This is a genomic window from Bradyrhizobium sp. C-145, assembly GCF_023375135.1.
GTDB lineage: Bacteria > Pseudomonadota > Alphaproteobacteria > Rhizobiales > Xanthobacteraceae > Bradyrhizobium > Bradyrhizobium zhanjiangense.
This window is the reverse complement of record NZ_CP088150.1, coordinates 3,167,814-3,225,484: the sequence shown is the minus strand read 5'-3', so window position 1 is coordinate 3,225,484 and position 57,671 is coordinate 3,167,814. Positions and strand designations below refer to the sequence as shown.

The following is a 57,671-nucleotide window of genomic DNA, read 5'->3' as shown; positions in this document are numbered from 1 at the left end:
TGGACACCGCGCTGTCGGTGCTGCGGTCTCTTTCGGCAAAAATTCGTACCCAGAGCAAGAAGCAAAGTCGCAAGAAATAATGGCGAGAGAATCCAAGAGCAGGTGGAAATCCGGCCCGCCGCGATCAAGGGACCAGCTGCAAGCCTACATCCCCTATCTGTTCAATCGGCTGGCAAATCGCTGGAACCTCGACCAGAACCGCGATCTCAGCGAGCACGGCATCAACAACGTCGTGTTTCGAACACTGTCGATCCTGTTCATCTACAAGACTCTCACCGTCAACGAGGTCGCGGTTCTCGCCGTGACCGAGCAATCGACCGCCAGCAGGATGGTCGAGTCGATGGTGTCCTCGGGTCTCGTCAAGCGCGAGATCGCCGAGGACGACCAGCGCCGCCGGGTGGTGGCGTTGACGCCGGACGGCGAGGCGCTGCTGCGCAAGATCTGGCCCATCATGGAAAAGAACTATGAGCGGCTGACCGCCGGCATCGATCCGGACGAGATCGAGATCTGCGCGCGGGTGCTCGCCAGGATGGTCGAAAACATCAAGCAGAACCAGATCTGATCCATCAGGGGCCGAGACCGACCAGGCTGGTGCCGCCGCAGACATACAGCACCTGTCCGGTCACGAAATCCGAGCGCTCGTCGAGGAAGAATTCGACCGCGTGCGCCACGTCCTCGCGCGCACCGAGCCGGCCGACCGGGACGTTGCGCGCCATTCTCTCCTGCCGCTCGGAATCCTTGGGGATGATGCCCCAGAAATTGTCGGTCAGGATCGGGCCCGGCGCGACGACGTTCACCGTGATGCCGCTGGACGCCAGCTCCAGCGCCCATGTCCGCGCCATGCCGTGCACGCCGGCCTTGGTGGCGGAATAGGCCGAGCGGGTCACGGCGCCCATCGCCGCGCGCGAGCTGACGAACACGATGCGGCCGAAACGGCGCGAGATCATGCCTTCCAAGGCGGCCTGGGTCAGGAGCATCGGTGCGCTGAGATGCAGCTGCGCAAGCTCCAGGATGTCCTCGGGCTTTGCATCCGGCAACAGGTTCGGCAGGATGATGCCGGCATTGTGCACGAGGCAATCAATCGCGTGGTTGGCGCCGATCTCCTGCGCGATGGCCCGCGTCTCCTCAAGGCTGGTCAGGTCCGCGCAATAGGCCGCGAGCAGATCGTGCGTCCAGCCCGGCTTCTCCAGCCCCACCGAGACCACGCGCTGTCCCTTGTCGACCAGCCTCTTCGCCAGCGCTTCGCCGATCCCGGAATTTCCCCCGGTGATGAGTGTGGTGCGGGTCTGGCTCATGATCGGTGTCCTGCGGGCTTTCCGGGTCAGACCTGCCGCCGCTTCATCTCGCGGAGATCGAAGAACGCGCCGTCCTGCATCAGCCTGGCAACGAGATCCTTCAAGCCGCCGCGCTGGATCTTCTCGGTTGCGGTGAGCGGCAGCCGCTCGACGAAGCAGATCCAGCCGGGCGCCTTGTAATAGGCCATCTGCTCCAGGCTCCAGCGCACGATGGCCTCGGCCAGCGCGCGGTCGGCGCCGGCCTGCTCGGCGATGATGACGGCCGCGACCTCGTCGCCACGCAGCTGATCCGGGGTCGGCGCAATCGCGGCCTGCCGGATCGCGGGATGACGATTGAGGACGGATTCGACCTCGACCGCGGCGATGTTCTCGCCGGAGCGGCGGATGACGTTCTTCTTGCGGTCGACGAAATGCAGATCGCCATCCGCATCGCGCGAGACGATATCGCCGGTGTGCAGCCAGCCTCCGGCCCAGGCCTCCGCCGTGGCCTCGGGGTTCTTGAGGTATTCCCGGAAGAAGCCATAGCGCGGGTCCGCGCCTCCCCGCCGCAACAGCAGCTCGCCCGGCGTTTGCCCGGGCGTATCGACACCTCGATCATCGACGATGCGAACCTCGACCTCAGGGGCCGGGCGGCCGAAGCAGCTGGTGCCGACCTTGCGCGGCTCAAGGTTGGCGGCGATCACGCCGCCACTGCCGGTCTCGGTCATCGCCCAGGCCTCGATCAGCGGGAAGCCGAAGCGCGCCTCGAAGGGCGCATGAAGCAGCTTGTCGACGCCGGCGCCGAACCCGAAGCGCACATTGTGCTGCCGGTCCTGTTCCGACGGCACGGCGCTCATCAGCATCGAGGGCATGACACCGAGATAGTGCAGGCACGTGGCGCGGCTCTCCCTGACCGAGCTCCACCAGCTGCGCGGGTGAAATCGATCGAGCATGGTCAGGCTGCCGCCGACCGAGACCATCGCCATCAGCGAGACCGCCATCGCGTTCATGTGGAACAGCGGCAGCGGCGTAATCATGCGCTCGCCATCTGGCTTCAGGCCGATCAGCCCGCCGGCGTCGCGATACCAGTTTCCGCTGTGCAGGAAATAATCGTTGGTGAGGACGCAGCCTTTCGGTTGCCCGGTCGTGCCGGACGTGTAGAGCAGCGCGCATTCGGTTGCGCTGCCCGCCGGCCGCAACGGCCGCGCACCGTCGTATGGCGCGGGAACGTCGCCGTCGTCGGTGACGACTGGGATCGGCCGGCCGGCCTGGCGCGCCGCCGTCGCCACCTCGGCGCAGCGCTCGGCGAGAACGAAGGCGGTATTCATCTCGGAATGGGAGATGATGTATTCGAGCTCGCTCACGCGCAGATCGGGGTTAATCGGCACCACGGAAACGCCAAGCGCGTTCAGCGCAAACCACAGCTCGATGAACACCGGCCGGTTCTGGAGCAGAAGCCCGACCCTGTGTCCTTCGCCATAGCCGCGGTCCGCGAACGCCTGCCGCCGGGCCTCGATCCGCGCGAGCATCGCGCGGTAGGAGATCTCGCCGGCTGCGATGCCGTAGATGCCGGCGGTCTCCGGCAACACGTTGAGGAAGCCGGCCTCGCCGCGGCGTAGCGCGGTGTCGCGAAAGCGGGCGTAGACTGTGGTCGCAGCGGTCAAGATACACTCACATGAAAAGCTGAATATTGCCGAATGGCGCGTCGAAATTGACGAGATCGACGCGCTTGAGCTTGATCTTCAGGCCGTCGCCGACCTGCACGAGATCGTGCGATGCCCATCCCGAATAGCGCTCCAGCAAGTCGCCGCGCGTCTCGGTGTAGATGTAGGACGTGCGCGCCCTGAACACGCCGGCCGCAGCATCGCAGGCGATGATACGTGGCGCCTGAAGCAGATGGTGGCACCGGCTCTTCGGCTTCTGGCTGAAGGTGCGTTCCCCGGCGAGGCGTTCGACCCGCACCTTGAGCAGCAGCAGATCCTCGTACATCAGGGAGGGCTGGAGCACCGGGTCCTGCTGCTGCCATTCGAGCGGCATCCAATAGCGCCCTTCGGGATGAAACAGATCGAGCCAGCTCTGCCACTGCATGGTGTCGAGCAGCTCGGCCTCCCGATAGATGAAATCCGTGACGGCTTTCTCGTCGATCATTCCCCGACCTCGGCATGCTTGTCCATGCCCATGGTCAGGAATTTGGCCCAGGCGTGAAACTGGTTGCGCATCTGCCGCTCGGAGGTGCCGTTGATGACGGCGGTGACATCAGGCTGTTCGTCGGGCTCGTAGAGGCGGCGCAGATTGATCCACTGATTGCCGTTGGACTTCAGGCCTTCCTGCGCGCGCTCGTACATCTCGAGGTCGTCGTGCCCGACGATCGAGGTCGGCGCGTTGATGAAGCGGTTGTACATCAGGGCACGCTCGTAGAGCTTGTCGGGCGCGCCGACCAGGCGATAGACCCAGCTCTCGACCAGCGTCCTGTCGACCGCGATCGGGATGAAATTGCGCAGGATCTGGACGGCGCCCTTGACCATGACGTTCGGGAAATAGACGGTGTTGTGCCTGATATCGCCCAGGATCTCGTGAGCCCGCGTCTCGCCATAGGCCGCGACCATCTGCTCGAGATAGCCGTCGACGTCGGAATAGTTCGAATGGATCGAATTGGCGACGCCGGTGTGGCCATGGCCGTTGGGCCAGATCCTGATGCCGCTCTGCTCGTAGAATTCGTACGGGCTCATGAACGGGCCGTAGAGCTGCACCGCCATCGGCGTCTCCGTGGAATCGCCCTGCTCGCGTTTCCAGACCTTGACCGCGGTACCCGCCGAGCTCTCGTGCGCGACCATGGGATGGCAGGTGTCGGTCTGGTTCTCGACCAGCATCTTCCAATTGCAGGTGTGCATATAGCGGATCGGCGCGGCCAGAACCTCGAGCTTGCCCTGTGGCGAGCGGTCGACCATGTTGTCGATGGTCGAAAGGCTCGGACCGAAATAGTCCTCGAAGGACACGCCGGTCCCGCTCAGCCGCGCGAAGATGAAGTCGCGATAGATCGCGACGTTCTTGATTCTCGACAGGCCTTCATTCGCCTGGGTGTCACCGAAACCGGTGCTCTCATAGCCCTTCTTCAAGGGGATCGCGAGCAGCGAGCCGTCGGTCCTAAACGACCATGCGTGATAGGGACAACGAAAGAACTTTCCGGCATTGCCGCAAGGCTCGGAGGCGATCTTGACGCCCTTGTGCGGACAACGGTTGTAGAAGACATGAATGGAGCCGTCGGTATGGCGGCTGGCCATCACCGGCTGACGGCCGATATTGGCGGTGATGAAATCGCCGGGCTTCGCCAACTGGCTCGCATGGCCGACATAGACCCAGCTGTTGGGAAACAGATGCGCCATCTCGAGCTCGAAGATCTCAGGATCGACGTAGACGTCGCGATGCACCTCCGCCTCGCGCACCAGCGCTGCGATCGACCGCGCATTTCCAGCGTATCCAGCCATGACGTTCCTGTCCTCGTCCTAGAGATCCAGCACCAGCCGTTCCGATTTTGCGCGCGACACACAGATCTGCATGACCTTGTTGGACGCCTTCTCGGCGTCGCTCAGGATGACATCGCGATGATCGGGAACGCCTGCGATCACGCCGCACTGGCAGATGCCGCAATCGCCGCGCCGACAGTCGGAGAGAACCTCGTGCCCCGCCGCTTCCAGCGCCTCGATGATGCTACGATCGGCTGCGACGGTGATGACCTCGCCCGTCGATCTGAGCTCCACCTCGAACGGACGGTTCGGCGCGCCCGGCAGCTCGGCCTTGAAGCGCTCGTCGTGGATGCGATCGGCGGCGATGCCCCTGGCGAGAGCTGCAGTCTTCACCGCTTCGATCATGCCTGCGGGACCGCAGACATAGACATGGGCGTTCGCAGGCGAGCCGTGCAGCGCGGCGGCGATGTCCAGGCACGAGGCGTCGTTGTCGTAGTGGATGGACAGAGTGCTCGCACACACCGTCTCCAGCTGCGGCAGGAATGCCAGCAGACCTGGCGCCCGTCCGGCGTAGTGAAGATGGTGGGCAACGCCCCTCGCCTTGAGCTCGGCCGCCATGGACAGGATCGGCGTGATGCCGATGCCGCCGGCGAACAGCAGCGCAGGCGCATCGTCCTCATGCAGCGGGAAATTGTTGACGGGCGCCGAAGCCGTCACGACATCGCCGATCTCGAGCGCATGCATGAAGGCCGAGCCGCCGGTCGACGTCCGCTCGCGCAGAACGCCGAGCGCAAGGACTCCCTCAGGCAGGCCCGGCAGGGCCATCAGCGAGTAAGGCCGGTCTCCCCCGCTTGGCAGCGACACGCGGATATGCGCTCCCGCCTGCCATCGCGGAACCGCACCGCCTTCCACGCCGAACAGAAGGCTTCGGATCGTCGGCGTCTCCGCCGCGACCGATTGCACCTTGAGCCTCAGCGGATGCGTGTCCATTGGCCGGGGTCTTGCAATATATGAATTTGCATATTTTTAGACATATAATAATTTGGATGTCAATCGCTCGCTCGGGTCGACACGCGCTGGACCCAACCCGACGCCTGGCGCCGGCCGCCCCTATTCGATCGGAGCCGGCCGCACCAGCTGGAAGAGCTCGCGAGGCCTCGCATACCAGCCCGAGCCGTGCATGCGGGCAATGAGGTCGAGGTTGACCGTATCGATATGGCCTCGGCGCGCGTCGATCACGAACTGCTCGGCCACATGCGCGCAGACGACCTCGCCGATCACGGCGATTTGCCGGGGCCCGGTCTCATGGACCGAGAGGGAGCGACATTCGAACGCAACCGGGCATCCCTTGATGAGCGGAGGCGAAATCATCTGCGCGGGGAGCGTCTCCAGCCCCGCAATCTCAATCTCGTCGATCTCGGAGGGAGCATCGACCGCCGTCGCGTTCATCGCTTCTGCCATCTGGTGCGGCACGAGGTGGACGGCGAACTCACCCATCTCCACGATATTCTGCGCTGTGTCCTTCAAGCCTCGCTGCGGATGACGCAGCAAGCCGAGCACCACCGTCGGCGGCTCATGCCCGAGAACGTTGAAGAAGCTGAAGGGCGCCGCATTGGCGATCCCGTCCCGGGACCTCGTCGTCACCCACGCGATGGGTCGCGGCGTAACGGTGGCGGTAAGGATCTTGTAGCGGATATCCGTCGGAAGCTGACCCATATCGAAGAGCATCGGTCCCTCAATTGCGCGCGCGAACGGAGCTGACGGCTGAGAAGTTACGCCCCGCAGCCAAATGCGAGACGGTTTATTTGGTCATATACATATGACGAGGTCAAATAAGCGCGCGACGGCATCAGCCGCTGTCGTGATGCCCTGCTGCCGAACTTCACCGCCCTATCCGCACCGATCTTCGACCAGGCCGGATTCAAGATCGCGGCCATCAGGATACGAGTCTCTTATCTAAATGGTGCGATGACGCTCGATAGCTGAAAGATCAGGCGACACTCCGAGTCCCGGGTCTTGGTCAAATTCAATCATGCCTTCCGTCACGTTGAGGACCGGGCCGCAAAACAGATCGCGCAATGGATTGTCGTTGGCATCGACTTCCAGCCAGCCATCACCTCCGATACCGGCAAGGAGATGCGCCGAAGCAAGCAAGCCGAGGCCTCCACCGAGATAGTGCGGGCAAAACGTCTTGCCCACCTTCAGAATGTCGCGCGCCAGTGGGGCGCAGACACTGAGGCCGCCCCATTTCGCAATATCAGGCTGAACCACGCCGAGCACGTCTTCGGCCAAAACCTCCTTGAAGCCTTCGACGCTCGAAATGTTTTCGCCGGCGGCAATCGGCATCTTCGCTGCGGCGCGCAGCCTGCGCCATTCCTCACGCGGCCGATCGGCGCGAATCGGCTCTTCCAGCCAGCGCAGATCGAATTCGGCAAGCCGCGGCAGCATCTCCATCGCCTGCGTGACCGACCAGCCCTGATTGGCATCGGTGGCAAGCATGCCGGCGCCGATGATCTGACGCAGCGTGGCCAAATTGGCGAGGTCGGTCTCGGCGCCGAAGCCAACCTTCAGCTTCAGCGCGCGATGGCCGCGCTTGAGCGCGGCCTCCGCCGTCTGCGCGGCACCGCCGGGATTGATGCCGCTGGCATAGACCTTGATCTTGCGCGACTGACCGCCGAGAAGCCGCCACAACGGCAAGCGCTGGCGGCGCGCCGAGAGGTCCCACAGCGCGAGATCGATGCCCGAAATCGCCTGCGCGAACGGACCGGGTTCACCGCATTGAAGCGCCAGAACTTCGGTGCCCTTGGTCAGCGCCTCGAAGGCCTGGCCAGGACCGTCGAACTTGCGTCTGACGAGGCCGGGGGCGAGCACCTCGTTGACGAGCCGGGCGCGATGCTCCGCGCCCGGAGCTGGAAAATTGGACCAGGCCTCACCCCATCCCTCAACGCCGTCCTCGTCGACAGCGCGAACGAAAACGGCGGGACGGTTGAGCATCTTGCCGAACGACGTCACCACCGGCGTCGCCAACGGATAGCGATAGCAGAACGCCTCGATCGAGCGGATGGTGAAGCTGTCAGTCATGTTGCGGATCCTGCGATCGGGATGAACCACGCAGAGCCACTATCTCAATAGGCGCGCGCGAAGTCACCTTCCTGCTTGATGTCAGTGAACACCGGAAAGCGCGCCTTCCACGGCGTGCCCTTGGCCGTGGTCAGCTTGTTGAGCCGCTCCAGCACGCCGAGGCCGTCCTTGCGCAGGCTCGCCGACACCGCCGCGCGGTCCGGAAAATTCTTCAGGACGGCATCGAGCCAGATGGTGCGGCCGGCGAGGAAGCCGCCCGCTCCCGCCGCATAGGCGAAGTCGAGGACGCGCTCGAACTTTTCCGGCGCAGCGCCGCCCGACAGCAGCACCCAGGGGATGCTGCGCTCGCGGCAGATATCGCCGATCGCATCGAACTCCTTCTGTGCGGCCTTCGCTTCCGCGCTGCCGTCGCGGGCCGGCAGGCTGCCCGCCGCAAGCGGGCTCTCCAGCTTGAGGAGATCGACGCCGTATTCGGGCTTGGCGAACTCGCGCACGCTGTCGATGACAAGGCCCGGCAGCTTGCCCGGCGATTCCACATAGTCGGCGGTGTGATTGGCGCTGCCGAGGAACGGGTAGACCAGCAGCTCGAGGATATAGGGAATGTCGTGACGGGCGCAGTCCTCGCCGATCTCGCGCACGAAACGCTTCTGGTGCTCGTTCACCGCAGCGTCGGCATCCGGCCGGTACCAGGCCAGCACCTTGACGGCGTCGCCGCCCATGGCGCGGATCTTCTCCACGCTCCAATTGGTAATCGCGCGCGACTTGCGGCCGCCCGCCGTTTCCTCGACGCGGTGCTCCTCGAGCGTCATGATCAGGCCGCAGCGCGGCGGCAAGAGATCGATCGCGGCGGGCACGGCAAAGTTCGGGTCGAATAGCATCGAGCTGCAATGCGGCGCGAGGTTCTCGACGAGAAGACGCTTGGCCGCCGTGACATCGGAATATTCGACCTGATCCCGCGTGATGCCCTTTGCTTTGGCGATGGCGTCGAACAGTGGCGGCCGCTGGTCCAGCGCGACCATGCGAAAGTGGCCATCCGCGTCAGCCAGCCGTGCCAAGCCGCGGTTCTTTCCAATCGTTCTCATGGCTTCGTCCTCATGAATGCAAGACACTCGTTGATATCGGGGATTCCGTTGCGGCCACCGGCATGGCGGCATTTCATGGCGGCTGTCGCCGCCGAAAACGCCATGGCGGCGCGCACATCGAGGCCGCCGCCGATCGCAAGCGCATAGGCGCCGTGAAAGACGTCGCCGGCGCCCGTGGTGTCGACGACCTCGACGGCATAGGCCGCCTGCCGATGCGACTGGCCGTTCTCGTACCAGCTCACGCCTCCCTCGCCGCGCGTGACGGCGATGACCCGGCAGCCGAAGCGCGCGAGCGCCGCGAGAGAGTCATCCTTGGCCGAGCCGGCAAAAGATGTGAGCGCGGGCTCCGAGAAGATCGCGTGGTCGGTCAGCGGCAGCAGCCGCTCGAACACCTCGGCGTCGGCCATGTCGCCGTCGAGCACAGTCGGAATGCCGCGCGCGCGGGCCTCGCTAAACAGCGTCGCTGCGCCCTCGACCCAGCGCGGATCGGCCAGCACGGAGGATGCGCGCGCGACGGCTTCGAGCGGAAGCCAATCCGCGGCTTCCGGAAAGAGCCCGCGGAAATTGACGATCTGCCGCTCACCGGAACTGTCGACGATGATCCCGGAGACGGACGAGCGGCCGTCGGGAAACAGCCGAAAATTCTCGACATCGACGCCTTCGGCCATGAAGGCCGATTTCATCTCATGACCGGCGGCGTCATTCCCTGCCCGCCCCCAGAACGCGACGGACGCGCCGAGCCTTGCTATCGCGACCGACGCGTTGGCAGCCATGCCGCCGCCAAGCGTGCCGTAACCAGCAGCCTTGATCTTCTCGCTTTGACCCGCGAACAGGCGATCGACGCGCCAGACCTGGTCGAGCGCCGACAGACCCAGGCAGATCACGTGCACGGACCTCGCCTTTGACGCCACGTCCGCCAGCGCCTTGAGATCACCGATGTGCGCGGATGCACTCACCGCAGGACCTGTCCGTTGGCCGCATCGAACAAATGCGTCTTGCCCGGTTGCGGACGAAGGCTGAGACGATCGCCGACCTTCGGCCGCAGCGACGGATCGACCCGCGCGATCGCGGAGGCGCCGGCGAGATCGAAATGGATCAGCGTATCCGAGCCGAGCGGTTCGACCAGCTTGACGTTGATGGCAAGACCGTCGGCGGCATCCGCGGCCACGGTGAAATGTTCAGGGCGGATGCCGAGAACGGCATTGCCGGCCTGACGCAGGCGGCCTGCGGCCGCGCCGTCGAGCGGCACTGCCGTTCCGCCTTGCGAAAGGAGCGCACGCTCCTGGCGCCACTCGACCGGGAAGAAATTCATGGCGGGCGAACCGATGAAGCCGGCGACGAACTGGTTGGCGGGCCGCTCGTAGACCGTCTCCGGCGTGTCGTATTGCTGGATCGTGCCGCTCTGGAGCACCACGATCCGGTCGGCCGTGGTCATGGCTTCGATCTGGTCGTGCGTGACGAAGACCATGGTGGTCTTCAACTCCTGCGACAGCGCCTTGATCTCGGCCCGCACCTGCCCGCGCAGCTTCGCGTCGAGATTGGACAGCGGCTCGTCGAACAGGAACGCCTTGGGATTGCGCACGATGGCGCGGCCCATGGCGACGCGCTGACGCTGGCCGCCCGACAGCTCCTTCGGCTTGCGGTCGAGATAAGGCTCGATGTGCAACAGCGCCGCGGCGCGCTTGACGCGGGCGTCGATCTCCGCCTTCGGCACGCCACGCAACTCCAGCGCAAATGACATGTTGTCGTACACCTTCATGTGCGGATAGAGCGCGTAGTCCTGGAACACCATCGCGATGTCGCGCTGCGCGGCCTGCACGCCGTTGACGCGCTTGTCGCCGATATAGAGATCTCCCGACGAAATCGGCTCGAGCCCTGCGATGATGCGCAGCAAGGTCGATTTGCCGCAGCCGGACGGGCCGACGAAGACGACGAATTCGTGGTCCGCGATCTCCAGATTGAGATCGGGGATCACGGTGAAATTGCCGTAGCGCTTGACGAGATTGCGGATCGAGATCGAGGCCATGATCGCTTAGTCCAGCGCCAGAACCGGCTTGATCAGCTCGCCCTTGGCGAAGCGGGCGAAATTCTCGGGCAGAGCCGACAGGCCGAACTCGCCATCGACGAGGACGCGGTATTCGTCCTTGTACCTGCGCAGCAGCTCGATATTCGGCTCGAAATCCGACACCGGGAAGTAGAAGGTGCGGACCATGTAGAAATCCTTGCGCCGGAACACCTTGCCTTCCTCGATGGTCCAGGGCGCGGCGTTCTCGCCGACCAGCACCAGCGCGCCGCGCGGCAGCACCAGCTCGATGCCGAGGTTGCGCGCCGCATGCGCGCCGGAGCATTCCATGATGAGGGCAAAGCGCCTGGAGGTATCGCCGACGGCGTGCGCCTTCGCGCCGAAGGATTGCGCGATCTTGAGGCGCGCGGCATTGGGATCAGCGACATAGACGTCGTCGTAGCCGAGTGCGCGGAGCGCCAGCACGACGCCGAGGCCGACCGGCCCTGCCCCCATCACGAGAACCGGGCCGGCTTCGGCCGGCGGCACGACGCGGCCGACGAAGCGCACGGCGTGGCCGGACGTGCCGATGGTGTCGAGCAGCAGCGGCGCAAGGCTGTCCTCGATATCGTCGGGCACCGGCAGCAGGCAGTTCTCCGGCACCGGCACATATTCGGCATAGCCGCCCGGCCTGTTCCAGCCGATCAGGCTGGAGACTTCAAGGCACATCTGGGTGTCGCCGCGCTTGCAGGCCGCGCAATGATCGCAGTGCAAGGGGATATAGACTGCGCAGCGGCGGCCGTGCAGGCGATGACTGGGCTGCTCGACGACGCCAAAGATCTCGTGGCCCGCGGTGAACTCGGCGCCCTTGTGCCAGAGCTTGAAGTCCGAACCGCACAGCGCGGTACGCGAGACGCGCACGAGCACCTCGTCGGTACCGACATCGGGCATCGCCACACGCTCGATGGTGATGCGGTCGTTGCCGTGAAAGACCGCGGCCTGCATGATCGAATTGGGACGAGGTGACAAGTTCATTTCAGATACCTAACCTTTCACCGCACCGAGCGTCAGCCCGGAGACCAGCCAGCGCTGCACGAGAGCTGCCAGCACCAGCGGCGGCAACGCGATCAACGTCGCCGCGGCCATCAGCGCGCCCCATTGCGTCGAGCCTTCGCCGATGAAGTTGAAGGCCGCCGCGATCAGCGTCTTGGTGTCGCCGTTGGAGAGCACCAGCGCAAACAGGAAGTAGTTCCACGAGAACACGAAGGCGAGGATCGCCGCGACGGCGACGCCGGATGCCACCAGCGGCAGCGCGATGCGCCAGAGGATGCGCGTGACGCTGCACCCATCGACCTGCGCGGCCTCGAACACGCTGCGCGGGATGCCGTCGAAGGACGGCAGCAGGACCCAGATCACGATCGGCAACGTGATGACCGCGTGGCTGAGGATCAGCGCGGTGTAGGAGCCGATCATGCCGACCTGCCGGAACATGACGTACCATGGCAGCAGGAACAGCGTGCCGGGCGCCATGCGGGCGGCCAGCGTCAGGATCGCCGGCCACGAAATTCGGGTCCAGGAGACCGCGAAGGCGGCGGGGATTCCGAACAGCAGTCCAAGCGCGGTCGAGCCGACGGTGACGATGAGGCTATTGAGCGCATAGCTCGGGAACGGCGTGGTCTTGGTCAGCTCGACATAATTATCCAAGGTCGGCGTGAAGATCAGCGTCGGCGGATAGGCCGTCACCTCGAAGGACGGCTTGAATGAAGACAGCACCATCCAGACCGTCGGCGCCATGATGATGATCCCGGCGAGCACGAGCTGCACCAGGTTGAGCCAGCGGATCCAGCGGTCGGTATTGGCAGCGTCCGTCATCGCGTCACCAGGCGACTGCGCCGCGCAGGCGGTTGAAGGCGAGCACCGCGCCGAACACGATCGCCGTCAGCGTCAGCATCAAGGCGCTGGCATAGCCGATGTTGAAGAACTCGAAGCCGACCCGGAAGCCGTAGATATTGAGCGTATTCGACGCGTTCCCCGGACCGCCCTGGGTGGTGATGTAGATGATGTCGAAGAAGCGCAGGAGATCGACGCTGCGCAGGATCGCCGCGGTGACGATGGTGGGCAGCAGCAGCGGCAGCGTGATGCGCTGGAAGGTCCTGAACGGGGATGCGCCGTCGATCTGCGCGGCCTCATAGACGCTCGGCGGCAGAGATTGCAGGCCCCCCAGCACGATCAAGGCGACGTAAGGCGTCCACTGCCAGCTGTCGATCAGAGCAACCGTCGGAATGACGAGTGACGGCGAGGCCAGCCACTCCGATGGCGGCAGGCCGAACGATTGCAGGATGTAGTTGGCCGCCCCCAGTGAGGGATCGAGGATCACCAGCCACATCATGCCCGCCACCACCGGCGGCATCATGAACGGCGAGATGAACAACGAGCGCACGATCCCCGGCAGGCGCTTGGCGTGAAACAACACCAGTGCGAGCCAGACGCCGAAGACGAGCTGCAGCACCAGTGACAGCACATAGAGCGCGATCGTGACCCACAGCCCGTGCCAGAACTCGTAGTCGGAGACCAGCTTGGAATAATTGGCAAGGCCGGCGAAGGACTGCTTGCCGGTCGAGGAGAAATTCTGGAAGCCGAGCCAGACCGTGTAGACGACGGGAAACGCGATCATCGCGACCGTGAAGATCACGGCCGGTGCCGAAAGCACCGACATTTCCAGCTTCTGCCGGTCCTGCGTGAGTGTCGCAGCCGCATCAGACATGCGTGCGTTTCCTTGAAAATGACGAGGTGCCGGCAGGCAAGCCTGCCGGCAGCAAGCGATTACTTCTGGGCGATCAGCGCATCCAACGCCTTGTCGGCATCTGCGCAGGCCTGATCGATCGGCTTCTGCTTCAGGATCAGATCCTGCACCGCCTGGCCGATGAACTCCCGCGATTCCGGGTTCGCCACGATGGGATAGCCGACCTCGGACGAGCCCTTGGTGGCGAGCACGTCGAGCGCGGCCTGCCATTCCTTGCGGACCGGCTCCTCGTCGATCCACTTGCGATAGTCGGGATCCTTGGCGACCGACGGACGCGGCGGGGCAATGCCCTGGAGCGCCATCTTCTTCTGCACCTCGGGGCTGGTCGCCCATTGCACGAAGTACCAGGCCGCCTCCGGCTGCTTGCTATGCGAGGACACCGCCATGCCCCAGCCGATCGTGGTCGGCACCTGGCCGGCCTCGCCCGCCGGGAACGGCAACAGGCCGGTGTCCTTCAGGCGCGCACCGCCGTCCATCACCGTGCGCAATTCATTCGAGGATTCGAACGCCATCGCGGCGCGCCCGCCGCGATAGAGCGCGGAAATCTGCTGGAAGCTGTAGTTGACGACGCCGGGCGGTCCGAACTCGCGCAGCAGCCGGCTATAGGTGTCGAGCGCCTCCTTGCCCTTGGCCGAGCAGAGGTTCGACTTGCCGCCGGCAATGTAGCTGCCGCCGATATTGTGCAGCATGTTGCTGAAGGTATAGGCGACCGCGGGCTTGAGACCGCGCGAGACGAACGGCGTCACCGCACTGTCGCAGGTCTTGATCTTCGCGGCGGCTGCTTCGACCTCCTTGATGGTCTTCGGCGGCTCGATGCCGCACTTCTTGAAGATGTCGGTGCGGTAATAGAAGATCGGACCCTCGATGTTCATCGGCATGCTGGTCAACTTGCCGCCGAAGGTTGCGGCCTTCAGCAGCGCTTGGCTCAGCCCTGCCGGATCGTATTCCTTGGCCACCTCGTTCTTGGCCATCGCGGTGAGATCACCGTACCAGCCGGCGGCGGCGAACTGCTCGCCCTCGCGCGAGGGCAGCGTCATGAACACATCGACCTCGTCGCTGTTCGCGTTCATGACGGTGACCAGGCGCTGGCGCATCTGCTGCTCCTGATAGCCGTCGACCTTCAGGGTCATGCCGGTCAGCTTCTCGAAATCGGCCTTGTAGGTCAGCAGCGCCTGCGCGACCGGATTGTTGTTGGCGAGAAAGGTGACGGTCTTGCCCTTGAACTTCATCCAGTCGAAATCGGCCGCGTGCGCCTGCGCACTGGCCGCCGCAATCGCGAGAACGGGCAACGCGACATGGGTCGCGAGCATCCTAGCCTTCATCGAACTCTCCTCCCGGCTGGCCGCCTTAAGCTGGCGGACCTTTTTGAACACGTTTGAGCACCACTTGAAAACGGTTACAATCTAGACCTCACATCCACGGTGTCAAGCGATGGACAGGCGTCACAATCTGCGGCAGATTTGCATCATCTTCGTGACTTCACGGCTCACCACGCAGGATGTAACGTTACATTCATGAGACTGACCAACGCCAAGTCCGTGAAACAGGGCATCCGCGCCGTGGCGGCCCGCGCCGGCGTGTCGACGGCGTCGGTCTCGCGCGCTCTCAACAATCCCGATGCGGTGAGCCCATCCCTGCGTGCGCGCATTGAACAGGCCATCGACGCGCTGGGCTACATCCCGCATGCACCGGCGCGCATCCTGTCGTCGCGACGCTCACGCACCCTCGGCGCGATCGTGCCGACGATCGACAACACGATGTTCGCGCGCGGCATCGCCTCGCTCCAGCAATATCTCTCCTCGGTCGGGTACATGCTGTTTCTCACCACGAGCGGATATGATCTCGATGTCGAATTGCAGCAGGCGCGCAACCTGATCAGCCGCGGTGTCGACGGCCTCGTGCTGCGCGGCGATTGCCATCACGACGGATTGCGCAAACTGCTGGCCGACAACACGGTGCCGTTCATCAATGTCGGCATCTACCAGCCCGACCGGCCCTACCCTTGCGTCGGCACCGATAACGAGGCAGCCGCCCATCGCGCCGCCGCGCACGTCATCGAGCTCGGCCATCGCCGCATCGGGATCGTCTCGGCACTCCAGCGCAACAACGACCGCGCCAGCGCCCGCGTCGCAGGCTTTCGCCGTGCGCTGGCCGAGAACGGGCTCGAGCTTCCGCCGCAATGGCATGTCGAGGTGCCCTATACGCTGGACGACGCACGCGAGGCGGCGCGCTATCTCCTCAACCTCAAAGACCGTCCGACGGCCGTGGTGTGCGGCAACGACGTCATCGCCTATGGCGTGCTGCTCGAGGCGGAGCGCGACGGGTTCTCCGTGCCGCGCGATCTGTCGGTGGTCGGCTTCGACGACCTCGACTGGAGCCGCCATTTGCGGCCGAGCCTGACCACGATCCACGTCCCGACCGCAGAGACCTGGCAGCGCGCCGGAGAATATCTGGTGCGCAGCCTCGCCGGTGAGCAGACCATCATGCATCGCGAAATCGACTTCTCGCTAGTGGTCCGCGAATCGACGGCTCCGCCTCCGAAATCGCTGAAGTGAGACAGTCCCGATGAATTCGAATTTCTCCCTCGCAACCGGCTTTCATGCCGTCGTGATCGGCGGCGCCGGCGACATTGGCGCGGCGATCAGCAACCAGTTTTGCGACCTCGGCGCGACGGTGACCGCAACCGGCGCGAACGAGGCCGATCTTGCCCGCACCCTGCTCAAGCCACGCACCGGCCTCACACTCGCAACGCTCGATGTCACCGATGATGCTGCCGTCACATCCTTCGCGCGGCAGCACACGCGCGTCGACGCGCTGGTCAACTGCGCCGGCATTCTCGCGCGCGACAAGGAATTCGAGATCGAGACCTTCATGAAGGTGCTCGACGTCAATCTCACCGGCACGTTCCGGACCTGCATGGCGTTCCACCCGCGGCTCGTGGAGACGAAGGGCTCGATCGTCAACATCGCCTCGATGAATGCGACGTTGGCGCTGCCACGGATTCCCGCCTATTGCGCCAGCAAGGGCGGCGTCGTGATGCTGACCAAGGCGCTGGCTTTGAAGTGGGCCGACGAAGGCATCCGCGTCAATGCGGTGGCACCCGGCTATATCGAAACGGCGATCAACGCCGCCGGCCGCACCGACCGTGCCCATTATCAGCGCATTGCCGACCGGACCGCGTTCAAGCGCTGGGGACAGCCGGAGGACATCGCCGGGGCCGTCGCCTTTCTGTGCATGCCGGCTTCGCAATATGCGACCGGCACCGTGGTCGCGGTCGACGGGGGATTCCTCGCGGGATGACCCCGCATCCCAGACCTGTTGCACCGCGAAACCATTTGCGCCGCAACATCCAAAATGAGACTGCCCGTCAAGCCGAACGAGGCGTCCACGCATGCACCGCATGCGACTTCGGCTAGCCTCCCCGTCAAATCCGCGAGCCCTTCGAGCTGCGGGCGCAGCGCCGGTCCGGCGCGGCGACAAATCGACGACACAGGGAGGAGCACAATGTCGAAATGCAGTGTGGGGCTGCTGGCGCTGAGCAGCCTGTTTCTTTCAGGCGCCGCGATCGCGCAGGAAAAGATCAAGGTGGGGGTGACCGCAACGCTCGAAGGCACCTACACGGTGCTCGGCGAGGACGGCATGCGCGGCCATCAGACCGCCCTCAACGTGCTCGGCAAGAAGGTCGGCGACAAGGAACTTGAATTCATCGTGGCCTCGACCGATGCAACGCCGGACTCCGCCGTGCGCGCCGTGCGCAAGCTGATCGAGCAAGACAAGGTGCAGATCCTGCTGTCGCCGCTCTCCGGCGACGAGGGCATCGCGGTGAAGAACTTTGCGAAGACTCACCCAGAGCTGACCTTCATCAATGCGGCCTCCGGCGCCCAGGAAACGACTTATGTCGATCCGGCCCCGAACTTCTTCCGCTACAACATGGACGGCGCGCAGTGGCAGGTCGGCCTCGGCAAATACGCCTATGAGGAAAAGAAGTATCGCAAGATCGCAACCGTCGGCGAGGACTACTCCTTTATCTACACCCAGGTGTTCGGGCTGGTGCTCGAGTTCTGCGGCATGGGCGGACAGGTGACCAACCGGCAATGGGTGCCGCTCGGAACGAAGGATTTCGCCTCCGTCATCGCCGCCCTGCCCGACGACGTCGACGCCATCTATCTCGGGCTCGGCGGCGCGGATGCCGTCAACTTCCTCAATCAGTATCAGCAAGCCGGCGGCAAGGCGCATCTGATGGGCGGTTCCATCATGATCGACCAGACCATCCTGTCGTCGAAGGGCAACGCCAAGAACGCGCTGATCGGCACCATCGCTGCGAGCGGCCAGGCCGATACCTGGGAGGATCCGGGCTGGCAGAAGTTCGTGAAGGCCTATCAGGACGCCTTCCCGCCCAACAAGCGCTTCCCAAGCCCGTCGCTGCTCGCGACCAACTACTATGGTTCAACCATGGCGCTGATCCTCGCACTGCGTCAGGTCAATGGCGACCTCTCCAACAACCAGGCGAAATTCAAGGAAGCACTGGCGAAGATCGAGCTCGATGCGCCGAACGGCAAGATCAAGCTCGACGCCAACCGACAGGCGATCGGCACCAACTTCGTCACCGAAGTCGTCGATGACGGCAAGGGCGCGCTGTTCAGCAAGGTCGTGAAGGTGATCCCGAACGTGAACCAGACGCTCGGCTATGATCCGGCCGTGTTCTCCAAGATCGGGTTGCCGGGCCGCACAGTACCGGAATGTAAGAAGTACTGACGCATCACGCCTGCGCAGTCGGAGAGCGACTTGCTGACGCGGTCGCTCTCCGCTCTTGCAATCTCGTCGGCGTTGTTGAACGCTGGCCGAAAAGACAAGAACATTCGGGAGGGGAAGGCATGAGCCGTGCGCTCGCCGTCTTCCACGGCCGCTTCGGCCGGGCGACGGTTTATCAGTTGAACCGCCCTTTCAATATTCACGCCCATCGTGAAGGTCATCTGATCTTCCATGTCGGCGGCATGCCGGCATGCATCGATGTCTCCAACGGGCATTATGATCTCACCGAATCCTCCGTGGTCGCCGTCAATCCATGGGAGCCGCATAACTTCCTGCCGGCCGATCTCGACGGCGGCGCGATCTTCTTCGTGCTGTACGTCAATGCCGAATGGTTTGCGCCAGATGCATCCGGCTCCGATCGCATGCGTTTCGGCCGCACCCAATTCAGGCGCACGCCTGCGCTCGACAAGCACATCAGGCGGACCGCCGCGCTCGTGTGCGGCGCACCATCGCTTTCCAGCCTCGATTCCGAGCTGCGGCGGCTGATCGACATCTGCTACGACGAAAGCTGGCAGCAAGCTGAGATCGCGCGCGATCCGCGCGCCAATGGCGCCGTGACCGACTTCCGTGTGCGCAAATGCATCAGGCTGATGTCGGAGAGTCCCGGGGCCGAGATGGAGCTCGATACGATTGCGCGGGAATCCGGTCTGTCTCGGCCGCATTTCTACCGGCTGTTCCGGGTCCAGACGGGCGTCACGCCGAACCTCTATCTCAACACGCTGATCATGGAACAGGCGCTCGAAGCGCTGGTGGCGAGCGAGGCGCCGATAGCCGATATCGGCTTCGATCTCGGCTTCTCCTCGCAAAGCGGCTTCACCCGCTTCTTCGCCGCCAATGTCGGGATGGCTCCGACAGATTATCGTCGTGCGGCCAAGGTTTTGCGCGCCTGATCGGTGCGCGAAAAGATACTCACGATCAAATGTCCTCCTCGCAGCCCGGCTAGGATGTGGGCAACGCGATCCCGCTAGAGGATTGCGAGTCCAGGGAGGACGTTCGCCCATGGCGAGGTACGCAGCCGCTGCGAGGCTGTCTGACCTACACTCGATGAGCCTTCGGCGTGCCGCCTGGGCGAACGGGCGGCGCACGTGAGCCGCTTTGTCGAACGCCATCCCGCCTGGGCGCTGATCGCAATCATTGCCATTGCCGTCGGGCTCTGGCTGATCTTCGCGGTCTGGCCGCCGGGCCTCGAAGAGGCCATCGGCCGCAAGCGTGTCTTCCTCAACGCCGTCTTCAACGGCATCACGCTCGGAGGGCTCTACTTCCTCGTCGCCAGCGGCTTCACGCTGATCTTCGGCCTGATGCGCAACGTCAATCTCGCGCACGGCTCGCTCTATCTGTTCGGCGGCTATGTCGGCTACGCCATCAGCGCCTCGACCGGCTCCTGGATCCTCAGCTTCATCGTCGCTTTTATCCTGACCGCCCTGGTCGGCATCCTGCTCCAGGTGATCGTGTTCCGCCGGATGGAGGGACAAGATCTCAGGCAGACCATGGTGACGATCGGGCTTTCGATCGTATTCGCCGACCTGATGCTGTGGGCCTGCGGCGGCGACTTCTATCAGATCCAGACGCCGAATTGGCTGATCGGCCCGGTGGAGCTGCCGCTGATCACCGCGATCAAATCCTCGGGCGAGCCGGTCTATCTCAGATATCCACTGGTGCGGCTCGTGATCTTCGCCGCTTCCGTGATCATCGGCGTAGCCATGTGGCTCGCGCTCAACCGCACACGGATCGGCATGATCATCCGCGCCGGCGTCGATGATCGCGATATCCTTGCCGCGACTGGCGTGCGCATCCAGCTCGTCTTCGTGCTGGTGTTCGCCTTCGGCGCAGGACTTGCCGGCATCGCCGGCGTGGTCGGCGGCACCTTCCAGTCATTGTCGCCCGGCGAGGACATCCGCTTCCTGCTGGCTTCCCTCGTCGTCGTGATCGTCGGCGGCATGGGCTCGATCCCCGGCGCCGCGCTCGGCGCGCTGATCATCGGCCTCGCCGAACAGCTTGGCTCGGTCTACATCCCGACCTACGCCATCGTCGTGACCTTCCTGATCATGGTGCTGGTGCTGGCGATCCGGCCGCAAGGCCTATTGGCGAGGCGCTGAGATGTCGCTCGCCCACGATGCCCGCGTTGCCGTTCCTCCCGCCACAATGGCGCAGCGCCCGGCAGGGACATGGCCGGAGGTCAACAATCCCGCCGCCTGGATCGTGGCAATCATTCTCCTGATCATGCCGCTGATCGCGAGCGGCTTCTTCCTGATCGAGATCTTCGCCTCCACCTTGATCCTCGGCACCATGGCGCTGAGCCTGATGTTCCTCGCCGGCTATGGCGGCATGGTCAGCCTGATGCAGCTCACCATCGCGGGCTTCTCGGCCTACATGGTCGCGGTGTTCGGCGTCAGCGGCAACGCCAATATCAGCCTGGGCTGGCCGTGGTGGCTCGCGGTCCCGATGGCCCTGGCGCTGGCAACCGCCTTCGGCACGCTCGGCGGCGCGCTCGCGGTCCGCACCGAGGGCATCTATACCATCATGATCACGCTCGCGATCGGCGCGGCCTTCTACTATTTCACCAACCAGAACTGGGCGATCTTCAACGGCCATACCGGCATCAACACCGTGGCCACCCCGCACTTCTGGGGCGTGAACTGGCGCGCCGACATACCCTTCTATTACGTCGTGCTCGCGGTCGCCGCGCTCTGCTATTTCGCGGTCGAATATCTCTCCCGCGCTCCCTTCGGTCTTGCTCTTCAGGGTGTGCGTGACAATCCGCGGCGCATGGCTGCGCTCGGCTTCAACGTCAATGCGCACCGCGTCGCGGCCTACGCCTTCGCCTCCTTCGTGGCCGCGCTGGCCGGCGTGCTCCAGGTCTGGAACTACCGGCAGATCTCGCCAGGGTCGGTCAGCGTCGGCGCCTGCATCGACGTGCTGATCATCGCCGTCGTCGGCGGCATCACGCGCCCGATCGGGCCTTTCATCGGCGCGCTGATCTTCGTGCTGCTGCGCACCTTCGCACTCGACTTCCTGGTCAGGCTTGGGCTCGACGGCAACCGCTTCCGCCTGCTAATCGGGCTCGGCTTCCTCGCCATCGTATTTTGGTCCTCGGACGGCGTCATTGGCCTATGGCAGCGCTGGCGCAACCGTCAGCGCCGCAGCGCGGACCGCTCCGGTGGAGGGCGCCGCCATGGATAGCGTCGCTCAACGCCTCTCCGCCGTCGGTGCCGGTGCCGCGCTGGAGCTGCGCGGCGTGACGCGTCTGTTCGGCGCGCTGGCAGCGCTGACCGACGTCACCATCACCGTGCGTCCGGGCGAGCGGCGCGCGGTGCTCGGTTCGAACGGCGCCGGCAAGACCACGCTGTTCAATTGCATCACCGGCGACTTCCCGCCCTCCTCCGGCACCATCCGCTTCTTCGGCGAGGATGTCACGCACTTCCCGCCCTATGAACGCATCCGGCGCGGGTTGCGGCGGACCTATCAGATCTCGGCGCTGTTCCCCGGTCTCACAGTGCAGGACAACGTCTATCTCGCTTGCCGCGGCGTCTCGCGCGGACGCTTCTCGTTCCTGCGTCCGGGACAGAACGATGCCCTGATGCATGCGGCGGACAATCTCGTGCAGGCCGTCCATTTGGCCGCCGTGAAGGACCAGCGAGTGGCCGAGCTCGCGCACGGCCAGCAGCGCCAGCTCGAGATCGCGCTCGCGCTTGCGGGCGCACCGCGCTTCGTCCTGTTCGACGAGCCGGCGGCCGGCCTGTCGCCGACCGAACGGGCCGAGCTGATCGAGATCCTGACCTCACTGCCGGCGCATATCGGCTACATCATCATCGAGCACGACATGGACGTCGCTTTACGCGTCGTCGAAAGCGTCACGATGATGCACAACGGCCGCATCTTCAAGGAAGGCCTGCCGCAGGAGATCCAATCCGATCCCGAGGTGCAGGAGCTCTATCTCGGAGGCGGCCATGAATGAGGTCCGCCGCAGCAAGGCCGCGCTCGAGGTCCGCGGCCTCGATGTCTACTATGGCCACTCGCACGCCCTGCAAGGCGTCGATCTCACCCTGGAGAGCGGCGTGTTCTCCGTCGTCGGCCGCAACGGCATGGGCAAGACCACGCTGTGCAAGGCGATCATGGGTCTGGTGGGCGTGAGCGGCGGCTCGATCCGCGTCCGCGGCGAGGACATCACGCGGCGGGCACCGGCGCAGATCGCCCGGCTCGGCGTCGGCTATGTGCCGCAAGGACGCCGTCTCTGGCGCTCGCTCAGCGTCGACGAGCATTTGCGGCTCGCCGGCGGCCTGCGGCCTGGCGCCTGGACCGTCGATCGCATCTACGAGACTTTCCCGCGTTTGGCCGAACGCAAGGATCACGGCGGCGGCCAGCTCTCCGGCGGCGAGCAGCAGATGCTGGCGATCTCGCGCGCGCTGCTCACCAATCCGCATCTCCTCATCATGGACGAGCCGACCGAGGGGCTAGCGCCCGTCATCGTGGCGCAGGTCGAGGAGATGCTGTTGCGGCTAGGAGAGGACGGCGACATGTCCGTGCTCGTGATCGAGCAGAACATCGGCGTTGCCACCGCGATCTCGCGCAACGTCGCGATCATGGTCAACGGCCGCATCAACCGCATCATCGACTCCGCCCGCCTCGCCGCCGACCGCGAGCTCGAGCAGCGCCTGCTCGGCGTCGGGCTCCACGCCGAGCTCGAGCCGGATATCGACGTCGCCGCATCCGCTGACGACACGAAGCCGGCACCGCCGCCACGCCGCGACGGACCGATCCGCATCTACATCTCCAACCCGACGCTCCCGACCCGATGGTCGCAACCGGCGCCGATCGCCCGCATCGAGGCCGCCGCGCGCACGCTCTCGACGCAAATCGCGCGGCTTGACGAGACGACGCGGCGCAAGCGCGAGCCGCTGGCGGCGCAGGCCGCCGGTCCACCCATCGTGCTGGTCGTCGGCACGCTCGACACCAAGGGCCAGGAGCTGCGCTTCATCCGCGACATCATCGCGGAAAGCGGCCTGCGCACCCGGCTGGTCGATGTTTCGACCAGTGGCAAGCATTCGTCGTGCGATGTCTCTGCGCAGGAGATCGCCCTCAACCACGGCCGCGGCGGCTCCGCTGTGTTCGGTCCCGATCGCGGGGCCGCCGTGACCGCGATGGCTGATGCGTTTGCCAACTGGCTGCGGCGCCAGGGCAATGTCGCAGGCGTGATCTCGGCCGGCGGCTCGGGCGCGGCGTCGCTCGTCGCCCCGGGCATGCGCGCGCTTCCCGTCGGCGTGCCCAAGCTGATCATTTCCTCCGTCGCCTCGGGCGATGTCGGGCCCTATGTCGGCCCCGCCGACATCACGATGATGTACTCGGTCACCGACGTACAGGGGCTGAACTCGATCTCGCGCGCGGTGCTGGCCAACGGTGCCAATGCGCTCGCCGGCATGGTCAAGGCGCGGCTCGATGCGCGCGCCGCAACGGCGCGCGAGACCGGCGGCCTGCCCTCGGTCGGTATCACCATGTTCGGCGTCACCACGCCCGCGGTGCAGAGGATCGCAGCGGAGCTGCGCGACGATTTCGAATGTCTCGTCTTCCATGCCACCGGAGTCGGCGGTCGCTCCATGGAGAAGCTCGTCGACTCCGGGCAGCTCGCCGGGGTCATCGACCTCACAACCACCGAGGTCTGCGATCTGCTCATGGGCGGCGTGTTTCCCGCGACGGAAGACCGCTTTGGCGCCATCATCCGCAGCCGCCTGCCCTATGTCGGCTCGGTCGGCGCGCTCGACATGGTCAATTTCGGTGCGCCCGACACCATTCCCGAACGTTACCGCGGCCGCAAGTTTCACGTCCACAATCCGCAGGTGACGTTGATGCGGACCACTGCCGAAGAGAATGAGCGCATGGGCCGCTGGATCGGCGAACGGCTCAACCAGATGGACGGCCCCGTGCGCTTCTTCCTGCCCGAGGGCGGCGTGTCCGCACTCGATGCGCGCGGCCAGCCATTCTGGGATCCGGACGCCGATGCCGCGCTGTTCCGCACGCTGGAGCGCACTGTGCGGCAGACCGGCAACCGCCAGCTCATTCGCGCGCCGAAGAACATCAACGATCCCGAGTTCGCCGCCGCCATAGTCGGTGCGTTCCGGACCCTGTTCGGCCGCGCCGGGGCGCGCCGAAGAGTAGCGAGGTGACCGATGGCGAGGTTTGAACGCGCAGCGCTCCTGAAGACGTTTCGCGACATGGCAAGGCGTGGTGAGCCGATCGTCGGCGGCGGCGCCGGCACCGGTCTGTCAGCCAAGTGCGAAGAAGCCGGCGGCGTCGATCTCATCGTCATCTACAATTCCGGCCGCTACCGGATGGCCGGCCGTGGCTCGCTCGCGGGTCTGATGGCTTACGGCGATGCCAACGCCATCGTGCTGGAAATGGCGAACGAAGTGCTGCCCGTAGTCGCCAGGACGCCGGTGCTGGCGGGCGTCAACGGCACCGACCCATTCCGCGACATGGACGTGTTTCTCGACCAGTTGAAGGCGCTCGGGTTTGCCGGCGTCCAGAACTTTCCGACCGTCGGCCTGATCGACGGCACGTTCCGCGCCAATCTCGAAGAGACCGGCATGTCCTATGCGCTGGAGATCGACATGATCGCCAAGGCGCACGACAAGGACATGCTGACCACCCCCTATGTGTTCAGCGAGAAGGAGGCCGCCGCGATGGCGATCGCCGGCGCCGACATCATCGTCTGTCACATGGGCCTGACGACCGGCGGCTCCATCGGTGCGCAGACCGCGCCGAAGCTCAAGGACTGTCCGGCGCAGATCGACACCTGGGCGTCCGCTGCGCTCAGCGTCAATCCGGACATCCTGGTGCTGGCTCATGGCGGCCCGATCGCAGATCCCGCCGACGCCGATTTCATCATGAAGAACACCCGTCATTGCCATGGCTTCTACGGCGCCTCCTCGATGGAGCGACTGCCCGTGGAGCGGGCGCTGACGGAACAGGTGCGTCAATTCAAGGCGATCGGCGCGCGGTAACGCCGAAGGTACGAGGGAGGGAAAGATGTCGGGGATATTGGTCGGTGAACTGATCCTCTGGCTGATCGTCGCGATCGTCGTGATCGTGGTTGGCGTCTACATCGTGAACTGGCTTTACCATCGCTCCTCCAAGGAGATTTCGTTCGTCCGCACCGGCTTCCTCGGCGAACGCGTGGTGATCAATGGCGGCGCCTTCGTGCTGCCGTTCATCCACGATTACACGCCTGTCAACATGAACGTGCTGCCGATGGGCATCGTCCGCTCCAGGCAGGACGCCGTGATCACCCGCGACCGTATGCGCGTCGACATCGAGGCCGACTTCTACGTCCGGGTGCAGCCGACCCGCGAGGCGGTCTCGATTGCGGCCGCGACGCTCGGCCGCCGCACCATGGAACCCGAGCAGCTCCATGCGCTGCTGGCCGGCAAGTTCATCTCCGCGATCCGCTCGGTCGCCTCCGAAATGACCATGGAGGAGATGCACGAGCGGCGCGGCGACTATGTCGCACGCGTCAAGACCAATGCAGCCGAGGCCCTCGCCCAGAACGGCCTCGAGCTGGAATCGGTCGCGATCACCGATCTCGATCAGACCGACCTGGAGTTCTTCAATCCCTCGAACCGGTTCGACGCTGAAGGCCTGACCCGCCTGATGGAGGATATCGAGGCCAAGCGAAAGCTGCGCAACGACATCGAGCAGGACTCGATGATCAAGATCCGTTCCCGCAATCTGGAAGCCGAGCGACAGGCACTCGAGATCGAGCGCGAGAGCGAGACCGCGCGCCTCGAGCAGGAGCGCGACATCGAGATGCGCCGCGCGCTCCAGCGCACGGAAGTCGCCCGCGAACGCGCGCTGCGCGAGACCGAGGCCGAACAGGCGCAGATTTCCGCCCGCGAGGCCATTGAGCGCGCCCGTATCGCCAATGACCAGGCGATCGCCGAGGCCCGCATCGCCTCCGAGCGCGAGACCCGCCAGAAGGAGATCGAACGGACTCGCACCATCGAGGAGAAGGAGCTGCTGGCACGCGAAGAGATCGAGAAGACAAGGATCGCCAACCAGCGCTCGATCGACACCAGCCGCATCGCTTCGGAGCGCGAGGTGCGCCAACGCGAGATCGAGCGGATGCGCACGGTCGAGGAAGCCGAGATCGCCGCGCGCGAAGCGATCGAGAAGGCGCGGATCCAGCAGGACCGAGTCGTCACCGACGCCCGCATTGCCAACGAAGAAGAGACCAGGCGCCGCGAGATCGAACGCACGCGCGCCGTGGACGAGGCCGAAATTGCCGCGCGCGAGGCAACGGAGAAGGCCCGCATTGCCCAAACCATGACGGTCAATGTCGAGCGCATCTCCTCGGACGAACGCACTCGCGCGCTCGAGATCCAGCAGGTGCGAACCATCCAGGAGGCCGAGATCGAGGCTCAGCGCGCGGTCGAAGCCGCCCGCATCGCCCGCGAGCGGACGCTCGCCGCCGAGCGCATCGCCGCCGAGCAGAACACGCGGCAACTCGAGATCGAGCGCAACCAGGCGCTGGACGTCGCCGGCATCGCCGCGCGCGAGACGACCGAGGCCACGCGCATCGCGCAGGAGGAGCGCGTGCGCTCGCTGGAGATCGCCCGCAACCGCGCCGTCGAAGAAGCCGATATCGCCTCGCGCGAGGCGATCGAGGCGGCCCGCATCGCCCAGGAGAAGGCGGTTGCGGCCGAGCGGATCCAGGCCGAGCGCGACACCCGCGCGCTCGAGATCGAGCGGACCGGCGTATTGGAAGCGGCCGAACTGAAGCGGCGCGACGCCATCGAGCGCCAGCGTATCACGGTCGATCTGGCGCTCGAGGCCGAGCGCATCAACTCCTCGAAGAAGCGCGAAGTGCTCAACATCGAGCAGAAGAAGGCGATCGAGATCGCCGATGAGGACCGCGTCATCGCGCTGTCGACCAAGAAGTCCGAGCGGATCGACGCCGACCGCCAGGTCCGTCAGGCCGAGATCGTCGCGCGCAAGGAGGTCGAGACCACCGACGTCTCGCGCGAGCAGGCGCTGGAAGCCGCCCGTATCGAGCGGCGGCGCGCCATCGAGCAGCTCGAGGTCGCTCGCGTGCAATCCTTGCAGGAAGCCGAAATCGCCTCCCGCGAGGAAGTGGAGCGCGCTCGCATCGCGTCGGATCGCGGCCTCGACGAAGCCCGCATCGGCCGCGAGCGCGAGCTGCGCAAGCTCGAAGTCAATCGCGAAAAGGACGTCGAGACGGTGCTGATGGAGAAGGCCATCGCCATCCATCAGAAGTCGCTGGAGGAGTCGGCGGCACGCGCCGCCGCCGAGGAAGCGCGCATGCGGGCGACTGAAGCCGCCGAGCGCGTGGTCACCGCGCGCGAGAGCGAGATCGCAAAACGCCGCAAGACCGTCGAAGTGCTGCTCGCCGAGAAGCAGGCCGAAGAGACGCGGATCGCGGCCGAGGCCGAGCGCGTGCGCGCCGCGGTCGAGGCCGAGGCGCAGCGCATGCTCAACGAGGCCGAGAACGTGCTCACCGACCAGGCGCGCTACTCGCTGTTCCGCCGCAAGCTGCTCGACCGCATCGAAGGCATCGTGCGTGAGAGCGTCAAGCCGATGGAGAAGATCGAGGGCATCCGCATCCTCCAGGTCGACGGCCTCAACGGCAACGGACACGGAAACGGCAATGGCGGCCGCAGCGCCACCGACGAGGTGATCGATTCGGCGCTGCGCTACCGCGTCCAGGCGCCGCTGATCGACTCGATCCTGTCGGACATCGGCGTCGAGGGTGGCAGTCTTGCAAAGATGCCGGGCCTGATCCGCGAGGCCCGCGACATGCAGGGCATCAAGGATTCCGCGCGCAAGAGTGGCGGCGGCGACAAGCCGGCGGCCTCCCCGCCTGCGGCCGAAGGCGGTGAGCCGCCGGCCGAGCGCGGGCCGCGAAAGAAGAGCTGAGGTCCGACCCATGGCCCGCGTCTACGTCTCAACCGTCGTCAACGCCCGCAACGACCGCGTCTGGGCGCGGGTACGCGATTTCAACGGTCTGCCGAACTGGCATCCGGCCATCGCCGAAAGCCGGATCGAGGGCGGCGAGCCCGCCGACAAGATCGGCTGCGTCAGGGATTTCCGCCTGCGCAACGGCGACCGCATCCGCGAGAAGCTCTTGGGCCTTTCCGACTACGATATGTTCTGCACCTACTCGATCCTGGAATCCCCAATGGGTGTCGAGAACTACGTCGCGACCTTGCGGCTGACGCCCGTCACCGACGGCGACCAGACTTTTGTGGAATGGACCGCCGAGTTCGACTGCGCGCCGGAGCGCGAGACCGAACTCGTCAGCAACATCGGCGGCGGCGTGTTCCAGGGCGGCTTCGATGCCCTGAAGCGCGTGTTCGGAGGTTAGCCGTGCCGCATATCGTCAAGAGCACGATCCTGAGCGCACCGACCGATGCGGTATGGAACGTGCTGCGCGATTTCAACGGGCACGACCGCTGGCATCCGGCGGTTGCGACCTCCTCGATCGAACGCGCTCAGACTTCCGACAAGATCGGCTGCGTCAGGCGCTTCAAGCTCAAGGACGGCTCCGAGCTGCGCGAACAGTTGCTGGCTCTTTCCGACCTCGAACAGACCTTCAGCTATTGCCTGCTCGATACCCCGATCCCGATGTTCAATTACGTCGCCCATGTCCGCCTGCTGCCGGTGACCGATGGCGACCGCACTTTCTGGCATTGGGAATCGCGCTTCACCACGAAGCCCGAGGACAAGGACCGCATCACCCACATGGTCGCGGAAGACATCTACCAGGCGGGATTCGAGGCGATCCGCCGCCATCTGAAGGAGGCCGCCTAGCCATGGCTGTGACCGTAAAAACCTTTGCCAGCGCCGGCGAAGCGGCCGGGGCAATATCCTCAGATCGCAGCGCACGCTATCTCGGCGGCGGCACGCTGGTGATGCGAGCGCTCAACGAGGGCGACGTTTCGATTTCGACCGTCGTCCGCGCCAGCGACCAGACGCTGACCCGGATCGATGCGTCCGGACCGCGAATCACGCTGGGCGCCGGCGTCACGTTCGCGAGAATTCTCGGCGAGCGCGACCTCGCTTTCCTGCACGCGCCCGCCCGTTCGATCGGAGGCCCTGCCGTGCGCAACATGGGCACTGTCGGCGGCAATCTGTTCGCGCCAAACCCCTATGGCGATTTCACCGTGGCGCTGCTGGCGCTCGACGCCACGGTCGCAGTGCAAGGCGGCTTCGGCGCCCGCGACATCGCGATCGAGGAGTTCCTGCAATCGCGCGAGCGGCAATCCGGCGCGCTGGTGCTCTCGGTCTCATGCACCCGACCGGCCAGCGCTGAGGCCTTTCGCTACCGCAAGGTTGCCCGGATCAAGCCGAAAGGCGGCTCGGTCATCACGCTGGCCGCACACCTGCCGGTCAGCGGCGGGCGCATTGCCGGTGCTCGCATTGCGCTCGGTTCGATGGCGCCGACCAAGATCCGCGCCAAGGCCGCGGAACGTGCCCTCGAAGGACGCACGCTCGATGCCGCGAACATCAATGCTGCCGCCTCTGCCGCAGTCGAGGGAACATCGCCCGCCGACAATGCGCTCGGCAGCGCCTGGTATCGCCGCGAGATCGTCGGCGTCCATCTCCGCCGTTTGCTGTCCGGCCAGGAATAGACTGGGATCACCATGTCCAAGACGCCTCTGCAATTTCGTCACAACGGCCGCGACGTCGCTATCTTCGTCGATGGCGGCACCAACCTGCTGGTCGCCCTACGCGAGCTGATCGGCGACATGACGCCGAAATTCGGTTGCGGCCAGGGCGGCTGCGGCACCTGCAGCGTGCTGATCGACGGAGAACTCCACCTCTCCTGTCTGACGCTCGCCGAGACCGTTGCCGGCCGCTCCGTCGAAACGCTCGACGGCCTCAAGCAGGGCCCGAACCTGCACCCGCTCCAGCGCGCCTTCGCCGACAATTTTGCCGCCCAATGCGGCTATTGCACACCGGGCATGCTGATGGCCGCAAAGGCGCTTCTCGACCGCAATCCCTCCCCGAGCCGCGCCGACGTGATCGAGGCGATCTCCGGCAACATCTGCCGCTGCACCGGCTACGAGCCGATCATCAATGCCATCCTCGTCGCCGCAGGCGGCCGGGCCAGCGCCTGAGGTCAGACCATGCTGGAACTACGCAAGGACATCTTCGCCGACGAGCGCGACGACAATCTCAAAGAGATCGGCAAGGGCACACAGCGCCAGGACATGCTCGGTCACATCACGGGCACGTCGAGCTATTTTGGCGATCATAAGCTCCAGGGCATGCTGCACCTCAAGGTCGTTCGCTCGACCCAAGCCCATGCGAGGCTGCGCCACATCGATACCACGGAGGCAGAACGCTCGGCCGGCGTGCGCCGGATCATTCGCGGTGCGGACGTTCCGGTCAATCTCAACACGCTGCTGAGCCTGATCAATTTCGGCAAGGACGACGAGCCGTCGCTGGCCGTCGACAAGGTCCGCTACAAGGGCGAGCCGATCCTTGCCATCGTGGCCGACAGCGAGCGCGAGGCTTTTGAGGCCATCGCAAAGGTCAGGATCGACTACGAACCGCTGCCGACCGTGTTCGACGTCGAGGATGCGCTGAAGCCCGGCGCCCCCGTGGTCAACGAGACCTATCCGAAGAACGCCTTCATCTATCACGACGTCTACGATCACCAGCGTCTGCGGTTCGGCGATGCCGACGCGGCGCTCGCGAGCGCCGACCACGTGCTCGAACAGCGCTACCAGATGTCGCCGATCGAGCACGCGCCGACGGAGACCAATGGCGCGATTGCCGCGCCCGAGACCAACGGCCGCTACGTCGTCTACACGTCGACGCAAGCGCTGTTCTTCTCGGTCGACACCTGCGCCAAGATTTTGGACGTGCCGTCCAACACCTTCCACTTCATCGGCGGCACCGTCGGCGGCGGCTTCGGCGGCAAGGTGGATACCTTGACCGAGCCGCTCGCCATTCTCGGCGCCATGTTGACCGGGCGTCCCGTGCGCTACGTGTTCGGTCGCGAGGAAGAGATGCAATACGGCCCGCCCCGCGGCGCCGAGCGCATCTACATCAAGGATGGGGTGATGCGCGACGGCCGTATCGTTGCGCGCAAGATCCGTGCCTATTTCGACAGCGGCGCCTATACGCGCCTCTCAAGCTACGCCGCGGTGAAATGCGCGGCGCATCTGCCGGGCCCCTACACCATCCCGAACGTTTATGGCGACGTCTACTGCGTCTTCACCAACCGCACGCCGGCGACTGCTATGCGCGGCTTCGGCGTCACCGCGATGGACTTTGCCATCGAATGCCAGATGGACAAGCTCGCAAACCTCGTCAGCATGGATCCGATGGAGTTCCGGATTCTGAACGCCTATCGCGACGGCGACATGAAGGCGCACCGGCGCGAGGCCAAGAACACGGCGCTGATCGAATGCGTTCAGGTCGCTGCCGAAAAGGCCAAATGGCCGATCCGCGACGAGTTCAGGCGCGCCTCCTCCCGCAAGGATGGCGGCGGCAGCCGCGCCGCGATCCCGCCGACGACGGAGCCGCGCGCGCGGCCGGCCGCGCCCGCGCAGCAGCGCACGACTTATGACCGCGCGCCCATGACCGCGACAAGAGAGCCACCGCGCGAACCACCTCCGCCGGCACCGCCACCTCCTCCGCCGCGCCCGGCCGCGCCATCGCACGGCGCCACCCGCTTCTCCTCCGTCTTCGGCACCAGGAGGCGCTAATGACCAGGCATCGCGGGCGCGGCATGGCATCGATCAACTATCCCATCGGCATGAACCTCGGCGGCGATCCCAGCCAGGCGCTGGTGCATTCCAATCCCAGCGGCAAGTTCACGGTGGCCTTGTCGTCGATCGACCTCGGCCAGGGCATGAAATCGGTGACGCGGCAGATCTGCGCCGAGACGCTGGGCGTACCGGTCGAGGACGTCTATGTCGACACGGCGGACTCCGATACCGGTCCGCATTGCATGGGCTCGTTCGCCTCGCGCGGCACCCATCGCGTCGGCAACGCCGTGATGGCCGCCGCCCGCGAAGCGCGCGGCGTGATGATGGAGGCGGCGGCCGAGGAGTTGGAAGTCAATGCGGCCGACCTCGAGACTGACGGGCGCGGCAACATCCACGTCAAAGGCGCGCCGCATCGCTCGATCTCGACCAAGGATGTCGCGATCGCCGCGCAGTTCAAACAGGGCAAGACCATTTCGGGTCGCGGCATCTTCCTGGTCCCGCTGTCCGACGTCGACCCCGAAACCGGAGAGATGTCACCGGCAACGTGTTATGCCCATGCCTGCCTCGTCGCCGAAGTCGAGGTCGACGACGAGACCGGCGAGGTCGCGATGGTCCGGATGGACTCCGCGTATGAGCTCGGCCGTGCACTCAACCCACGGCTTGTCGAGCAGCAGCTGGTCGGCGGCGCCTGGATGGGCGTCAGCCACGCACTCTACGAGACTCCCGAGCCTTACTATCCCGACCCCAGCCATGGGCCGCGCGACTTCGTCGAATATCTCATGCCAGGCCCCGGCGATATTTGCCCGCACGATATCGCGGTGCTGGAACGTCCTGCTCCCGATGGTCCCTTCGGCGCCAAGGGCCCCGGCGAGATGTGCGCCAACCCGGTACTGCCGGCCGTGGCGAATGCGATCTTCAACGCAGTCGGCGTGCGCATCGACGATCTGCCGATCACGCCCGAGAAAGTGCTGCGCGCGATCAAGGCCCAGGGCGGCGCACGGCCGCAGGCGCGGCGCTAGAGGTATCGTCGTGGCGGTTCGCAGCAACATCGTCGGCATCGACAGCGCGGAGGCGCTGGAGAAGGCGCTGCGGGCGGCCTATTACCTCGCCGACGAGGGACTGGCGACCGCCGCCTATCTCGGGCTCGCACTGGGCAAGCCGCTGTTGCTGGAGGGGGCGCCGGGCGTCGGCAAGACGGAGGCCGCAAAGGCGATCGCTGCGGTGCTCGGCCGCCGCCTTATCCGCCTGCAATGCTACGAGGGCATCGACGCGTCCGCCGCGCTCTATGAGTGGAACTACCCGCGCCAGATGCTGGCGATCCGCCAGGCCGGCGACGAGAGCATCGACATCTATGGCGAGACGTTCCTGATCGAGCGGCCGATGCTGGCGGCGCTCCGCGCGCCCGGTTCCACCGTGCTGCTGATCGACGAAATCGACCGCGCCGATCAGGAGTTCGAGGCCTTCCTGCTCGAATTCCTCTCCGACTTCCAGATCTCGATTCCCGAGCGCGGCACGGTGCGCGCGGCGGAGCGCCCCGTGGTCGTGCTGACATCGAACCGGACGCGCGATCTGCACGAAGCCCTGCGCCGCCGCTGCGTCTATCACTGGATCGACTATCCGACCGCGGAGCGCGAAGCACGCATCATCATGATGCGCGCTTCCAGCGTTGCCGAGGCCACGGCGCGCGCCGTCGTTGCAGCCGTCGAAAGGCTGCGGCGCGAACCGCTCAGCAAGGCCCCAGGGATCGCCGAAGCCGTGGACTGGGCCGAGGCCGCGACGTTACTTCACAAAGGCGGCGCCCGCTGGCCAGACGCATTCAAGCGCTCGATCGGCGTGGCGCTGAAGGACGAGGAAGACCTGCATTTCATCTCGCCACGGCTCGACGCCATGCTCGCGGAGGCGACCGTATGAGCACCGATCTGCAGCTTCCGCGTGCCGCACGCGTCTTCGTCGCCTTCGTCCCGCTGCTGCGCGCGAACGGCTTTGCCGTGGCACCGGAGCAGACCACGACGTTCTTGGCGGCTATCGAGCTGCTCGGCCCTGATAGCATCGAGGATATCCGACAAGCTGCACTGGCGACGCTGGCTCCGCCGCCCGAACGGCGTGCCACCTTCGACCGGCTGTTCGATCTGCACTTCCGCGGCACCGAGACGATTGCGCGCGATGACGAGGGCGAGGACGACGAGACGGTCCGGCTCCAGGAAGAGGGCCGTGGCGACGAGGAGCCCCTGCTCTCCGACGAGGCGAGCGAGTCCGGCCTCACCGCGACCCGGACCGAGGCCCTGGTCGAGCGCCGCTTTGGAGTGAGTCCGACCATGGACGCGCTACGCCGCCTGGCGCGCGAAGCACCGCGACGTCTGCCGCGACGACGTGGTCACCGGCGCATGCGAACTCGCCGCGGACCGTTTGCCGACCTTCGCCGCACGTTGCGCGATACTGTCCGCAGCGACGGCGAGATCTTGCGGCTCGGTCACCTCAAGCGGCGGCAGCGCCCACGCAAAATATTGCTGCTGATCGATGTGTCCGGCTCGATGAAGAGTCGCACCGAAGACAACATGAAGCTCGCACATGCGCTGGTGCAGGCGGCGCCCAATGTCGAGGTCTTCACCTTCGGCACGCGGCTGACGCGCGTCACCCGTCCGTTGCGGCTGAAGCGTCGCGAGCAGGCGTTGAACGCGGCCGCCCACCTCGTCAGCGATTGGGACGGCGGCACCCGCATCGGCGACGCACTGCAAGCCTTCCTCGCCGTGCCACGGTTCGACGGCTATGCGCGCGGCGCCGCCGTAGTGATCGTCTCCGACGGGCTCGAGCGCGGCGAAGGTGACGCACTTCGCGACGCCGTCGCTAAATTGTCGCGGCGGGCCTGGCGCTTGAGCTGGCTGACGCCGCTTGCCACGAGCCCGGCCTTCCGCCCGCAGACGGAAGCGCTCATGGCCATCGAGCGCTTCGTCGATGACCTCGTGGATGGCGGTTCGAGCGCGTCGATCGTCGCGCACATTCTGGCATTGGGACGAAGGAGAGCGGCGTGACCGAAATTGTCGACGGCCATCATCATATCTGGCGGCAAGCCGACCTGCCCTGGCTGATCGGCCCCATGCAGCCGCGCATCTTCGGCCCCTATGAACCGATCCGGCGCGACTATCCGATCCAGGAGTATCTCGACGACCTCAAGGGCAGCGGCGTCACCCGCTCGGTCTATGTGCAGACCAACTGGGCCAACGACCGTTTCGAGGACGAGGCCGCCTGGGTGCAGCAGACCGCCGACGAACACGGCTGGCCGCACGCGATCATCGCCTATGCCAATTTTGCCGTCGAGGACGTCCGGCCCCAGCTCGATCGCCTCAAGCGCTATCCGCTCGTGCGCGGCGCGCGCATGCAGCTGCACTGGCACGAGAACCCGCTCTACCGCTTTGCGGCCCGCGCCGATCTCTGCGCCGATCCAGTGGTCCGCCGCAACATCGCGCATCTCGCCGACTATGGCTGGAGCTTTGATTTGCAGGTGTTCACGCCGCAGATGCCAGTGGCAGCGGAGCTGGCCGAAGCTTGTCCAGAGGTGACCTTCGTCCTCCAGCATGCCGGCATGCTGGAGGACCTCTCGCCGGCAGGCCGCGCCGCCTGGCGCGCCGGCATGGCGCGCCTTGCGACCTGCCCGAACGTGGTCTCAAAGCTCTCCGGCCTCGGCACCTTCATCCATCGCAACGATCCCGCGCACATCGCCGCCGTGCTCGCCGATACCGTTGCGATCTTCGGCGCCGAGCGCTGCCTGTTCGGCTCCAATTTCCCGATCGAGAAGTTGTGGACCAGCTATCGCGAGCTGGTCGATGCGTTTCGCGCGGCGGCCGCGCCGTTGAGCTCGGCGCAGCAGGACGCGATCTTCAGGACCACTGCGACGCGCGTTTATCGGCTTTGATAGACAAGAAACAGATGAGGGAGGGCAGCGAATGGCGCTGGAAATCAAGATCCTGGACTATGGCGACATCGAGCTGGAATCGAGCTTCCTGGTGCTCGGCCGCGATTGCGGCCGCACGCGCCGCGTCCTCACCCTGGGCTTCCTGATCCTCGGCGGCCAATATCCGGTCGTGGTCGACACCGGCTATCGCTCCAACCAGATCATGGAAACGCTGGGCATGCGCGGCCTGCAATATCATGAAAACATGATCGAGAACCAGCTCGCGCGCCACGGCGTACGCATGGGCGACGTCCGCTTCGTCTGCCATACGCATCTGCACATCGACCACGCCGGCAAGGACGATCTGTTCCCGATGAACACGACCGTCGTCCTCAACCGCAGGGAGCTCGAATATTCCGTCTCCGGCCTGATGCATCCGCAATATCCGGCACCCGACATCAAGCACCTGATCGACCGCCTACACACCAAGAGCGCGCTGCGCTTTCTGGATCTCGAGGTCACCGGCCCGATCGAGCTGATGCCCGGCGTCTATTGCGATGCCGCCAACGCCCATACCGAGGGCTCGATGAACATCATCGTTCACACCGCCGACGGCATCGCCACCATTTGTGGCGACGTGATCTACGACTTCAACGACCAGATCGTCACGCCCTTCAACGAGATCCATGATTGGGAGCCGCGCACCACCGGCAACCACGGTACCAGCAAGCGCGCAGAAAAGGCGGCGATCAAGAAGCTGCTCAGCAATTCGCGTTATCTGCTGCCGGTGCACGATCGCCCCGCCAAGATCGAAGGCGGCAATGTCGTCGGGCGGCTGCACGACCAGGTCCCCGGACCCATCGTGCAGTCCCTGCCCCAACGCAACTGGTTCCCGGCTTGACGTGACCTGAGGATATCGACCGATGACGCACGTCACCTTGCGCTCCGAGTTCGAGACCCTGATCGACCCGTACGCGCCCGTCGCGCAAGTTGGCACCGGCTTCGACTTCACGGAAGGACCGGTCTGGCATCCGGTCGATCACTACCTCCTGTTCTCGGATATGCCAGGCGACGTGCGGCGGCGCTGGGATGCGCGGCGTGGTGTCGTGGAGGTCAAGCGTCCGTCGAACAAGTGCAACGGCCTGACCTACGATGCCGAGCTCAATTTGATCGTCTGCGAGCACACGACGTCGTCGCTGGTCCGCGAGCGGCCGGACGGGCGGCGGGAGGTGCTGGCTTCGCATTTCCAGGGTCAGGAGCTCAACAGCCCGAACGATGTCTGCGTCCACTCTTCCGGCGCGATCTATTTCTCCGATCCCTGGTATGGCCGCATGCCGGTCTATGGCGTCGAGCGGCCACGCCAGCTCGGCTTTCAGGGCGTCTATCGCGTCGTGCCCGGCGGCGAGCCGAAGCTCGTCGTCGACCGCAACCTGTTCGATCAGCCGAACGGACTGTGCTTCTCGCCGGACGAGAATCTGCTTTATGTCAACGACACCGTGCAGGCGCTGATCCGCGTCTTTGACGTCGATAGTGACGGCTCACTGTCGAACGCGCGCGTGTTCGCAAGCGGCATCCGCTCCGAGCTCGAGCCGGGCGTGCCCGACGGCATGAAGTGCGACCAGCACGGCAATGTCTGGGTCACCGCGCCCGGCGGCGTCTGGATCTACTCGCCGCGCGGCGAGCTGCTCGGCAAGGTCCGCGTGCCGGAGCTCGTCGCCAACCTTGCCTGGGGCGGTCCAGACTTCCGCACGCTGTATCTGACCTCGACCCATTCGGTTTACGCGATCCCGACCAAGGTCGGCCCGCGGCACGAGCCCTATATGAGCGGCCGGCGAAGCGGCGGCGGCGCGGCGCCAAGCTCCGCGCCAGCGGCACCCATCCTCGCCGAGGGCGAGATGCGGCTCGATCCGCAGCGTTGCGCGATGATCATCCAGGACCTCCAGAACGACGTCATCATGGACGGCGGCGCCTTCGCCGAATCCGGCGCCCCCGGGCATGCGCGCCAGCAGCATGTGGTGGACAACGTCCGCCGCCTCGCCGAGACCGCGCGCGCCCGCGGCGTCGCCATCATCCATGTCTGGTTCATCGTCGAACCTGGCGCGCCCGGCGTCACGCTGAACGCGCCGCTGTTCGAGGGCCTCGTCGACAGCAAGGCGATGGTGCGCGGAAGCTGGGGTGCGGCGCCGGTATCGGGCCTCGAGCCGCGGCCCGGCGACTTCGTCGTCGAGAAGATGCGCATGAGCGCGTGGGAGGGCACGCGGCTGGAGACGATCCTGAAAGCGACGGGGCGCGACATGATCATCAATACCGGTGCCTGGACCAACATGTCGGTCGAACACACCGCGCGCACCGGCGCCGACAAGGGCTATTTCATGATCGTGCCCGAGGATTGCTGCTCGACCATGAACGCCGACTGGCACAACGCCTCGATCAATTTTGCCATGCAAAACGTCGCGGTCGTGACCAGGGCGGATACGGTCATCAGGGCGCTGGGATGACGCGCGGTGCCGAAGCTCCTGCACCTCTCCTGCTCGCCTCGCCCCGACTCGGAATCGAGTGCCGGCGCGCTAGTCTTCATTGAGCACTTTCGTCAGGCCCATCCCGATTGGGACATCGATGTCATGGATCTCTGGCGCGAGCAGATGCCTGAGTTCGCTGGCCCCATCCTCGAAGCCAAATACGCACGCATGAACGGCCATCGCTTCAACGATCCTCAACGCGACAGGTTTGCCGAGGCCGAGCGCATGGCGCTGCGCTTTTCACTCGCCGATCGCGTGTTGATCTCGACGCCGATGTGGAACTTCGGCATCCCCTACAAGCTGAAGCAGTTCATCGACATCATCGTCCAGCCCGGGCTCACCTTTCGTTTCGATCCGTCGCAGGGATATATCCCGCTGCTGAAGGACCGGCCGACACTGGTGGTCCTCGCCAGCGGCAGCGACTTTTCCACCGGCATGAACCGCGGCCGTATCGACATGGCGACGCCCTACTTGCGGGAAATCCTGCGCTTCATTGGCATCAATGATGTCCGTTTCGTCGCGATCGGGCCGACCATCGGGCCGCGGCAATCGCTTGAAGCCGCCCGAGAACGGGCCTCTAAACGCCTCGCTGCAATGGCTGCGAATTTCTGATGCCGTTGCGAACGAACCGCCGCTTCAATGCGGCGGCGGGATCAAGGCGCGCAGGATGCCCGGCTTCCAGGCCTGACGCGCACTGTCGAAGGCCGCAAAATCATGGTCGAACTGCCAATAAGCCCATGACCAGCCAAGTCTGTCGGCGCTTCTCGCCATGAAGGAGAGGTATCGCAAACGACTGTCGGACGGAGCGCGCTCGTACACCCCGAATTCGCCGAGATAGATGGGGCGCTTCTCTCTCTCCGCCCAGAGACTCATCTTCCTGAAATCGGCGGCAGCTCTCGCTTCGTCATCCGGAGTGCCCCAATCTAGGGGACCTATTTTCGAGAAAGTTGCAGACCATGGAGCACCTTGGTGCGTGAACCGTATGGGCGCGTAGTAGTGAAACGTGACAATGAGCTTCCTGTCCTCGGCCGGCAGAGTCAGCTCGTCGGCAGGGATATCATCCGTGTTGAGAGCGGCGGCAATGACCGGCCGCTCGGGGTTGGTGCGGCGGATGATGCCGAGACACTCGTTGAGCAGTGAATTCCAGCTGGCGGACGTCATGTGCCCACCAGGCTCATTCAGGACCTCGAAGACGAGCGTGGGGTACTTCCCGGCATAGCGCTCGGATATCTGCCGCCAGAACGACTTGAGCTTCTCAGTGCATCCGGCAACGTCGCTTTGGCAAATGTGCGTGTCATGCTCGTCGACGACAGGAATGAGGCCCCTCGCGAGGACCTCCTCGATGACGACATCGAGCCGCCTCAGGACGATCTCATCCAAAACATTCTCCGGGCTCATGAACTTGAAGCCGAAGAAATTGATCCTGACGTGCGAGAACCCGGCCTTCTTGATCGTCGTCAAATTGTCCAGGCGGAACGGCGCGTTGTGGCCGCCTTCCCAGATTCCATCGTAGCCGAGAATATTGATGCCGCGCCCGAGTTTCGGCAGGTCGCGGGAATTGGCCCGCTCGGCTCCGTGAGCGTCGGAGAAGAGCGATGCAACGAAGAGTGCCGTTGCCGCCAGCACGACGCTCCCCGGCCGCCGAGCGCGCATGGCGGTCATCTTGCGTCCATTTGCAAGGACTGGAAGTCGGCCTGTGGCATCGACCTGCACGTCGCAAAGAAGAACGAGACGAGCAGCACCGACGTGAACATCGTCGAACGGAGGAATGTCGTCTCCGTAAAATTGGTCTGAAAGCTGAGCACGACAAATCCAATGATGAGAGCGCAGTGCGAACGATCGATGGATCTGGTCGAAATCAGATCGAGAATCTTGCTCGAGAACAGAACAACGCTCGCAGCGAAAAGCACATATCCCAGAAACCCTGTTTCCATCAGGATCGCGATGTAGCCGCTGTGATAATTGTCCAGCACCCAGCCGTGGTTCTGTTCGAAATAATCGTAGATCGACGGGACCGTCCAAAAGCCGTTGATCCCGAAGCCGAGCAACGGCGCATCGTCGAAATGGCTGATGGCGTAGTGCCAGATGAACGTTCGCTCGGTGAAATCGATGGTCGCATCGCCGACATGGATGGCGTCATAGCCCGTGACGTAAAAATAAAGAAACAGGATCCCGGCCAGGAGGCACATGACGAACGGCAGGACCGCATAGACCCTCATGCAGCCGACAGACCACATCGAGGTCACGAGCAATGCACAGGCCGCCAGGGCAACAGCGCCGGCACCGCGCGATTCCGACGCGAGGACGCAGGTTGAGGCCAGCAGGAACACGACGAGGAACGTCGGCCACCTCTGCCCCTTCATCTTAAGATAACAGGCAAAAAACATCAGATACGCGCCGACAAAGCCGAGCGTCTGCTTCGATTCATAGACGCCCTGCCATTGGCCGCTGTGCATCCAGGTTTGGTCTATCCCAATCTCGGGCACGGCAAGCGCACAGAAGGCCGATGCGGCGACCAATATGAACAGGCCGAGGGCCGTGGCCTTCACAATCTCGTCCATCTCGAGGCGCGTGATAAGACAGAATGCGCCGAAGGTCGTCATGGCAAGCGCCGCACTCTTCATGAGCGCTGCCGCGCTCAGGCTCGACCAGAACACGGAGATGACGGCGAAGGTGTAGAATGCGAGCAGCGCGATCAAATCGGGATTGAACTGCAAGCGCAGGCGCGGGCGCACGAATGCACTTGCGTAGATGAGGACGCCCCACATCAGGAGCGCCACGGCCTGTTGCACAAAGCTCAGCTCCGCCGGCAGGAGCGCGACGTTGAAGATGCCCATCGATGCCACCACATTGATGGTGATCGAGCAGCTGATTGCAATTCTGGCAATCTTCTCAACGCCAACGCTGCGCGCCTCCCAGAACGCGCTCTCGAGTGCCCCGGAATCCACCTCGGTCTGCAGGCTGGCCATGAACCGACCTTCCTTAATCGCGGTTAATAATTTGCTAGCGCGGGTCGATCTCCGGCGCTCCCAGCCCACACGATGCCGGAGTTTAAGAATTTGGTAACGATATGAGACCCGGCGCGGCACATTAATGCAATTCGCACCCCGCCGGTGTCTCGCCCGTAACGACCCTGCTATAAAGCGCGGATCGAGCTCGATCGAATTTCACGAATTATCTGGTTTCCTTGGTTGCGCATGAACAGATCCAGCAGCACGTTCGATATCGCCATCGAGCAGGCGTTCGACCTTCTCTCTCCGGAATACGCAGAACTGTTCGAAAATTCCGCCGCCACCGCGTTCCAGCACCCACTCTGGCTGCACAGCCTCTACACCAGGCTGGCGTCTCATGCGGGGGCAACCCCTCTGATTGTCGTGGTCCGTCACCGCACGACGCGTGCCCCTGCAATGGTGCTGCCCCTGCTGCGGATCCGGCGTGGTCCGATACGGACAGTGGAATTCGCCGACCTCCGCGTCTCCGACTATTTGGCGCCGGTTTGCAGCCCGACAGTATTCTCCCAACTGCTCGCGGACGAGAGCGCATGCGCGGAGCTTAGAGGCCTCCTCCACCCGTTCGACCTGCTCCGCACGACCAAGCTTCCCGACGGACGGCTTCCGATCGAGAACCTGCTGGCTGCACCCCGCCGCGTCTCGATGGACACCAATGCCTACGCGACCGTCCTCGTCGCGCCGTTCGAGCAATGGCGGGCCAGTACGATGGATCGCTCTTATCAGAAGGAGCTCGCGAAGAAATATCGTCAGCTCCAGAAAAAGGGCGCGTTGAGCTTCTCGTGCTGCAATGACAGCGCCTCCACGCTTGACGCGCTGGAGGTAATGAAGAAATTTCGCGGCCCCCGATTTCAGTCACAAGGCGACGGCGACCTGCTCCAGCGCCCCGAATATTTCGACTTCTATTCCGAGGTGGCGCTTCGCGGCCTCGGCTCCTTTGTGCGGCTTTATGCCATGAAGATGGACGGCGACGTGATCGCCGCCGTGCTGGGATTGTGCCACCGCGGCACCTACCATGTCATCATGAGCGCGTTCGACATTGCCGGATACAAGAGCCAGTCCCTGGGGGCGCTGATGTTCGAGCAGGTGGCGAGGGATTGCATCGAGCGCGGGGACCAGATGCTCGACTTCACCATAGGTGATGAGCCGTACAAGAAACTGTTCGGCGGGCAGCCATCGCCGATGTGGGCGGTCACGCAGGCCGGCAGCACCGCAGGCGCCGTCGCGTTGTTCGCACTGAAGCAGGCACCCTGGCTCAAACTGGCCGTCAAGCGCATGTCGGAGTTCAGGCTCCTGCCGCCCCGCACCTCAACGCCGACGCGCTGACGAGCGCGAGGCGCCGACGGTCGCGGCAGTCACGCACGAAGTGCGCTGCGGACATGCGCGAGCCAGCCTGGCCGCATTTGATCGACCCGATGGGTGATACTGCGTCGCAGGAAGTGCAACCGCCGCCGTACATCCCAGCCGATATCGTCGCGCGAGGTCAGGGCCTGGCGGAATCGCGCCATCTTCAGTGACTGCTGGTCTGCCGCGATCTTGTCGCGATCGGCGTAGAATTCCGAGATCTTTTCCCGGCTCATGCCGGGAGTCATGAGCCACCGCGGCGCATATTCGGTGCAAAGACGCTCGACGTCCACCAGCAGCCGCGCGACGCCGGTGCCGGCGGCAGGACAGTTGGTCTGGAACGCGTCACCGATGAGCACGACACCAGGCTGAAGGTGCCCCTCGACGACGGAGAGGTCCATCACCCAGTTCCGTATCCGGTCGACCACGCGAAAATCGCCGAGATAAGTCTGCAATCCCGGCAGAAGGCGCAGAACCGTCGCTTCCGTCTCGCGACGCAGATCGCGCATGATCGGATCGGCCGGGTCGCGGAACATGAAGAGGTTCGCCCTCATACCCGCGCGTACCGGAAACAGGCTGAGGTAGTCGACGCCATCAGCGGTGCGTTCGCCGTAACAGGTCAGCGCCTTGAAATCGAACGGAGCGCCATCACGGCGGGAGATCGTGAAGCCGAACGAGACCGAGTGACCCGCGGCCAGCACGCGCCGCCTGATGCCGAGTTTGTAGCCGAGAACTCCTGCCATGCCCGTGGCCAGAACGATGAGGCGCGCAGTGACGCGCCGTCCGGAGGCAAGCTCGAGATGCTGGACGTCGTCGCTACAGCTAATCGCAGTGACCTCGTCGACGATCAGGCTGGATGCATCAGGTAGCTGGCCGCGCGCCATAGCGACGAGATCGGCATAGGGAAGCCCATAAGCCTGACCGACGCTGACATCGACCACCTTGCCTTCCCTGATGTTGAGCACGCGATCGTATGGACAGGCGGCGCTTTCGAGACCACGGATAAAGCCCAGCCTGCGGAACGCCTCCAGCTGGTGGCCTCCGATCTTTTCGACCCGGAATTCGTCCGGATAGACCGCGCGCTTATCCACCAGAACAACGCGATGCCCTGCCCGCGCAAGAACGGCTGCCGCCAGCGATCCCGCAAGGCCGCCGCCGACGATCGCAATGTCCGTCGCGATCGTCACACCCCCGGCAGCGGCGATCAGCTCGCTCACGGTTCTGTCCGTCGTCATATCCAGGCTCCCACGGTTAACGTGGCCCCATCTGCAATTTTCTCGCCTGATGTCGCATCGCAGGGCCAAACGCGATCATTTCCGCAGATCGAGGTTAATGAAGGGAGGACCGATCTGGAGCTGCGATGTCCCGGCACGAGCTTTGCTCAGGAGACTCTGCAAAGTCCGCGTTTTGGGCAGATCGGGGCCATTCCGGCGAGCCATTCCGCATTCAGACGGCTGATCGTGCTGTCTTCGGCCGTCGATGCGGCCCTATGCCGCCATTCGGCCGAGCCGGGCTTTGCTCTATGTGGGACAATGGAGACGGCGATGTACCACCGTGAAGCAACTGGCCTGGCCGCGACGTCGTCGTGGCCGGCAAGATCCTCGAGGCCGCTCATTAACACTCGCGGTTTTTCGGCATGCTAGGCTGGCGCCGGTATCGGCACGTAGCTCTTTCGGGGAGAGTTGCTCCTTAACGTTCATGATCGAATCCATCATCCAGTTCATGCGGCGCGACGTGACGCGCGGTGTCGTCGGAACCATCCTTCTCAAGGTTGGTAGCGGCGCACTTGCGTTTGCATTGTTCTCGCTTGCGGCACGAACGATGTCGCCCGATGGCTTCGGCATCTTTGCGACCTGGCTTTCAGTCGCCCAGATCGCATCGGTCGTGGGCCTGGTCGGCCAGGAATCGCTCCTCGTACGCTTCCTGAACGAGTATCAGGTGGGAAATCGGCCCGACCTCACCAAGGGCGTGCTGCTGTCGAGCCTGAAGCTTTCCTCCGTCGCGATGCTGGTTGTGATCGGTGCAATCGCGATCGCGGCGAACGTGAAGGGCGACTGGTGGCTGCTGATCCTCGCCGTGTCCGCCTACACCGCCGTGAATGCAGGTGTGATGCTCGGCAGCCAGGTTGCGCGCTCGCTGGTCAGCATCCTCATGGGGGAGGGAAACAGGGAGTTCTTCTGGCGGGTCGGCGTCGTCCTGTTTCTGCTCGCAATCATGTTCGGCCATCGCCAACTCGACCCCGCCGAATTGTTCGCGGTGATGACGATCGCGATGTCGGTTGGCCTGGCCGCGCAGGTCGTTTCGATCGCGCGAGCTCTGCCGGATCTCCGCGGCACGGCGGCGCAGTCCGAGACGGGCCGCTGGAGATCGAGCGCGCTTCATTTCTGGATCGCCTCCGTCCTCGAAGCCGCAAACCAGTATTTCGACGTCATTCTGGTTTACTGGATGCTGGATCCCGCGACCGCCGGCATCTATTTCGCTGCCTCGCGCCTTGCCAACATCTTCGCCATGTTGTCGGCCGCGCTGTACAGTTTCGGGGCGCGCCGGCTTCCTTCGCTGCACTTCAGCAAGAACCTTCAGGAATTCGAGCGGACGTTGCAGCTGATGGCGGAAGTGACCGCGCTTTGCGTGGTCAGCGGGCTCTTCCTGATCTGGATTGGCGGCCCTCATCTTCTCAACCTGTTCGGACCCCACTTCGCCGCACAGCATTGGGTCCTGATCGTGCTCGCGATCGGAACGGCGTTTCAAGCAGCGGGCGGTCCCTCTGCGGCGATATTGCAGCTCACCGGCCATGAGCGCATCTATGTCCCCGTCGTCGCGGCGAACGTGGCGTTGCGGCTGGTCGGATTTCTCGTGCTGATTCCCTGGCTCGGCGTGCTTGGCGCAGCAATCTCGGCCACGGTGTCGCTGGCGCTTGCGACCATCGCGCTCAACGTTCTCTGTCGCAGGCGAACCGGGGTTGATCCTTCAATTCTCGTGCTCTTGCGCTTCGGTGGATCGAAACGCGGCACCTATGCAGTCGGCGGCGCCGACGCGGGCGACTAGGCTCCGGTTCAACCGTGGCAGGCACGGCTCGGCCGCGCGGCGCCGAACGACCGTCAACCAGCCAGGCCGAGCGCTTCACCCCGACGTTGAGCCGACGACGGGTCTGCCGGCACACGATTGACGACGATCCCGGTCGGCACGCCGCCAAAGCGAGAGAGCGCGGCCGTCACCCTGCGCATTGCGGCTGAATCGATTGCGTCTTCACAGGCGACCAGGATGACGAGATCAGCATGAGCGGCCAGCGCCGCCGCCTCCGGCTGCAAGGCCAGTGAAGTGGCATGGACGACGATCAGATCGAACTCTGAACGAATATCGTCTGCGGGCGACGACTCGGGCCCCTTGCTGACGTTCAGAAGCTCGTCGATGCTGCGAAAATCCGCCGCGGTCGCGCCATCCGCCGGCGCCATGGCGAGGCTGGTCCCGGCACCACCGAGATCCGGCTCGACCCGGATCAGGACGCTCAGCTTTCCCCCGTTCAGCGCCCACCGATTCAGCGACCGCGCGACCGTGTTGCCGCCGGCCCGTTTCCCGACCGACATCACAAGCGCAACCTTGCCCCGGCCTTCCGGCAATTTCTCCAGCATGTCGAGCAGCGGACGCAGATGGGGACCGAGATTGAGTTCACTCGTCGCAGACACCGGGCTTTGCCAGATGTTTCTCGGGACCTCGCCAGGAGGCAGGTCGGGAACGCGGGCCCACACGGGCGGACGTGACCACGCCCCGGGCTGGCGCGGAGCCGGATCGGGGGCGCGAACGTCCGGAGCGGATTTGTCCGATCTGCGTCCCGTTGCCGCCACGACCGCCGTCGATGTCAGCAGCGAACCGATCGCGAGCGCAGCGAGCAGCAAAGACAGCGGCGGAAGGGTGGAGCGAAGCGGCGGAATGGCGGGCGAGGCGACCTTGGTCTGAGAACTCTGCAACAGGCGCTGTTCATTCGTCGTCTTGGACCGCGAAAGGAACTGCTCGTAGATATTTCTGTTGGCCTCGGCGTCGCGCTGTAGCTCCTGGAGCCGGACCAGAGCCTGCCCGTCGACCAGAAGCTGCGATTCAGCCGCCTTCATCTGGCCTTCCAGAGCCTTCTGCTGATCGCGCTGGGCTTCATATTCCGACTTCGCGGTGTCGATACCCTTGGTCCGCTCGATCTCGATCTGCCTGTTCAGATCGTTCAGCTGGCCGTACGACATCACGAGGTCGGGATGGCGATCGCCGAGCACCGCCCGCTTCTGCGCGATTTGATCATTGAGCGCCGACCGCTGGGCTCGCAATGCGCTCAAAAGATCCTGCTTGACGGGGCCCTCGACCTTCGCCTTCACATCGCGCTGCGCCTGCTCGTAACGGGCTTTGGCCTCCTCGGTCCGCGCGCGCGCAGCAGCCACCTGCTGCGACAGCTCGGTCACCCGCAATTGCTGGGTCGTGGCGTCCTTGCCGGCGTTGACGATCCTATGCTCGAGCTTGAATGTGGCAACGGCGTCTTCGGACGCCTTCAACCGGTCGCTCAGTGTTTTGAGCCGGCTGCCGAGCCAGTCGGCAGCCTCGTCGGTCGCCTCGGTGCGAATGCGGCTCTGTCTGGCGACGAACGCCTCGGCAATGGCGTTGGCATAGTAGGCAGCCCGCTCCGGTCGGTTCGAGGTGAAGCGGATGGCGATGACATAGGTCAGCCCGCGACGGGAAATGTCGAGACGGTTGCGGAAGCGCTCGAGCAGGCGCGCGGGGGCGGTGTAGCCGCCGGAAATGTCTTCGTCATCGCGGACCTTGAGCTGCTCGATCAGCGGCTCGAGAAAGCCGTCGGACTTCGCCACTTCGACCAGGCTTTGCAGCGCGGCGCTATCCTGCCCTATGCCCGGCAAAACGTCCTGCTCCGTGGTCACGCGCTGCTCGCGGGGATCGACGACGACCAGCGCGGTCGCTGCGAACCGGACCGGAAGCACCAGGAGAACGACGGCGCCAAGCGCGAAGATCGCGAGCGCGAGCGTCAAGATCCGCCGAGCGTTTTCGCGAAGGAAGGAGAGCGCACCGGCGGCAGTGAACACACCGCCAAGGCGTGCAGCGGCACCGGCAGCCTCAGCGCTCGACGAATTTCGGCTCCACGACGCGGCAACGCCGGTCGATCCGGAACTTGTCGGGTCTGCGCGGCGACCGAACGTCATGGACTCTACTCGGATTCAACTGGCGAACACTGTTCAGTGGCCAGCTCCACCGTAAATATCTATGGTTAATCCGCGGTTACCCGACCCTCGCACGACCATGACCAATTGGTTAACGCGGTCGCTTCACTTCCTTTGGAAACTGCCAGAATTCTCTCGCGAAGGATGCCGTTCCGGCAGGCTGCGCATTAACTCCGTTTATTGCTAGTCGGTGTCCGCGCGATGCTCGCATGGTAGGTACGGGATCAAGAAGGCGAAAACTTCGTTTCTTCAGTGGGTCGGGATCCGTGCTCCATTACCAGCCAAACAAGGAGTTGGGCGAGACGACTGCGACAGCACTCACGCCGTCCAACGGCAACGGACGGAAGCTGCACGTCCTTCTCGTCCAGACCCAGGCCGAAAACGCCGGCGCGCAGGAGATCTCCAGGCTGCTCGGTGCCGGCCTTACCGCGCGCGGCTATCGCGTCACCAATCTGTTCTTCTTCCGCAAGTCGGATTCGTTCGACGAGCCGCCCGATACGTTCTACTGCGCCTCGAGCCGGCCGAGCAATCCGCTGGCACTGCTGCGAATGCTGAGGACGCTCGGCCGCCATATCAGGACCAGCAAGCCCGACGCCATTCTGACCTTTCAGCATTTTGGCAACGTGATCGGCGCCGGTGTGTCGCGCCTCGTCTGCCGCGCGCCTGTCATCGCCAACCAGGTTTCGTCCGCGCTGTCGATGAGCCGGCCCGTCCGCACGGCCGACATCGTCATGGGCAGCCTCGGCTTCTTCGACCGCATCACGCTCAATTCGAAGGACATGCAGCGCGAATATTCGCGCTACCCCGCGGCGTATCGGTCACGCATGGTGCATGTCCCGCACGGCTTCGACGACAAGGCCCTCACCTTGTCGAAGGACGCGGCACGAGCGACATTCAACCTGCCGCCGGATCGCATCCTGCTCGGCTGCGCGGCGAGGCTGCATCCGCACAAGCGGCTTGATGCGGCGATACGCTTGTTGCCGGATCGACCATCCTGGCACCTTGCACTGGCCGGACAGGGAGCTGATGAGGCCCGGCTGAGGCAGTTGGCCGACGAATTGAAAGTATCGGATAGGCTGTACCTGCTCGGCGAGATCCCGCCACGCCGGATGGCGGACTTCCTCGCCTGTCTGGACGTGTTCGTATTCCCGACACAGGCCGAAACCTTCGGTCTGGCCGCGGTCGAGGCTGCAAACGCCGGTGTTCCCTCCGTCGTCACCGATCTTCCCGTATTGCGCGAGGTGCTGTCCTTTGAGGGAAAACCGACCGCACTCTTCGTCGACGCCTCCGATCATGCGAAGCTGTCGGCAGCCGTTTCGACAATTCTGACGAATCAAACCCTGAGCGACGAACTGCGACAAAACGCCAAAGGCCTGCGGCTGCGTTATTCGGTAGATGCCATGGTGGAGGAATACGTTCGGCTTCTCAGCCAAGTCATTTGACGGGGCACGCTGGAATAGATGGGCTCGACATGATCATCGAGTTTCGCTGTGAACGTGAGCATGCGCGCCGGTGGATGGACCGCGAGACGCTGTCGATCGACGGCCGGGACGTGCCGCTTCAAATCGCCTGGACCGCAACGACGGAGTCGCGCCCCACAGGTCTCGACGCGCTATTCGAACTCGAACGCATGGTGTTGCACAGGGGCCAACACAGCGGCGCCGGCAAACTGAAGATCATCCCGGAACGGACGCAGGCTCGCGCCGGCACGGCCGACGTGATCGTCGATTTTACGGGCGCCGCGCGCGACCCCAACTGTTCTGCCCGGCTGTATCTGCGCCCTCTCTTCAACGGCGCCGCAGGCGAAAATGCAGCGCTCGCCGCCATTCTCGCCGGCGACCTGCCGGTGATCGACATCGTCAACGAGGTCGACAATACAGTGCTCGATCGCGGCCACCCATCCGGAGAAATCGCGGCCGGCCTAAGCGGCGCGCTCGAAACGGTGATGGCGCGAACCCTGACCATGGTGGCGGCAATCCTGTCGGAACGCCCGCGCATCGTGCCGCAGCTGGCACGTCCCGCCGGAAATCGCATCGGCCTGCAGCCGGCGGCCTACGTTGCGCGCGGCCTCGCCGTATCGATCGCCAAGGAGATCTATCGGCTCTGCTGCTATGCCCCGCATTGGCATATCGGATGGCGCTTCAATGAAGGCGCAGGTGTCTGGCAGACCGGAAATCTATCGGGACCAGGCTGGAATGTCCTTGCCGATCCCGGCCATCGTTTCTACGCCGATCCGTTTCCCATCACGTGGCAGGGACGGACATTCGTCTTCTTCGAAGATCTCGATCACCGGATTGGAAAGGGGATCATTTCCGCGATCGAGTTCAACGATGCGGGCCCGGCGGGAGACGTCGTGCCGGTGCTAGAGGAGCCCTGGCACCTCTCCTACCCGTTTCTGATCGAGAGCGACGGCGCGTTGTGGATGATCCCGGAGAGCTCGGTTCACGGCGACGTCGCGCTCTACGAATGCGTTCGTTTTCCGGACAAATGGGAGCGGCACGCGACGCTGCTTTCCGGCCTCGAACTCGCCGATGTCACGATCACGCAGCACAACGGCCTGCACTATCTGTTTGGAGCCTGGCACGACGGAACGGGCGGCTATTCGGATTCGCTGGCGATCTACTACGCAGACCGCCTCTTGGGCCCGTGGTTGCCCCATGCCAGCAATCCGGTCCTGATCGATCGTGCGAGCACACGACCGGCCGGGAATTTCGTCACCATCGATAACAAATTGTGGCGCCCGGTCCAGGATTGTGCCGACGGTTACGGCGCAGCGCTCGCGCTAGCGGAAATCGTCGAACTGTCGCCGACGACGTTCAAGCAGATCGTCCGCCATTCCCTTAAGCCCGGGCCGGCATGGCCCGGCCGGAAGTTACACACGCTGAACCGCTGCGGCCGGCTCGAGGTGATCGACGGATCGCGCGTTCAACCCAAGGCCCATGCCTTCGCGAGCAAATTTCCATCGACCGCTTTGGCTCCGCGAACCAATCCCTCCGCCGCCTGCTAGCGCGGATGATTGACCAGGTCCGTCGTGGCGTCGTCGACTGCGATCTCGACCAGCGCAGGACCGCTCGACGCCAACGCTTCTGCCAAGATGCGGTCGACATCGCCGGCATCGGTGACGCGCCACCCCACGGGCGGCGTGGGTCAAGACGCCGCCCGTCGTTTCGTGTGTCGCGCGCACCCGGCGGGGACGGTGTTCTACTGAGAACGATCCGACGTCCAGCCCTTGTACTCGGCGACGTTGTCCCGGGTCACGAGCTTCGAAGGCAACAGCTCGACGGTCGAGGCCGGCTTCTGGCCATTGAGAATGCCGACACCGACCTGCACGGCCCGCCGCGCCATGAAGAACGGGTCCTGCGAAGCCGACGCCTGGATCTGCGGCGACTGCGGATCCTTCAGCGCGGCCTCGATATCCGGTGCGCCGTCGACCGCGGTGATGACAATGCCGCTGCGGTTCTGCTGGCGCGCGGCAAGATCAGTGCCGATCGCCTGCGGATCGTTGATGGCGAAGACGGCGTCGATCTTCGGGAAACGGGTCAGATAGCCCTGCGCGACGGTGAGGCCGCCTTCGCGCGAGCCCTTGCCGTCCTGGTCGCTGGATAACACCTTGATGCCGGCATTCTTTGAGAGGACGTTCTTGCAGCCGACGACACGGTCGATCACGGCGGAGACCTGCGGCCCGTTCTCGATGATGACGTCGCCCTTGCCGCCCAATTTGTCGACGATGTACTGGCAGGAGATCTCGCCGGCCTGCACGTTGTTCGTGGTCACGGTGGCGTCGGCGCCTTCGGCTGCGGTGTCGACTGCAACGACGACGATGCCTGCCGCCTGCGCCTTCTTGATCGCCGGCCCGATCGCCTTGGGATCGCCGGGGTTCAACAGAATCAGATCGACGCCGGCGGCAATGAAATTGTCGATCTGGGTGACCTGCTTGCCGAGGTCGTATTCGAAGCCGACCGTCGTGATCTTCACATTGGGATTGGTCTTCTTCGCCTCGAACTCGGCGCCCTTCGACAGCGCGACGAAGAACGGGTTACCCATCGACCCCAGCGAGACGCCGATCGACTTGAGCTCCTTGGCAGAGGATGGCGCGGTGCTTAAGGCAAGCGCCATCGCGGCGCCGGCGAGCATGATCGTCTTCAACATTGGTTTCCTCCCTGGTCTGTCTTCGTCCCCGGCACGGCAGACCAGTTGCCGCAACGGAACCTCGCATCACGCCATGCGCACTCCAAGTGCGCGCCGAGCCCTTCAAGTCCTGGCAGACCCCTGCAGCCGGTAACGGTCCAGCGCCACGGCGCCGATGATCACCAGGCCCTTGATCACATATTGCCAGATGTCGGAGACACCGATGAGGATGAGGCCGTTCGACAGCACGGCGATGATCAGCGCGCCGACCAGCGTGCCCCAGATCGAGCCGATGCCGCCGACGAACGAGGTGCCGCCGAGGATCACGGCGGTGATCGCGTCGAGCTCGTAAGATTGGCCGAGCTGGAGGCCATTGGCCGCATAGAGCCGCGCCGCCTGCATGGCGCCGCCGAGTCCGGCGAAAAGTCCGGAAACGCCGTAGACGAAGATCAGCACGGCCCAGACCTTGATGCCGGCAAGCCGCGCCGCGCTCTCATTGCCGCCCACCGCATAGATGTGCACGCCGAGCACGGTCCGGCGCAGCACCAGCCAGGAGACGAAGATGACGAGCAAGGCGATCACCGAGAGCCACGGGATCGAGGCAACGCCGGGGACGAGCGTCAGCGAGCCATTGCCGATGAAGGCATAAGGAATGGACGGATTGAACACGGTGGTATCGGCCCCGAGCAGTCGCGCCAGGCCGCGTACGGCGGTGAGAGAGCCGAGCGTGACGATGAAAGGCGGCAGGCGGAGGAGCGCGATCAGCGCGCCATTGATGACGCCGAAGCCAAGACCGGTGAGCAGCGCGGCCGGCAGCCACAGCATCCCGAGCTCCGGCAGCTTAGAGAGCGTCAACCCGGCCATCGCGGAGGCCGCCAGGATCGAGCCGACCGAGAGGTCGATGCCGCCGGTGAGGATGACGAAGGTCATGCCCGCGGCGAGCACTGTATTCACTGCGGCCTGCTGCAACACGATGCCGAGATTTTGTCCGGTGAAGAAGCGGCCCTCGGACAGAAAATGGAAACCGACGCACAGGATCAACAGCACTGGCAGCATGCCGAGCGCGCTGATCAGCACCCTTATGCGTTGACGCTTCGTCTCTTGCGCAGCCGCAAGGCCGGCAGCTGTGGCAGTGTCCGCCTTCGGAGAGCCGTCATGCATCGAGTTGCTCCATCCCGGTGGCGAGCGTCATGATGTCTTCCTGGTTCAGGGGAGCCGCAGCTTCGCGCCTGATCTCACCGGCGATGTGTCCGGCGCGCATCACGATGACGCGGTCGCAGATGCCGATGATCTCGGGCAGGTCGGACGAGATGACGAGGATCGCGGTGCCGGCCTTGGCCAGATTGTCGATGATCGAATAGATCTCGGACTTGGCGCCGACGTCGACGCCACGCGTCGGCTCGTCGAGGATCAGAACCTTCGGCGCAATGGCGAGAAGCCGCGACAGCAGCACCTTCTGCTGGTTGCCGCCAGACAGGCCACCGGCGGGGACGGCGACATCGGCGGCGCGGATGCTGAGCCCCGCGAAGGCCCGGTCGGCGCGCTCGCGCGCCTTGTCGCGATCCAGAAACCAGCCGAGCTTCGCATCGCGCGCGAGCACCGCGAGATTGATGTTGTCCAGACATGACATGTCGAGAAACAGGCCGAGCGCCTTCCTGTCCTCGGTCAGATAGGCGATGCCGGCCTCGAGTGCCGCGCCGGGGCTGCGGATGTCGATCGGACGCCCCTCGAGTTCGAGACGGCCCGATGTTCTCGGTGCGGCACCGATGATGAGATGCGCAAGCTCGGTGCGACCGGCACCGATCAGGCCGGCAAGCCCCACGACCTCACCTGCATGCACGGTCAGTGAGCAACCCTTGACGCGCTGGCCATCGGCCATGTCGATCGCTGCAAGCACCGGATGCCCCCGTCCCGCCTCCGGATCGTGATCCTTCTTGTAAAACGACGAGACGTCACGCCCGACCATCAGCCGGACGATGGTGTCGGCGCGGATCTCAGGCTTGTCGAGCGACCCGACCAGCCTGCCGTCGCGGAGCACGGTGACGCGGTCGCCGAGCGCGTAGACCTCGTCCATGCGATGCGAGATGTAGATGATGGCAAGCCCCTCGGAACGAAGCTGGCGGATCAGCGCGAACAGCCGCTCGCTCTCGGCGGCCGACAACGAGGTGGTCGGCTCATCCATGATCAAGATTTTTGACCTCGCGTGCAGCGCACGCGCGATCTCGACCAGTTGCCGCTGGCCCATGGACAGATGCGCCACCAGCGTCGATGGCAGGAAGTCCGCACCCAGCCGTCTCAGGATCGGGCCGACGCCCTCGCGCATGGCGCCGCGCGCCAGCAAACCTGATCGCGAGATCTCCCGTCCCAGATAGATATTCTCGGCAACGCTGAGATTGGGAGCGAGCGACAGCTCCTGGTAGATGATGGAGATGCCCGCCGCGCGGCCACCGAGCGGGCCTTCGATCCGCACTGGCCGGCCCTCGATGCGGATCTCGCCGCCCGGATCCGGCCGGTAGGCGCCGGACAGGATCTTCATCAGCGTCGACTTGCCGGCGCCGTTCTCGCCCATCAGGGCATGAATTTCGCCGGCATAGACGGTGAGATCGACGGCCCGCAGCGCCTTGATGCCAAAGAAGGATTTTGAGACCCCGCGCATCTCGAGGATCGGATCGTTCATCGTGCCTCCCGCGCACAATGCGTTTCCCACCCGCGTCTCGTTTCTTGCCCAGCGCGGTTTGGTCATTAAACAAAAGCGAGTGACGCAGGGCAATACCGAAGGCGAGTATACCGAAGTATGGAAATCCAGATTGGGCAGGCTAGTGGCGCGGCCGATACAGTTCGCGCCATGCGGGAAGCCGCCCGGCATAGGTATCGACAAGTTCGGCGTCGGGCTCGAACGTCTCGATGCGCTGCGGCCGCGTGCATGCGGCAGCGATTGCCTCACCGGTGACAGCAAGCCGCCCCAATCTCGCCGCACCGAACGCGGCGCCGGTCTCACCTCCAACGAAGCGATGGACCGGAACATTCAGCACGTTTGCCAGCACCGAGAGCCAGAATGGGGACCGCGAACCACCGCCAATGACATCGGCTTCCGCAATCGCAATGCCGGCATCCGCGAGCGCGTCGCGACAATCGGCAAGCGCGAAGGCAACGCCCTCGAGCACCGCCTGAACGATCGTCCCGCGGTCGGTGCCATGGCTCAGACCATCCAGCATGCCGCGCACGGCGGGATCGTCGTGCGGCGTCCGCTCGCCTGCGAGATAAGGCAGGAAGCTCACGGGCGACGGCGCCTGCGGACGCGCTCCAAGCGGCGCCAGCAGCTCGGCCTCGCCGACGCCGAACAGGCGCGCGAGCCAAGCGAGGCAAGAGGCGGCCGAGAGGATCGCGCCGGCCTGAATCCACATGGCGGGAATGGCATGGCAGAATGTATGCACCGCGCGGTCGGGGTTAGCGGCGATTCTGCTGGTTGGTGCCATGAGGGCACCGGAGGTTCCCAGCGATATGAACGCGGTTCCCGGCCCGATCGCGCCGATGCCGACGGCGCCGGCCGGATTGTCGCCGGCTCCGCCCGCGATCACCGGCTGCCGGGTCATACCCCAGCGCCGCGCGAGCTCGGCACGCAGGGTCGTTGCGGGCGCGCATCCCTCGACCAGACGCGGCATGTGATCGCGCGCGAGGCCGGTCGCCGCCAATGCCGCATCCGACCAGTCCCGACGCACGGCGTCGAGCCACAGCGATCCCGATGCATCGGAGACATCCTCGATGGCCTCGCCGCTCAGCACCAGGCGCAAATAGGCCTTTGGAAGCAGAACGAGCTTGATCGCCGCAAAGATGTCAGGCTCGTGCGTCGCGATCCAGAGCAGCTTCGGCGCGGTGAATCCCGGCATCGCTTTGTTGCCCGACGTCGCGCGCAAGGCGGGCCAGCGCTGCTCCAGGATAAGGCATTCGGCGGCCGAGCGCCCGTCGTTCCAGAGGATGCAGGGCCGCAAGGGCCTTAAGCTCGCATCGAGCAGCGTGGCACCGTGCATCTGGCCGGATAGTCCAATGCCTTCGACCGCCGCCAGCTCGCCGGCATGCGATGCCTTCAGGGCATCCAGCGTGGCGAAGGTCGCATCGATCCACTGCGCGGGATCTTGCTCGTAATAGCCTGATTGCGGCGAGACGGTCGTGAGCGGCCGGCTCTCGCTTGCAATCACGCGCTGCGCACCGTCGACGAGAACGGTCTTGACTGCGGAGGTGCCGAGATCGATGCCGAGATACATGGATGCTCCCGCTCACTTCGCCGTGTCGATCCAGATCCCCGGCTCCGAATGCTCGCGGATGTGGCTGACCAGGAAGTCCGAGAACACCCGGATCTTGGCCGGCAGCCCGGCGCGGTTCTGATAGGCGATGTTCATGGTGAGCAGTGGCAGCTCCCAGTCCATCAGCACCGGAACGAGCCGGCCCGCTGCGATATCGCTTTGGACGATGTAGAGCGGCTGGATGAGGATACCGAGACCTGCCAATGCCGCGCCGCGGATGACCTGGCCGTCATTGCTGTCGAGCGTCGGCGTGATGCGCACCGTCTGCGCGCCATGGCCCTTGCGCAGGCGCAGCGAATAGGGATCGTTGGCGAGATTGTAGACCAGCATGTTGTGACGCGCGAGATCGGCGGGCTGTTCCGGCGCGCCGCAGCTTGCGAGATAGGAGGGTGCGGCCGCGAGCACGCGACGCATCTGGCCGATGCGGCGGACGATGATGTTCGAATCCGGCTCCTGCTCGCGCGTCCGGATCGCCACGTCGATGCCGGCCTCGATGAAATCCGGGTAGCGGTTGGCGGTGGTGATCTGCATGTTGAGCTTCGGATAGCGCGCGCGGAAGGCCGGCAGCATCGGCGCCAGATAGATCACCGCAAAGGATAGCGAGCTCGTGACACGCAGCGTGCCCTGCGGCGACAGCGCGCGATCGCTGACGATGTCCTCGACCTCGGCCAATTCGTTCAAGACCCGGCTGGAACGCTCCAGCAGCTCTTGCCCCGCCTCCGTCAGCCACAGGCGGCGGGTGTTGCGCTCGATCAGCCGGACGGCGAGCCGCTCCTCGAGCGCGCTGAGATGGCGGCTCGCGGCCGCGTTCGACATGCGCAGCGCTTCGGCGGCCTTGGATAGGCTGCCGAGCTCGGCCGTCTTGGAAAACACCTCCAATTGCGCCAGGCGATCCATTTTTCCACTTTTAGGAAAAGAGAGTTACGATTATTGACCTTTATTTCCGCCTCCCGCAAGTCAAAATGGCCTCAACACAAGCAAGATAGCAGGCGAGGAAACAGGGAAATGTCGGGCCCGATCAGGC

The 57,671-nt window shown here is 64.6% G+C and carries 53 protein-coding genes (2 of these 53 cut by a window edge); 29 read left to right on the top strand and 24 right to left on the bottom strand.

All coding sequences use genetic code 11. The features are described from left to right. Both LRP30_RS14880 and LRP30_RS14875 read left to right on the top strand, forming a co-directional pair. Positions 1 to 80 carry the end of a MarR family transcriptional regulator gene (locus LRP30_RS14880; RefSeq protein ID WP_249760810.1) on the top strand. 412 nt of this gene lie to the left of the window's left edge, so the window shows 80 of its 492 coding nt (coding positions 413-492); its start codon lies off the left edge, out of view; its stop codon occupies positions 78 to 80. Continuing rightward, positions 80 to 562 carry a MarR family winged helix-turn-helix transcriptional regulator gene (locus LRP30_RS14875; RefSeq protein ID WP_128934731.1) on the top strand — a complete coding sequence of 161 codons (483 nt, stop codon included), beginning with the start codon at positions 80 to 82 and terminating at the stop codon, positions 560 to 562. The genes LRP30_RS14880 and LRP30_RS14875 overlap by 1 nt, the downstream gene beginning before the upstream one ends. A gap of 4 nt (positions 563 to 566) precedes the next feature. On the opposite strand, the gene LRP30_RS14870 is transcribed toward LRP30_RS14875, so the two are convergent. The 14 genes from LRP30_RS14870 to LRP30_RS14805 form a co-directional block, all read right to left on the bottom strand. Continuing rightward, complete coding sequence (locus LRP30_RS14870) at positions 567 to 1,295, bottom strand: SDR family oxidoreductase (protein ID WP_249760809.1); 729 nt, start codon at positions 1,293 to 1,295, stop codon at positions 567 to 569. 26 nt (positions 1,296 to 1,321) lie between these two features. Further along, positions 1,322 to 2,938, bottom strand: a complete 1,617-nt coding sequence (locus tag LRP30_RS14865; protein ID WP_249760808.1) for an ATP-dependent acyl-CoA ligase — start codon at positions 2,936 to 2,938, stop codon at positions 1,322 to 1,324. A gap of 7 nt (positions 2,939 to 2,945) precedes the next feature. Further along, the gene (locus tag LRP30_RS14860; RefSeq protein ID WP_091887573.1) at positions 2,946 to 3,422 is read right to left on the bottom strand and encodes an aromatic-ring-hydroxylating dioxygenase subunit beta; all 477 of its coding nucleotides are present in this window, start codon (positions 3,420 to 3,422) and stop codon (positions 2,946 to 2,948) included. Then, a complete protein-coding gene (locus tag LRP30_RS14855) occupies positions 3,419 to 4,759 on the bottom strand; it encodes an aromatic ring-hydroxylating dioxygenase subunit alpha (RefSeq protein WP_249760807.1) in 1,341 nt (446 codons plus the stop codon). Before LRP30_RS14855 ends, LRP30_RS14860 begins: the two co-directional genes overlap by 4 nt. Before the next feature lie 18 nt (positions 4,760 to 4,777). After that, the gene (locus LRP30_RS14850; protein ID WP_128934734.1) at positions 4,778 to 5,728 is read right to left on the bottom strand and encodes a PDR/VanB family oxidoreductase; all 951 of its coding nucleotides are present in this window, start codon (positions 5,726 to 5,728) and stop codon (positions 4,778 to 4,780) included. 120 nt (positions 5,729 to 5,848) lie between these two features. Beyond that, positions 5,849 to 6,466 (bottom strand): flavin reductase family protein, encoded by a 618-nt coding sequence (locus LRP30_RS14845; protein ID WP_249760806.1) that lies wholly within the window; start codon positions 6,464 to 6,466, stop codon positions 5,849 to 5,851. A gap of 228 nt (positions 6,467 to 6,694) precedes the next feature. Then, entirely contained in the window at positions 6,695 to 7,819 is a 1,125-nt protein-coding gene (locus LRP30_RS14840; RefSeq protein ID WP_249760805.1) for a mandelate racemase/muconate lactonizing enzyme family protein, read from the bottom strand. 44 nt (positions 7,820 to 7,863) lie between these two features. Next, entirely contained in the window at positions 7,864 to 8,901 is a 1,038-nt protein-coding gene (locus tag LRP30_RS14835) for a tagatose 1,6-diphosphate aldolase (RefSeq protein WP_249760804.1), read from the bottom strand. Then, positions 8,898 to 9,857, bottom strand: a complete 960-nt coding sequence (locus LRP30_RS14830; protein WP_249760803.1) for a sugar kinase — start codon at positions 9,855 to 9,857, stop codon at positions 8,898 to 8,900. The genes LRP30_RS14835 and LRP30_RS14830 overlap by 4 nt, the downstream gene beginning before the upstream one ends. Further along, the gene (ugpC, locus tag LRP30_RS14825) at positions 9,854 to 10,927 is read right to left on the bottom strand and encodes a sn-glycerol-3-phosphate ABC transporter ATP-binding protein UgpC (protein WP_249760802.1); all 1,074 of its coding nucleotides are present in this window, start codon (positions 10,925 to 10,927) and stop codon (positions 9,854 to 9,856) included. Before ugpC ends, LRP30_RS14830 begins: the two co-directional genes overlap by 4 nt. Positions 10,928 to 10,933: 6 nt before the next feature. Continuing rightward, positions 10,934 to 11,938: a zinc-binding dehydrogenase gene (locus tag LRP30_RS14820; RefSeq protein WP_249760801.1), complete on the bottom strand. Its 1,005-nt coding sequence runs from the start codon at positions 11,936 to 11,938 to the stop codon at positions 10,934 to 10,936. A gap of 9 nt (positions 11,939 to 11,947) precedes the next feature. After that, positions 11,948 to 12,775, bottom strand: a complete 828-nt coding sequence (locus LRP30_RS14815; protein WP_249760800.1) for a carbohydrate ABC transporter permease — start codon at positions 12,773 to 12,775, stop codon at positions 11,948 to 11,950. Positions 12,776 to 12,779: 4 nt separating this feature from the next. Further along, positions 12,780 to 13,667, bottom strand: coding sequence for a sugar ABC transporter permease (locus LRP30_RS14810; protein ID WP_128939222.1), 888 nt, complete (start codon positions 13,665 to 13,667; stop codon positions 12,780 to 12,782). Between the two features lie 59 nt (positions 13,668 to 13,726). Next, the gene (locus tag LRP30_RS14805; protein WP_249760799.1) at positions 13,727 to 15,028 is read right to left on the bottom strand and encodes a sugar ABC transporter substrate-binding protein; all 1,302 of its coding nucleotides are present in this window, start codon (positions 15,026 to 15,028) and stop codon (positions 13,727 to 13,729) included. A gap of 192 nt (positions 15,029 to 15,220) precedes the next feature. Between LRP30_RS14805 and LRP30_RS14800 the strand changes: the two genes are divergently transcribed. The 22 genes from LRP30_RS14800 to LRP30_RS14695 all read left to right on the top strand — a co-directional run bounded on the left by LRP30_RS14800 (position 15,221) and on the right by LRP30_RS14695 (position 39,268). After that, positions 15,221 to 16,261, top strand: coding sequence for a LacI family DNA-binding transcriptional regulator (locus LRP30_RS14800; RefSeq protein WP_249760798.1), 1,041 nt, complete (start codon positions 15,221 to 15,223; stop codon positions 16,259 to 16,261). Between the two features lie 10 nt (positions 16,262 to 16,271). Further along, positions 16,272 to 17,006, top strand: coding sequence for an SDR family oxidoreductase (locus LRP30_RS14795; protein WP_249760797.1), 735 nt, complete (start codon positions 16,272 to 16,274; stop codon positions 17,004 to 17,006). Between the two features lie 204 nt (positions 17,007 to 17,210). Next, the gene (locus tag LRP30_RS14790; protein WP_128934746.1) at positions 17,211 to 18,461 is read left to right on the top strand and encodes an ABC transporter substrate-binding protein; all 1,251 of its coding nucleotides are present in this window, start codon (positions 17,211 to 17,213) and stop codon (positions 18,459 to 18,461) included. A gap of 119 nt (positions 18,462 to 18,580) precedes the next feature. Continuing rightward, positions 18,581 to 19,408 (top strand): AraC family transcriptional regulator, encoded by an 828-nt coding sequence (locus LRP30_RS14785; RefSeq protein ID WP_128934747.1) that lies wholly within the window; start codon positions 18,581 to 18,583, stop codon positions 19,406 to 19,408. A gap of 195 nt (positions 19,409 to 19,603) precedes the next feature. Beyond that, on the top strand, positions 19,604 to 20,614 hold the full coding sequence (locus tag LRP30_RS14780; RefSeq protein ID WP_249760796.1) for a branched-chain amino acid ABC transporter permease: 1,011 nt from the start codon (positions 19,604 to 19,606) through the stop codon (positions 20,612 to 20,614). 1 nt (position 20,615) lies between these two features. Next, on the top strand, positions 20,616 to 21,698 hold the full coding sequence (locus tag LRP30_RS14775; RefSeq protein WP_249760795.1) for a branched-chain amino acid ABC transporter permease: 1,083 nt from the start codon (positions 20,616 to 20,618) through the stop codon (positions 21,696 to 21,698). Beyond that, the gene (locus LRP30_RS14770; RefSeq protein WP_091887608.1) at positions 21,691 to 22,473 is read left to right on the top strand and encodes an ABC transporter ATP-binding protein; all 783 of its coding nucleotides are present in this window, start codon (positions 21,691 to 21,693) and stop codon (positions 22,471 to 22,473) included. Before LRP30_RS14775 ends, LRP30_RS14770 begins: the two co-directional genes overlap by 8 nt. Continuing rightward, on the top strand, positions 22,466 to 24,676 hold the full coding sequence (locus LRP30_RS14765) for an ABC transporter permease (protein ID WP_249760794.1): 2,211 nt from the start codon (positions 22,466 to 22,468) through the stop codon (positions 24,674 to 24,676). Before LRP30_RS14770 ends, LRP30_RS14765 begins: the two co-directional genes overlap by 8 nt. A gap of 3 nt (positions 24,677 to 24,679) precedes the next feature. Continuing rightward, positions 24,680 to 25,513, top strand: a complete 834-nt coding sequence (locus LRP30_RS14760) for a phosphoenolpyruvate hydrolase family protein (protein WP_128945466.1) — start codon at positions 24,680 to 24,682, stop codon at positions 25,511 to 25,513. Between the two features lie 25 nt (positions 25,514 to 25,538). Continuing rightward, the gene (locus LRP30_RS14755) at positions 25,539 to 28,442 is read left to right on the top strand and encodes a flotillin family protein (protein ID WP_249760793.1); all 2,904 of its coding nucleotides are present in this window, start codon (positions 25,539 to 25,541) and stop codon (positions 28,440 to 28,442) included. Between the two features lie 10 nt (positions 28,443 to 28,452). After that, the gene (locus tag LRP30_RS14750) at positions 28,453 to 28,890 is read left to right on the top strand and encodes an SRPBCC family protein (RefSeq protein ID WP_128939213.1); all 438 of its coding nucleotides are present in this window, start codon (positions 28,453 to 28,455) and stop codon (positions 28,888 to 28,890) included. A 2-nt stretch (positions 28,891 to 28,892) separates the two neighbouring features. Then, complete coding sequence (locus tag LRP30_RS14745; RefSeq protein WP_128945467.1) at positions 28,893 to 29,336, top strand: SRPBCC family protein; 444 nt, start codon at positions 28,893 to 28,895, stop codon at positions 29,334 to 29,336. A gap of 2 nt (positions 29,337 to 29,338) precedes the next feature. Beyond that, positions 29,339 to 30,157, top strand: coding sequence for an FAD binding domain-containing protein (locus tag LRP30_RS14740; RefSeq protein ID WP_249760792.1), 819 nt, complete (start codon positions 29,339 to 29,341; stop codon positions 30,155 to 30,157). 12 nt (positions 30,158 to 30,169) lie between these two features. Continuing rightward, positions 30,170 to 30,646 (top strand): (2Fe-2S)-binding protein, encoded by a 477-nt coding sequence (locus LRP30_RS14735; RefSeq protein ID WP_128934755.1) that lies wholly within the window; start codon positions 30,170 to 30,172, stop codon positions 30,644 to 30,646. 9 nt (positions 30,647 to 30,655) lie between these two features. Next, positions 30,656 to 32,245, top strand: coding sequence for a molybdopterin cofactor-binding domain-containing protein (locus tag LRP30_RS14730; RefSeq protein WP_249760791.1), 1,590 nt, complete (start codon positions 30,656 to 30,658; stop codon positions 32,243 to 32,245). Further along, a complete protein-coding gene (locus LRP30_RS14725) occupies positions 32,245 to 33,267 on the top strand; it encodes a molybdopterin cofactor-binding domain-containing protein (protein ID WP_128934757.1) in 1,023 nt (340 codons plus the stop codon). Before LRP30_RS14730 ends, LRP30_RS14725 begins: the two co-directional genes overlap by 1 nt. A gap of 10 nt (positions 33,268 to 33,277) precedes the next feature. Then, a complete protein-coding gene (locus LRP30_RS14720) occupies positions 33,278 to 34,159 on the top strand; it encodes a MoxR family ATPase (RefSeq protein WP_249760790.1) in 882 nt (293 codons plus the stop codon). Further along, entirely contained in the window at positions 34,156 to 35,277 is a 1,122-nt protein-coding gene (locus tag LRP30_RS14715) for a VWA domain-containing protein (protein ID WP_249760789.1), read from the top strand. The genes LRP30_RS14720 and LRP30_RS14715 overlap by 4 nt, the downstream gene beginning before the upstream one ends. Further along, positions 35,274 to 36,158, top strand: a complete 885-nt coding sequence (locus LRP30_RS14710) for an amidohydrolase family protein (protein WP_249760788.1) — start codon at positions 35,274 to 35,276, stop codon at positions 36,156 to 36,158. The genes LRP30_RS14715 and LRP30_RS14710 overlap by 4 nt, the downstream gene beginning before the upstream one ends. Positions 36,159 to 36,189: 31 nt before the next feature. Further along, positions 36,190 to 37,038 carry an MBL fold metallo-hydrolase gene (locus LRP30_RS14705; RefSeq protein WP_249760787.1) on the top strand — a complete coding sequence of 283 codons (849 nt, stop codon included), beginning with the start codon at positions 36,190 to 36,192 and terminating at the stop codon, positions 37,036 to 37,038. Positions 37,039 to 37,060: 22 nt separating this feature from the next. Then, complete coding sequence (locus tag LRP30_RS14700; protein WP_249760786.1) at positions 37,061 to 38,635, top strand: isochorismatase family protein; 1,575 nt, start codon at positions 37,061 to 37,063, stop codon at positions 38,633 to 38,635. 6 nt (positions 38,636 to 38,641) lie between these two features. Next, a complete protein-coding gene (locus LRP30_RS14695; RefSeq protein WP_128947801.1) occupies positions 38,642 to 39,268 on the top strand; it encodes an NAD(P)H-dependent oxidoreductase in 627 nt (208 codons plus the stop codon). A gap of 24 nt (positions 39,269 to 39,292) precedes the next feature. Here LRP30_RS14695 and LRP30_RS14690 read toward each other — a convergent pair whose 3' ends face one another. Then, on the bottom strand, positions 39,293 to 40,318 hold the full coding sequence (locus LRP30_RS14690; RefSeq protein ID WP_249761756.1) for a glycoside hydrolase family 5 protein: 1,026 nt from the start codon (positions 40,316 to 40,318) through the stop codon (positions 39,293 to 39,295). After that, positions 40,315 to 41,625 (bottom strand): O-antigen ligase family protein, encoded by a 1,311-nt coding sequence (locus LRP30_RS14685; RefSeq protein WP_249760785.1) that lies wholly within the window; start codon positions 41,623 to 41,625, stop codon positions 40,315 to 40,317. Before LRP30_RS14685 ends, LRP30_RS14690 begins: the two co-directional genes overlap by 4 nt. A 228-nt stretch (positions 41,626 to 41,853) precedes the next feature. Between LRP30_RS14685 and LRP30_RS14680 the strand changes: the two genes are divergently transcribed. Next, positions 41,854 to 42,990 (top strand): GNAT family N-acetyltransferase, encoded by a 1,137-nt coding sequence (locus tag LRP30_RS14680; RefSeq protein WP_249760784.1) that lies wholly within the window; start codon positions 41,854 to 41,856, stop codon positions 42,988 to 42,990. Between the two features lie 29 nt (positions 42,991 to 43,019). On the opposite strand, the gene LRP30_RS14675 is transcribed toward LRP30_RS14680, so the two are convergent. Further along, positions 43,020 to 44,243 (bottom strand): NAD(P)/FAD-dependent oxidoreductase, encoded by a 1,224-nt coding sequence (locus tag LRP30_RS14675; RefSeq protein ID WP_249760783.1) that lies wholly within the window; start codon positions 44,241 to 44,243, stop codon positions 43,020 to 43,022. Between the two features lie 463 nt (positions 44,244 to 44,706). Between LRP30_RS14675 and LRP30_RS14670 the strand changes: the two genes are divergently transcribed. After that, positions 44,707 to 46,053 (top strand): polysaccharide biosynthesis C-terminal domain-containing protein, encoded by a 1,347-nt coding sequence (locus LRP30_RS14670; protein ID WP_249760782.1) that lies wholly within the window; start codon positions 44,707 to 44,709, stop codon positions 46,051 to 46,053. Positions 46,054 to 46,106: 53 nt separating this feature from the next. Here the strand turns inward: LRP30_RS14670 and LRP30_RS14665 are convergent, their stop codons facing one another. Further along, complete coding sequence (locus LRP30_RS14665) at positions 46,107 to 48,200, bottom strand: GumC family protein (RefSeq protein WP_249760781.1); 2,094 nt, start codon at positions 48,198 to 48,200, stop codon at positions 46,107 to 46,109. Positions 48,201 to 48,484: 284 nt separating this feature from the next. Here LRP30_RS14665 and LRP30_RS14660 point away from each other — a divergent pair, with 284 nt between their 5' ends. Together LRP30_RS14660 and LRP30_RS14655 are read left to right on the top strand one after the other, a co-directional pair. After that, entirely contained in the window at positions 48,485 to 49,660 is a 1,176-nt protein-coding gene (locus LRP30_RS14660; RefSeq protein ID WP_249760780.1) for a glycosyltransferase family 4 protein, read from the top strand. 29 nt (positions 49,661 to 49,689) lie between these two features. Further along, a complete protein-coding gene (locus LRP30_RS14655; RefSeq protein WP_249760779.1) occupies positions 49,690 to 51,225 on the top strand; it encodes a hypothetical protein in 1,536 nt (511 codons plus the stop codon). Here the strand turns inward: LRP30_RS14655 and LRP30_RS44945 are convergent. From LRP30_RS44945 to LRP30_RS14630, 6 genes are all read right to left on the bottom strand, one after another. After that, positions 51,222 to 51,353: a hypothetical protein gene (locus LRP30_RS44945; RefSeq protein ID WP_256477660.1), complete on the bottom strand. Its 132-nt coding sequence runs from the start codon at positions 51,351 to 51,353 to the stop codon at positions 51,222 to 51,224. The two genes, LRP30_RS14655 and LRP30_RS44945, sit on opposite strands and share 4 nt — an antisense overlap. A gap of 66 nt (positions 51,354 to 51,419) precedes the next feature. Continuing rightward, entirely contained in the window at positions 51,420 to 52,367 is a 948-nt protein-coding gene (locus tag LRP30_RS14650; RefSeq protein WP_249760778.1) for an ABC transporter substrate-binding protein, read from the bottom strand. A 102-nt stretch (positions 52,368 to 52,469) separates the two neighbouring features. Then, entirely contained in the window at positions 52,470 to 53,507 is a 1,038-nt protein-coding gene (locus LRP30_RS14645; protein WP_128939196.1) for a ribose ABC transporter permease, read from the bottom strand. Further along, the gene (locus LRP30_RS14640) at positions 53,500 to 55,023 is read right to left on the bottom strand and encodes a sugar ABC transporter ATP-binding protein (RefSeq protein ID WP_128934775.1); all 1,524 of its coding nucleotides are present in this window, start codon (positions 55,021 to 55,023) and stop codon (positions 53,500 to 53,502) included. The genes LRP30_RS14645 and LRP30_RS14640 overlap by 8 nt, the downstream gene beginning before the upstream one ends. A 139-nt stretch (positions 55,024 to 55,162) precedes the next feature. After that, positions 55,163 to 56,608, bottom strand: coding sequence for a xylulokinase (gene xylB / locus LRP30_RS14635; RefSeq protein ID WP_249760777.1), 1,446 nt, complete (start codon positions 56,606 to 56,608; stop codon positions 55,163 to 55,165). 12 nt (positions 56,609 to 56,620) lie between these two features. Next, positions 56,621 to 57,544 carry a LysR family transcriptional regulator gene (locus LRP30_RS14630; RefSeq protein ID WP_249760776.1) on the bottom strand — a complete coding sequence of 308 codons (924 nt, stop codon included), beginning with the start codon at positions 57,542 to 57,544 and terminating at the stop codon, positions 56,621 to 56,623. Between the two features lie 108 nt (positions 57,545 to 57,652). Between LRP30_RS14630 and LRP30_RS14625 the strand changes: the two genes are divergently transcribed. Then, positions 57,653 to 57,671, top strand: the start of a protein-coding gene (locus LRP30_RS14625; RefSeq protein ID WP_091887674.1) for a Dabb family protein. Its footprint extends 305 nt past the window's final position; the window shows 19 of its 324 coding nt (coding positions 1-19); it begins with the start codon at positions 57,653 to 57,655; its stop codon lies off the right edge, out of view.

Coding starts and splice junctions, on each gene's coding strand:
- LRP30_RS14805 (WP_249760799.1), bottom strand. CDS start 15,028: ATGAAGGCTAGGATGCTCGCGACCCATGTCGCGTTGCCCGTTCTCGCG.
- LRP30_RS14630 (WP_249760776.1), bottom strand. CDS start 57,544: ATGGATCGCCTGGCGCAATTGGAGGTGTTTTCCAAGACGGCCGAGCTC.
- LRP30_RS14855 (WP_249760807.1), bottom strand. CDS start 4,759: ATGGCTGGATACGCTGGAAATGCGCGGTCGATCGCAGCGCTGGTGCGC.
- LRP30_RS14860 (WP_091887573.1), bottom strand. CDS start 3,422: ATGATCGACGAGAAAGCCGTCACGGATTTCATCTATCGGGAGGCCGAG.
- LRP30_RS14790 (WP_128934746.1), top strand. CDS start 17,211: ATGTCGAAATGCAGTGTGGGGCTGCTGGCGCTGAGCAGCCTGTTTCTT.
- LRP30_RS14810 (WP_128939222.1), bottom strand. CDS start 13,667: ATGTCTGATGCGGCTGCGACACTCACGCAGGACCGGCAGAAGCTGGAA.
- LRP30_RS14760 (WP_128945466.1), top strand. CDS start 24,680: ATGGCGAGGTTTGAACGCGCAGCGCTCCTGAAGACGTTTCGCGACATG.
- LRP30_RS14705 (WP_249760787.1), top strand. CDS start 36,190: ATGGCGCTGGAAATCAAGATCCTGGACTATGGCGACATCGAGCTGGAA.
- LRP30_RS14785 (WP_128934747.1), top strand. CDS start 18,581: ATGAGCCGTGCGCTCGCCGTCTTCCACGGCCGCTTCGGCCGGGCGACG.
- ugpC (WP_249760802.1), bottom strand. CDS start 10,927: ATGGCCTCGATCTCGATCCGCAATCTCGTCAAGCGCTACGGCAATTTC.
- LRP30_RS14655 (WP_249760779.1), top strand. CDS start 49,690: ATGATCATCGAGTTTCGCTGTGAACGTGAGCATGCGCGCCGGTGGATG.
- LRP30_RS14815 (WP_249760800.1), bottom strand. CDS start 12,775: ATGACGGACGCTGCCAATACCGACCGCTGGATCCGCTGGCTCAACCTG.
- LRP30_RS14845 (WP_249760806.1), bottom strand. CDS start 6,466: ATGCTCTTCGATATGGGTCAGCTTCCGACGGATATCCGCTACAAGATC.
- LRP30_RS14725 (WP_128934757.1), top strand. CDS start 32,245: ATGACCAGGCATCGCGGGCGCGGCATGGCATCGATCAACTATCCCATC.
- LRP30_RS14675 (WP_249760783.1), bottom strand. CDS start 44,243: ATGACGACGGACAGAACCGTGAGCGAGCTGATCGCCGCTGCCGGGGGT.
- LRP30_RS14775 (WP_249760795.1), top strand. CDS start 20,616: ATGTCGCTCGCCCACGATGCCCGCGTTGCCGTTCCTCCCGCCACAATG.
- xylB (WP_249760777.1), bottom strand. CDS start 56,608: ATGTATCTCGGCATCGATCTCGGCACCTCCGCAGTCAAGACCGTTCTC.
- LRP30_RS14670 (WP_249760782.1), top strand. CDS start 44,707: ATGATCGAATCCATCATCCAGTTCATGCGGCGCGACGTGACGCGCGGT.
- LRP30_RS14770 (WP_091887608.1), top strand. CDS start 21,691: ATGGATAGCGTCGCTCAACGCCTCTCCGCCGTCGGTGCCGGTGCCGCG.
- LRP30_RS14650 (WP_249760778.1), bottom strand. CDS start 52,367: ATGTTGAAGACGATCATGCTCGCCGGCGCCGCGATGGCGCTTGCCTTA.
- LRP30_RS14730 (WP_249760791.1), top strand. CDS start 30,656: ATGCTGGAACTACGCAAGGACATCTTCGCCGACGAGCGCGACGACAAT.
- LRP30_RS14795 (WP_249760797.1), top strand. CDS start 16,272: ATGAATTCGAATTTCTCCCTCGCAACCGGCTTTCATGCCGTCGTGATC.
- LRP30_RS14740 (WP_249760792.1), top strand. CDS start 29,339: ATGGCTGTGACCGTAAAAACCTTTGCCAGCGCCGGCGAAGCGGCCGGG.
- LRP30_RS14765 (WP_249760794.1), top strand. CDS start 22,466: ATGAATGAGGTCCGCCGCAGCAAGGCCGCGCTCGAGGTCCGCGGCCTC.
- LRP30_RS14700 (WP_249760786.1), top strand. CDS start 37,061: ATGACGCACGTCACCTTGCGCTCCGAGTTCGAGACCCTGATCGACCCG.
- LRP30_RS14735 (WP_128934755.1), top strand. CDS start 30,170: ATGTCCAAGACGCCTCTGCAATTTCGTCACAACGGCCGCGACGTCGCT.
- LRP30_RS14665 (WP_249760781.1), bottom strand. CDS start 48,200: ATGACGTTCGGTCGCCGCGCAGACCCGACAAGTTCCGGATCGACCGGC.
- LRP30_RS14680 (WP_249760784.1), top strand. CDS start 41,854: ATGAACAGATCCAGCAGCACGTTCGATATCGCCATCGAGCAGGCGTTC.
- LRP30_RS14750 (WP_128939213.1), top strand. CDS start 28,453: ATGGCCCGCGTCTACGTCTCAACCGTCGTCAACGCCCGCAACGACCGC.
- LRP30_RS14875 (WP_128934731.1), top strand. CDS start 80: ATGGCGAGAGAATCCAAGAGCAGGTGGAAATCCGGCCCGCCGCGATCA.
- LRP30_RS14835 (WP_249760804.1), bottom strand. CDS start 8,901: ATGAGAACGATTGGAAAGAACCGCGGCTTGGCACGGCTGGCTGACGCG.
- LRP30_RS14685 (WP_249760785.1), bottom strand. CDS start 41,625: ATGGCCAGCCTGCAGACCGAGGTGGATTCCGGGGCACTCGAGAGCGCG.
- LRP30_RS14820 (WP_249760801.1), bottom strand. CDS start 11,938: ATGAACTTGTCACCTCGTCCCAATTCGATCATGCAGGCCGCGGTCTTT.
- LRP30_RS14715 (WP_249760789.1), top strand. CDS start 34,156: ATGAGCACCGATCTGCAGCTTCCGCGTGCCGCACGCGTCTTCGTCGCC.
- LRP30_RS14755 (WP_249760793.1), top strand. CDS start 25,539: ATGTCGGGGATATTGGTCGGTGAACTGATCCTCTGGCTGATCGTCGCG.
- LRP30_RS14800 (WP_249760798.1), top strand. CDS start 15,221: ATGAGACTGACCAACGCCAAGTCCGTGAAACAGGGCATCCGCGCCGTG.
- LRP30_RS14840 (WP_249760805.1), bottom strand. CDS start 7,819: ATGACTGACAGCTTCACCATCCGCTCGATCGAGGCGTTCTGCTATCGC.
- LRP30_RS14870 (WP_249760809.1), bottom strand. CDS start 1,295: ATGAGCCAGACCCGCACCACACTCATCACCGGGGGAAATTCCGGGATC.
- LRP30_RS14850 (WP_128934734.1), bottom strand. CDS start 5,728: ATGGACACGCATCCGCTGAGGCTCAAGGTGCAATCGGTCGCGGCGGAG.
- LRP30_RS14640 (WP_128934775.1), bottom strand. CDS start 55,023: ATGAACGATCCGATCCTCGAGATGCGCGGGGTCTCAAAATCCTTCTTT.
- LRP30_RS14690 (WP_249761756.1), bottom strand. CDS start 40,318: ATGACCGCCATGCGCGCTCGGCGGCCGGGGAGCGTCGTGCTGGCGGCA.
- LRP30_RS14645 (WP_128939196.1), bottom strand. CDS start 53,507: ATGCATGACGGCTCTCCGAAGGCGGACACTGCCACAGCTGCCGGCCTT.